44 protein-coding genes and 4 pseudogenes are annotated in these 42,721 nt (G+C 33.2%); 26 read left to right on the top strand and 22 right to left on the bottom strand.

The window, feature by feature from the left end:
• The coding region (locus H964_RS05780; protein WP_237738219.1) for a Uma2 family endonuclease at nucleotides 1-593 on the top strand (593 nt) is incomplete at its 5' end.
• Between the two features lie 32 nt (nucleotides 594-625).
• Here the strand turns inward: H964_RS05780 and queF are convergent.
• Nucleotides 626-1,036 carry a preQ(1) synthase gene (queF, locus tag H964_RS05775; protein ID WP_011916080.1) on the bottom strand — a complete coding sequence of 137 codons (411 nt, stop codon included), beginning with the start codon at nucleotides 1,034-1,036 and terminating at the stop codon, nucleotides 626-628.
• Nucleotides 1,037-1,201: 165 nt separating this feature from the next.
• Between queF and H964_RS13320 the strand changes: the two are divergent.
• A pseudogene (locus H964_RS13320) lies at nucleotides 1,202-2,120 on the top strand (AraC family transcriptional regulator).
• 197 nt (nucleotides 2,121-2,317) lie between these two features.
• Here the strand turns inward: H964_RS13320 and H964_RS05765 are convergent.
• From H964_RS05765 to H964_RS05755, 3 genes are read right to left on the bottom strand one after another with little or no spacing between them, the layout of a single operon-like run.
• Nucleotides 2,318-2,563, bottom strand: coding sequence for a thioredoxin family protein (locus H964_RS05765; protein WP_039765585.1), 246 nt, complete (start codon nucleotides 2,561-2,563; stop codon nucleotides 2,318-2,320).
• Between the two features lie 32 nt (nucleotides 2,564-2,595).
• The gene (locus tag H964_RS05760) at nucleotides 2,596-3,567 is read right to left on the bottom strand and encodes a permease (protein WP_039765582.1); all 972 of its coding nucleotides are present in this window, start codon (nucleotides 3,565-3,567) and stop codon (nucleotides 2,596-2,598) included.
• A gap of 6 nt (nucleotides 3,568-3,573) precedes the next feature.
• A complete protein-coding gene (locus tag H964_RS05755) occupies nucleotides 3,574-3,870 on the bottom strand; it encodes an ArsR/SmtB family transcription factor (protein WP_039765581.1) in 297 nt (98 codons plus the stop codon).
• Between the two features lie 562 nt (nucleotides 3,871-4,432).
• Between H964_RS05755 and H964_RS13510 the strand changes: the two genes are divergently transcribed.
• The 3 genes and pseudogenes from H964_RS13510 to H964_RS12595 all read left to right on the top strand — a co-directional run bounded on the left by H964_RS13510 (nucleotide 4,433) and on the right by H964_RS12595 (nucleotide 5,116).
• Nucleotides 4,433-4,633, top strand: coding sequence for a type II toxin-antitoxin system HicB family antitoxin (locus H964_RS13510; RefSeq protein ID WP_039765591.1), 201 nt, complete (start codon nucleotides 4,433-4,435; stop codon nucleotides 4,631-4,633).
• A pseudogene (locus H964_RS12125) lies at nucleotides 4,634-4,858 on the top strand (type II toxin-antitoxin system HicA family toxin).
• A gap of 111 nt (nucleotides 4,859-4,969) precedes the next feature.
• On the top strand, nucleotides 4,970-5,116 hold the full coding sequence (locus H964_RS12595) for a hypothetical protein (protein ID WP_193353818.1): 147 nt from the start codon (nucleotides 4,970-4,972) through the stop codon (nucleotides 5,114-5,116).
• A 96-nt stretch (nucleotides 5,117-5,212) separates the two neighbouring features.
• On the opposite strand, the gene H964_RS05745 is transcribed toward H964_RS12595, so the two are convergent.
• Complete coding sequence (locus tag H964_RS05745) at nucleotides 5,213-5,521, bottom strand: response regulator transcription factor (protein ID WP_011916088.1); 309 nt, start codon at nucleotides 5,519-5,521, stop codon at nucleotides 5,213-5,215.
• Between the two features lie 177 nt (nucleotides 5,522-5,698).
• Here H964_RS05745 and H964_RS05740 point away from each other — a divergent pair, with 177 nt between their 5' ends.
• From H964_RS05740 to H964_RS13205, 3 genes and pseudogenes are all read left to right on the top strand, one after another.
• Nucleotides 5,699-6,175 carry a type II toxin-antitoxin system VapC family toxin gene (locus H964_RS05740; RefSeq protein WP_011916089.1) on the top strand — a complete coding sequence of 159 codons (477 nt, stop codon included), beginning with the start codon at nucleotides 5,699-5,701 and terminating at the stop codon, nucleotides 6,173-6,175.
• Nucleotides 6,176-6,180: 5 nt separating this feature from the next.
• A complete protein-coding gene (locus H964_RS12590; protein WP_011916090.1) occupies nucleotides 6,181-6,354 on the top strand; it encodes a hypothetical protein in 174 nt (57 codons plus the stop codon).
• Between the two features lie 74 nt (nucleotides 6,355-6,428).
• Nucleotides 6,429-6,563: pseudogene (locus H964_RS13205) on the top strand (AraC family transcriptional regulator); the annotation flags it as partial.
• 383 nt (nucleotides 6,564-6,946) lie between these two features.
• Here the strand turns inward: H964_RS13205 and H964_RS05730 are convergent.
• The 13 genes and pseudogenes from H964_RS05730 to H964_RS05675 form a co-directional block, all read right to left on the bottom strand.
• Nucleotides 6,947-8,917, bottom strand: a complete 1,971-nt coding sequence (locus tag H964_RS05730; protein ID WP_039765575.1) for an FtsX-like permease family protein — start codon at nucleotides 8,915-8,917, stop codon at nucleotides 6,947-6,949.
• A complete protein-coding gene (locus tag H964_RS05725) occupies nucleotides 8,910-9,683 on the bottom strand; it encodes an ABC transporter ATP-binding protein (RefSeq protein ID WP_039765572.1) in 774 nt (257 codons plus the stop codon). Before H964_RS05725 ends, H964_RS05730 begins: the two co-directional genes overlap by 8 nt.
• A gap of 138 nt (nucleotides 9,684-9,821) precedes the next feature.
• The gene (locus H964_RS05720; protein WP_039765570.1) at nucleotides 9,822-10,832 is read right to left on the bottom strand and encodes a sensor histidine kinase; all 1,011 of its coding nucleotides are present in this window, start codon (nucleotides 10,830-10,832) and stop codon (nucleotides 9,822-9,824) included.
• Between the two features lie 11 nt (nucleotides 10,833-10,843).
• Nucleotides 10,844-11,515, bottom strand: a complete 672-nt coding sequence (locus H964_RS05715; RefSeq protein WP_039765569.1) for a response regulator transcription factor — start codon at nucleotides 11,513-11,515, stop codon at nucleotides 10,844-10,846.
• A gap of 130 nt (nucleotides 11,516-11,645) precedes the next feature.
• Nucleotides 11,646-12,281, bottom strand: coding sequence for a response regulator transcription factor (locus tag H964_RS05710; RefSeq protein WP_039765568.1), 636 nt, complete (start codon nucleotides 12,279-12,281; stop codon nucleotides 11,646-11,648).
• On the bottom strand, nucleotides 12,268-13,386 hold the full coding sequence (locus H964_RS05705) for a sensor histidine kinase (protein ID WP_039765566.1): 1,119 nt from the start codon (nucleotides 13,384-13,386) through the stop codon (nucleotides 12,268-12,270). Before H964_RS05705 ends, H964_RS05710 begins: the two co-directional genes overlap by 14 nt.
• Before the next feature lie 185 nt (nucleotides 13,387-13,571).
• The gene (locus H964_RS05700) at nucleotides 13,572-14,684 is read right to left on the bottom strand and encodes an ABC transporter permease (RefSeq protein ID WP_039765563.1); all 1,113 of its coding nucleotides are present in this window, start codon (nucleotides 14,682-14,684) and stop codon (nucleotides 13,572-13,574) included.
• Nucleotides 14,666-15,811, bottom strand: a complete 1,146-nt coding sequence (locus tag H964_RS05695) for an ABC transporter permease (protein WP_039765561.1) — start codon at nucleotides 15,809-15,811, stop codon at nucleotides 14,666-14,668. The genes H964_RS05700 and H964_RS05695 overlap by 19 nt, the downstream gene beginning before the upstream one ends.
• Complete coding sequence (locus H964_RS05690) at nucleotides 15,795-16,760, bottom strand: ABC transporter ATP-binding protein (protein ID WP_011916100.1); 966 nt, start codon at nucleotides 16,758-16,760, stop codon at nucleotides 15,795-15,797. Before H964_RS05690 ends, H964_RS05695 begins: the two co-directional genes overlap by 17 nt.
• 559 nt (nucleotides 16,761-17,319) lie before the next feature.
• The gene (locus H964_RS05685) at nucleotides 17,320-18,516 is read right to left on the bottom strand and encodes an RNA-guided endonuclease InsQ/TnpB family protein (protein ID WP_039765589.1); all 1,197 of its coding nucleotides are present in this window, start codon (nucleotides 18,514-18,516) and stop codon (nucleotides 17,320-17,322) included.
• Nucleotides 18,511-18,675 (bottom strand): annotated as a pseudogene (locus H964_RS12910) (IS607 family transposase); the annotation flags it as partial. The pseudogene H964_RS12910 and the gene H964_RS05685, both read right to left, overlap by 6 nt.
• A gap of 275 nt (nucleotides 18,676-18,950) precedes the next feature.
• Complete coding sequence (gene hepT / locus H964_RS05680; RefSeq protein ID WP_011916101.1) at nucleotides 18,951-19,328, bottom strand: type VII toxin-antitoxin system HepT family RNase toxin; 378 nt, start codon at nucleotides 19,326-19,328, stop codon at nucleotides 18,951-18,953.
• Nucleotides 19,329-19,454: 126 nt separating this feature from the next.
• Complete coding sequence (locus H964_RS05675) at nucleotides 19,455-20,192, bottom strand: DUF554 domain-containing protein (protein WP_039765558.1); 738 nt, start codon at nucleotides 20,190-20,192, stop codon at nucleotides 19,455-19,457.
• A gap of 225 nt (nucleotides 20,193-20,417) precedes the next feature.
• On the opposite strand from H964_RS05675, the gene H964_RS05670 reads away from it, so the two are divergent.
• The 11 genes from H964_RS05670 (at nucleotide 20,418) to H964_RS05625 (ending at nucleotide 32,212) form a co-directional block, all read left to right on the top strand.
• On the top strand, nucleotides 20,418-20,906 hold the full coding sequence (locus H964_RS05670) for a MarR family winged helix-turn-helix transcriptional regulator (protein WP_011916103.1): 489 nt from the start codon (nucleotides 20,418-20,420) through the stop codon (nucleotides 20,904-20,906).
• Nucleotides 20,899-22,635, top strand: coding sequence for an ABC transporter ATP-binding protein (locus H964_RS05665; RefSeq protein WP_039765555.1), 1,737 nt, complete (start codon nucleotides 20,899-20,901; stop codon nucleotides 22,633-22,635). Before H964_RS05670 ends, H964_RS05665 begins: the two co-directional genes overlap by 8 nt.
• Nucleotides 22,628-24,472 carry an ABC transporter ATP-binding protein gene (locus H964_RS05660; protein ID WP_039765553.1) on the top strand — a complete coding sequence of 615 codons (1,845 nt, stop codon included), beginning with the start codon at nucleotides 22,628-22,630 and terminating at the stop codon, nucleotides 24,470-24,472. Before H964_RS05665 ends, H964_RS05660 begins: the two co-directional genes overlap by 8 nt.
• 434 nt (nucleotides 24,473-24,906) lie before the next feature.
• A complete protein-coding gene (locus H964_RS12905) occupies nucleotides 24,907-25,077 on the top strand; it encodes an uberolysin/carnocyclin family circular bacteriocin (protein WP_083931457.1) in 171 nt (56 codons plus the stop codon).
• 15 nt (nucleotides 25,078-25,092) lie between these two features.
• Nucleotides 25,093-26,844, top strand: coding sequence for a hypothetical protein (locus tag H964_RS05655; protein WP_039765550.1), 1,752 nt, complete (start codon nucleotides 25,093-25,095; stop codon nucleotides 26,842-26,844).
• Nucleotides 26,798-27,346, top strand: a complete 549-nt coding sequence (locus H964_RS05650; RefSeq protein ID WP_039765547.1) for a stage II sporulation protein M — start codon at nucleotides 26,798-26,800, stop codon at nucleotides 27,344-27,346. Before H964_RS05655 ends, H964_RS05650 begins: the two co-directional genes overlap by 47 nt.
• Nucleotides 27,347-27,383: 37 nt before the next feature.
• Nucleotides 27,384-28,022, top strand: a complete 639-nt coding sequence (locus H964_RS05645) for an ATP-binding cassette domain-containing protein (protein ID WP_039765544.1) — start codon at nucleotides 27,384-27,386, stop codon at nucleotides 28,020-28,022.
• Between the two features lie 21 nt (nucleotides 28,023-28,043).
• Complete coding sequence (locus H964_RS12900) at nucleotides 28,044-28,331, top strand: hypothetical protein (protein WP_237738215.1); 288 nt, start codon at nucleotides 28,044-28,046, stop codon at nucleotides 28,329-28,331.
• A gap of 341 nt (nucleotides 28,332-28,672) precedes the next feature.
• A complete protein-coding gene (locus H964_RS05635; protein WP_039765542.1) occupies nucleotides 28,673-29,335 on the top strand; it encodes a Yip1 family protein in 663 nt (220 codons plus the stop codon).
• 19 nt (nucleotides 29,336-29,354) lie between these two features.
• On the top strand, nucleotides 29,355-31,004 hold the full coding sequence (locus H964_RS05630; protein ID WP_039765540.1) for an efflux RND transporter periplasmic adaptor subunit: 1,650 nt from the start codon (nucleotides 29,355-29,357) through the stop codon (nucleotides 31,002-31,004).
• Nucleotides 31,005-31,024: 20 nt separating this feature from the next.
• Nucleotides 31,025-32,212, top strand: coding sequence for an ABC transporter permease (locus tag H964_RS05625; RefSeq protein ID WP_039765538.1), 1,188 nt, complete (start codon nucleotides 31,025-31,027; stop codon nucleotides 32,210-32,212).
• A gap of 108 nt (nucleotides 32,213-32,320) precedes the next feature.
• Here H964_RS05625 and H964_RS05620 read toward each other — a convergent pair whose 3' ends face one another.
• Nucleotides 32,321-33,571, bottom strand: coding sequence for a SufB/SufD family protein (locus H964_RS05620; RefSeq protein WP_039765535.1), 1,251 nt, complete (start codon nucleotides 33,569-33,571; stop codon nucleotides 32,321-32,323).
• Complete coding sequence (locus H964_RS05615; RefSeq protein WP_039765532.1) at nucleotides 33,550-34,290, bottom strand: ABC transporter ATP-binding protein; 741 nt, start codon at nucleotides 34,288-34,290, stop codon at nucleotides 33,550-33,552. The genes H964_RS05620 and H964_RS05615 overlap by 22 nt, the downstream gene beginning before the upstream one ends.
• A 215-nt stretch (nucleotides 34,291-34,505) precedes the next feature.
• Between H964_RS05615 and H964_RS05610 the strand changes: the two genes are divergently transcribed.
• A complete protein-coding gene (locus H964_RS05610) occupies nucleotides 34,506-34,832 on the top strand; it encodes a cyclic-di-AMP receptor (protein WP_039765529.1) in 327 nt (108 codons plus the stop codon).
• Between the two features lie 57 nt (nucleotides 34,833-34,889).
• The gene (locus H964_RS05605; RefSeq protein WP_039765526.1) at nucleotides 34,890-35,771 is read left to right on the top strand and encodes an NAD(P)/FAD-dependent oxidoreductase; all 882 of its coding nucleotides are present in this window, start codon (nucleotides 34,890-34,892) and stop codon (nucleotides 35,769-35,771) included.
• Nucleotides 35,772-35,822: 51 nt separating this feature from the next.
• On the opposite strand, the gene H964_RS05600 is transcribed toward H964_RS05605, so the two are convergent.
• Together H964_RS05600 and H964_RS05595 are read right to left on the bottom strand one after the other, a co-directional pair.
• A complete protein-coding gene (locus H964_RS05600; protein WP_193353817.1) occupies nucleotides 35,823-36,170 on the bottom strand; it encodes a hypothetical protein in 348 nt (115 codons plus the stop codon).
• A gap of 231 nt (nucleotides 36,171-36,401) precedes the next feature.
• Entirely contained in the window at nucleotides 36,402-36,620 is a 219-nt protein-coding gene (locus H964_RS05595; RefSeq protein WP_039765519.1) for an FmdB family zinc ribbon protein, read from the bottom strand.
• 283 nt (nucleotides 36,621-36,903) lie between these two features.
• Between H964_RS05595 and H964_RS05590 the strand changes: the two genes are divergently transcribed.
• The 5 genes from H964_RS05590 to H964_RS05570 all read left to right on the top strand — a co-directional run.
• The gene (locus H964_RS05590) at nucleotides 36,904-37,626 is read left to right on the top strand and encodes an FTR1 family protein (protein WP_039765518.1); all 723 of its coding nucleotides are present in this window, start codon (nucleotides 36,904-36,906) and stop codon (nucleotides 37,624-37,626) included.
• Between the two features lie 82 nt (nucleotides 37,627-37,708).
• On the top strand, nucleotides 37,709-39,184 hold the full coding sequence (spoIVA, locus tag H964_RS05585) for a stage IV sporulation protein A (RefSeq protein WP_039765516.1): 1,476 nt from the start codon (nucleotides 37,709-37,711) through the stop codon (nucleotides 39,182-39,184).
• An 864-nt stretch (nucleotides 39,185-40,048) separates the two neighbouring features.
• Nucleotides 40,049-40,366 carry a hypothetical protein gene (locus tag H964_RS05580; protein ID WP_156823665.1) on the top strand — a complete coding sequence of 106 codons (318 nt, stop codon included), beginning with the start codon at nucleotides 40,049-40,051 and terminating at the stop codon, nucleotides 40,364-40,366.
• Nucleotides 40,367-40,477: 111 nt separating this feature from the next.
• A complete protein-coding gene (locus tag H964_RS05575) occupies nucleotides 40,478-42,073 on the top strand; it encodes a hypothetical protein (RefSeq protein ID WP_039765511.1) in 1,596 nt (531 codons plus the stop codon).
• Nucleotides 42,074-42,097: 24 nt separating this feature from the next.
• Nucleotides 42,098-42,721 (top strand): ABC transporter ATP-binding protein (locus H964_RS05570; protein WP_039765509.1); only part of this gene is annotated, 624 nt, incomplete at its 3' end.

The following is a 42,721-nucleotide window of genomic DNA, read 5'->3' as shown; positions in this document are numbered from 1 at the left end:
CCAAGGTGTTTTTTGAAATGGAAGAATTTATTTCGATTGAGTATGATTATGAAAAATATCAAAAATTAGAAGATAATGGGCGATATGAAATTATTGAAGGCAGGTTATATAACTTAGCACCTTCTCCTTCAGTTTTTCATCAGCATGTGTGTGGGAATATTTATCATAAACTAAGGATTTTTCTGCAAGATAAAGAATGTGTGCCTTTTATTTCACCTGTCGATGTAAGGCTTGCACCAAAAGGAAGCGAAGATAGAAATATAAAAAACGTAGTCCAGCCAGATGTGTTTGTGGTTTGTGATAAATCTAAGATTGACCAAAAAGGCATAGTGGGAGCGCCAGAATTTGTTGTAGAGGTTGTCTCTCCAAATACATCTGCAAGGGATTATCTTATAAAACTAAAACTTTATGAAAGATATGGTACAAAAGAGTATTGGATTGTAAATCCGCAGGAAAAGAGCGTTGCAGTCTTTGTGAAAGCAAAAGAAGACCGATTCGATATAAGCAGTGTATTTTTCCATCCTGCTATTATTAGATCATCTTTTCTCTCTGGCTTTGAGATTTCAACCGACGAAGTTTTTGCAGAGATATAACTCTTAAAAAAGTAAGGTGGCAAGGTATGGACTTACTTTTCGTACCTTGCCACAACTCTTGTTGAAATACCACCACGTTCGTGAAACTCTCCAATCACTTCCATGAACTTTGGCTCAAGCAATTTTACAAGGTCGTCTAAAATCCTGTTTACAGCATGTTCCTGCAAAATTCCCACATTTCTAAATGATGTCAGGTAATATTTCAATGATTTTAGCTCAACAAGCTTTTTGTTGGGTATATACCTTATTGTAAGCCGGGCTGTATCAGGAAGACCTGTCCACGGACAAACTGATGAAAATTCGTCTGTGATATACTCAACAACTGTATTTTTTTCAGGGTATTCATAGTCAATTGCTTCTAAAACGTCAGTGTCTATCTTTTCATAGCCATAGATGTCAAATCTTCTTTGCTGGTATTTGTCATTTAAATTTGGCGACTGCATTTTTTCAAAACCTCCCTTGTTTTGTTGACCGGAGTTGCTGCGAATCAGCCATGATATGCTTTTAAGCCTGCAAAAAAGATTTTAGCATACTTTAATTTGCATTGTAAATTGGGGTATAATGAAAATTAACAATACGAATTTAAAAATTTTTGAGGGGAATGATACATGCCAGAAAAAGAGCCTCTTTACATAGAAGAGATTTTTGACTATGTTAGCCAGCGACCACAGAAGTTTGCTTTGAATTTCTGGGAAGACCCAAGATATTTTAAGCTTCACAGGCACAATTTTGTTGAGTTTATGTATGTTGTAAAAGGCGAGGGGACAGAACATATAAATTCAATCAGCTACAGTCTAAAACCTGGCACATTTTCAATTGTAATGCCGTACCAAATCCACAGAATAGAGTATTCAGAGCAAAACCCTCTTTCAATTTATGTTGTTGCAATTTCGTTTGAGGAGCTTTTAGCACCATCGAGCATCTTCTACAGAATAGGTCAGCTTCTTTTGAACTACGACGAAAATGTCCTTCCCTATTACTACTTTGAAGGCAAGGAAAAAGAGATGATGGACAGCCTATTTGAAGAAGCATGGATATATTATAACCAGCAGGATGTGTGGGCAGAGATAATACTCAAAGCAAAGATTTTAGAGATAGTTGCATACTTTGACAGATGCAGAAATTTGGCATGTGGGAAAAAACTTTCAAAGGCCTGCTTCTAACTTTGTCACAAACAGAGCTCAAAAAGAGAACATTCCTGTTCCAACCGACTACTGGCAGCTTGTGTACTATGTGCATAAGAATTATAACCAGAACATAGACCTAAAAACCTTGTCGAAAGAGTTTCACTTGAGCCCATCTTACATAAGCCAGCTTTTTAAAAAGCTTGTTGGCAGCAACTTTCACAACTTTTTGATTGAGGTGAGGCTTCAGCATGCATGCAGCCTGCTTCTTTCAACAGACAAGCCGGTGACAGATATTGCTCTTGAGGTTGGGTTTGATTCGTATTCAACATTTGCAAGAGTCTTTCACAAACACAAAGGTATGAGTGCACTGGAGTTCAGAAAAAGAGGAGGAGCTGGATAGGTCTGAACTGAGCAGAGCAAGCTACAGTGCACAGTGATGTTGCGTAAATTAGTGACTAAAAATTTTTCTCTGAAAATTTGGAACATAGAGCAAGTCTCATAAAATGAATTTTGGTTAGCTAAAAGAGTGATGGGAAATACAACAGAGAAAATTAAAAGGCGGGTGTGCTGCCCGCCTCATAAATAGAAAATAGCTTTTTACTTTCCTGCCTCTTTTTTTAAAACCTCTTTTATCTCCTCAGCACCTGCAACCCTGCCAGAGAATATAAGCTTTTCATCTACAACAAGCGCAGGTGTTCTCATAACACCGTAAGACATTATCTTTTCAATATCTTTTACCTCTTCAAATTGAGCCTCAATCCCAAGCTCCTCAGCTGCTTTTTTAGCATTCTCCATGAGCTTTTTGCAATTTGCACATCCACCACCAAGAACTTTTATAACCATTTGTCAATCACACCTTCCTTTCTTTAAAATTTTTATCCAAGAATAAGGTTAAATAAGTACCCTGTTATAATTATCCCACAGCCTACAATTGCCACAAATATCCCAAGGAGTTTTGGTTTTAGAACTCTTCGAAGAAGTATCATCTCAGGGAGCGACAGGGCTGTTACACTCATCATAAAAGAAAGCGATGTTCCCATCGAAACTCCAAGGCGCCTGAACTCACTTACAAGTGGAATAATCCCTGCTGCGTTTGAGTAAAGTGGAATACCAAGTACTGTTGCAAAGACCACGGCAAAAGGATTGTTCTTTCCAGCAATCTTTGCAAGTGCACCTGTTGGGATGTAGCCGTGCAAGAATGCGCCAATGCCAATTCCCACAACTACAAATATCCATACCTTTTTTATAAGCTCAATGGTAAATTCAAGTGTTTCTTTGAGACGTTGCTTTAAAGTTTTCTTGTCCTCAAAAATTTGAACATCACCGACTTTGATTTTAAAAACATAGTCCTCAACATACTTTTCAAGATGAAGCTTTCCAATTACAATGCCACTTGCAATTGCAATTATCTCACCCGACAGCACGTAAATAAGAGCAATTTTAAGGTCAAAATTTGCATACAAAAGTCCGAGCGCCACTTCATTTACCATTGGAGCAGCAATCAGGTAAGAAAATGTCACACCAAGCGGAATTCCTGCTTCAACAAAGCCAATAAAAAGTGGGACTGCTGAGCATGAACAAAACGGTGTTACAATTCCTAAAAGTGCTGCTAAAATGTGGGCAAGGAAGATATTCTGTTTTTTGTGTGAAAGAATTTCTCTTGTCTTTTCAGGTGAGAAAAAGCTTCTTATATAAGTTATCACAAATACAATCAAAAATAACAGAATAAAAATCTTGATTGTGTCGAATATAAAAAAATTTACAGCACTCGCAAGCTTTGAACCCTGCGGGATTTTAAAAATATTGTAAGTTACAATATCAGCAAATTTCTGGGCTGGAGCAAACAAATGCTATCACACCCTTTCAGTCTTTTGACACTCAAGTATGAAGGCTTCTGCTATATTCAGCAGAGCCTTGACATATTCATTTTTAATCCTGTAGTGCATATTTGCACCCACCTTGCGGTGTTCAAGCAAACCTGCTTCTTTTAAGATTTTCAAATGTTGAGATAAGTTTGGTTGAGAGAATTCAACAAACTGTAAAAGTTCACATACGCACTTTTCACCGCTCAACAGGTTTTGAACTATCTTTATTCTAATTGGATGAGAAAGCGCTTTGAACACCTTCGCAAGCCTTTCTTCCATGGACATAGTTTTCGCACAATCTTTCTTTTTTCAGCTTTAAAAGAAAGAGTTGTGCTTTTTGCACCTCTCTTTTATTTAGTTTATAAGCATTTAATTATATAATAAACTAATGAACAAAAAAATTCAAGTTCATTTTTTGTATTCTTGATTTTTTGGGAAGATTCTTATTTCGTGATTATGATATAATATTCATAGTAGACTACACTCCCATTCTGACGACAGTTTTTGGTGTTTCTTTTGAATAGCACATTACACTTTTTAATTATATTCGTTCAGGATGAAGGCAGCCTCAATTCTTTTTATAACCTTCTCCTTAGTGTTTTCGCACTATTTTTCGCTGTGGTAAATATCTTTACACCTATTCGAGATAATTAAAAGGGTTATATTGCAAAAACTGAAAGCTGAGGATATAATAAAAACTGCAAGGGAAATTGTATTCAAAATCTATCTACAAAAAAATGTAAAAATAAAAATCAAACCGCAGCTTTTAAGCTGTGGTTTTTGTTTTTTGTGTGGTATAATAAAAGTTGTAAGCAAAAAACTTTCAAACGAAAAAGGTGATTTTGTTATGTTGTTTACAGTAGTAGTAAGCAAAGAGGACAGCTGGTATATCGCTAAATGCGTAGAAAACAGTGTAGCTTCACAAGGAAAAACCATCGAAGAAGCAATAGCTAACTTAAAAGAAACTCTTGAACTTTACTACGAGGGAGAAGAAATACAAAAACCACAAATGCCACCGCTGATAACTACTATAGAGGTGGCTGTGTAAATGTCTTCCAGGTATCCTATACTAAAGCCACAGGAAATAATAAGAGCACTCAAAAAAGCTGGATTTAAAGAAGTGGCACAAAAAGGCAGTCATCTCAAGCTCAAAAAAGAAAATCCAACAAGAAACGTAATTATTCCAATGCATGAAGAAGTTACAAGATGAACATTAAAAAGTATTTTGGAACAAGCAGGAATAAGTTTAGAAGAGTTTTTAGAACTCCTTTAAGCTTTTTGTCAATTTGCTGAAAAAGAGAAGATTCTTATTAGATACATTTAGATTGTCTTCTGCTGTAACTTTCCTTTAATCATCTCCGATATAGAACTGGAGGTTTGGTAAATGCTAAAACAGATGATTACAAAATTGGAGAAATTCCCACCTATAATTAGGGTATCGCTGATTTTTATTGGTTTTGGATTATTTTCTCTTTTAGCCTTTAAAATTGGAGAATTTGTTGGCAGACTAATTTACGATATTTTACATTAATGAATTAAAATATTATCACAAGAAAAACTTTAATTAACACCTTCGAAGGTACATTTTTGGATAACATCTTTACTCCGGCAAACACAAAAAGTAAGATTAAGAAAATTTAGTAAGATAGTATACTGCAATTTGTGTTCTATTTTTAAGATTTAACTTTTGAAGAATGGATGTTATGTAGTTTTTCACTGTACCTTCAGAGATGAAAAGCAACCTTGCGATTTCCTTATTTGAGTATACTTTATCCATAAGAACAACGTCAGCATGCCACATCTTGAGAAACTCTATTGCCTCTTTTGCATTGGTGCAAAGGCTTACAACCTCAAAATTTTCAAGCTCAAGGATGATTTTAAGACCGTCCAAAACGGCAGGGTTATCATCCACAATTAAGACCTTAGGTTTTTTCAAAGTAATCTTCCCTCTACCTTCAAAGTTCAAATGCTTGAATGTTTTCTACCAATGCTTTTATTTTACTAAAATTTTTTATAATAATGAAGATATATTCTAGAACACGCTGGCTTGTGGTATAATTAAATCAGAGGCGGGGAAGAGGTGTTAGTGTAAGAAAGGAGAAAATTTGTAACATTGAGGAGGCTACGAGTATACCTTGACACCTCAGTTATAAGTCACTTAGACCACCATGATAATCCTGAGTATATGCAGATAACAAGAAAATTTTGGGAAGAGCTTAAACAAGGAAAATACAATATATACATTTCAAGTGCAGTAATAACTGAATTAAATAAGTGCAAGGAACCAAAAAGAAGCAGGCTATTAGAGTATATGTCCCAGATAGAATTCACGAGAATTGAGATTAACCAACAAGTTTTGGAACTTGCGCAGAAGTATGTGAATGAATGTATAATTCCGTCAAGGTTTTTCGACGACGCAGTCCATATTGCAGTAGCAAGCATTAACGAATGTGATATTTTGGTATCATGGAATTTTAAGCATATAGTTAGATATAGGACAATTCAAGGCGTAAACGCAATAAACAAACTTATGGGTTATAGAGAAATTCAACTGGTGTCACCACTTATGATGTTAGAGGAAGAGGAGTGACAAATATGTTTGAAACAAGCGCGATGAAAGAACTGCACAGGATACAGGAGGAGATCTACGAAGAAACAAAAGGCATGACTCCAGAAGAATTGATTAGGTATTTTGAAGAAACGGCAAAAAAAGTAGAGAGAGAATTAGAGGAACTGAAAAAGAAAAAAAAGAAGGAAATTATTCAATAATTTCATAACAGGTAAACCACAAATAATTTTTTCTGCAAACTATCTGTGGCTTTTTTGTTTTTTAGAAACTCGGCTTTTTGATTGAGGTGAGGATTCAGCACGCATGCAGCCTGCTTCTTTCAACCGACAAGCCAGTGACTACTGAGATAGCTCTTAAGGTAGTCTTTTACTCATGTTCAACCTTTGCAAGGGTGTTTCACAAACACTAAGACATGAGCGCTTTAGAATTTAGAAAAAATGGATTTTTTTGTAGTCATTGACCTCTTTAATAAGTAAAGGAGTATTCCAAGTAAAGTTACAAATACCACAGTAAAGGGATTGTTCCTGCCAGCAATTTTTGCAAGTGCACCTGTTGGAATGTAGCCGTGAAGAAAAGTACTAATGCCAATTCCCACAACTACAAATACAAGGGTTTGTGTCATACTTGCTTTAAAAATTTTTTATCCTCAGCAATTTGAACATTTCAGGACATAAACAATATACAATATTTAAGTTTTAAGTTAGGCAATACTTACACAAAAATAAAAAACCCTCCGCAGCTTTTAAAATATCTATCCTTTGCTGCAGAAGGCAACAAAAAGTATTGAATAAACTAACTTACAATTTTATAATAGGTTTTTGCTGTAAGGGCATACACGCCAGTATAAAATATAGCAAACACAAGTATAACAGCAGATGTGCAAAGAGCATACAAAGGTATATTTGTAAGGTTGAATACCTGTAACATTTTAACTATTATTTTGAAAGCAAACGCTATATGAACTATTGCTGAGAATAAAGGCAAAAAGAAGGTTGCAAGTATTTGGCTTTGTATTGACTTTTTAATCTCCAGACGCGTCATACCCACTTTCTGTAAAATTTCATAGCGATGCCTATCATCAAATCCCTCTTCAATTTGTTTATAGTAAATTATAAGCACTGTTGCCATAATAAACAAAAGTCCAAGAAACAAACCAATGAATAATAACCCGCCATAGATAGAGTAAAAACCTTCTCTTGCCATTTCACGAACTTCAATTGTTGCATCATTTACTATTTTGTTTAAGCTATTTTTTAGTGCTGTGCAAATGTCCATGAGATTATCCTTGTTACCATCAAAATCAAAAGCATAATAATATGAAAATTGTACCATGTCGTTTTTATTGCTATTTAGTGAACAGAAGATTTTCTTCATTGTTTCAATGTCTTTGACTATTATCCAAAAACAACTAATAGCTGGTGTAAGGCTATTAGTTAGAGAGTTTGAAGTTAATCGTTTTTTAATTGAGAGTTTGAAACCATTGAAATTGATAATGTTCTCAGAGATATTAACGTTACTAGTATACAGAAGAACTTCATTATCAGATAATTTGATAACTTTCTTTTCAATATTATTGTAGTCCTCAAGAGGCACTACAAAGGCAATGGCTGAGTTCTTATCAAAAAAATTTTGTTTTTTTATTCTGAAATGAGTTTTATCTTGAATTAAAGCAAGCTCTAAATATTTGTATTTAACCATGTTTTTAGGAACTATATTAAATTTTTTCAATTGCTGCATTATCGTATTATCAACTTTTTTTACATTTTCTAAGTTAATATTGTCCGATGTAATAATTATTTCTTGTGGATAGCGAGTTTTTAAAATATCCTCAACTCCAATATACAGGGAAATTGTGGTTGAAAGTACAACAATTACTGCGGTTGAAAGTATACATATGTTTGCAAGCCCAACTGCATTTTGTTTCATCCTGTATATCATGTTAGAAATCCATATAAAATGATTAGGTTTATAGTAATAGTTTTTGTTTTTCCGAAGAGTCTTTAAAAATGCTATGCTTCCAGCGGTAAACAAACAATATGTCGCTATCATTACTAAGATAACTGCAACAAAAAAGATGTTCATCGCTGCTAAAGGTTTTTCAGTTGTAAGTGCAATGTAATATCCAATCCCAAGGCAAACTATACCAATGATGGTTAAAAGCCATTTTGTTTTTGGTTCTTTTTCACCTACATTGCTTGCTTTTAATAATTCAATGGGTTTTGATAGATGTACCGAGAAGATGTTATATATAAGGTTTAATATAAAAATTCCGCTGAATAAAAGAGTTGTGACCAAAATGGATGATGGTGATATTTCAAAACCAAAGACAACTTTAAAACTTACAATTTTAAAAAGTAGAAGTGTCATAAGTTTGCTTAAAATTATTCCTGATAAAATACCAGATGCAATACATATCAGTCCTATGATTACCGTTTCAAAAAACATAATACTTGCTATATGTCTTTTTTCCATTCCAAGAATATTGAAAAGTCCCAATTCTTTTTTACGCCTCTTTATCAAAAAGCTGTTTACGTAAAAAATAAATATAACAGAAAAAATACCAATTACTCCTGCTCCAAATCGCAAAATACTCCTCAGCGCTTGGCTATCGCTCAAATGTCCGATATCTTCTGTATTAGACAAAAAACACATGTTGTAAAACATCATAACTGCTCCAATACAGGTCAGTATATATGGGATATATGCTTGGGTATTTCTTTTTATGTTATTAGCTGCAAATTTTATATAAAAAGATTTAAGCATTTCGGATACCTCCTGTTGCAATCATGGTAAGCGTATCGGAGATTTTCTGATACATTTCATCATTTGACATTGAACCTTTATAAATTTGATGAAAAATCTCTCCGTCTTTTATAAACATAACTCTTTTTGCATAGCTTGCAACTTTTATGCTGTGTGTGACTACAAGAATTGTTTGACCTTCATTATTTATCTCGGCAAATAGTCTTAATAATTCTTCGGATGAATGTGAGTCAAGAGCACCAGTTGGTTCATCGGCAAGAATAAGCTGGGGTTTTGTAATAAGTGCACGGGCAATTGCAGCTCTTTGTTTTTGTCCGCCTGAGACCTCATAAGGATATTTTGAGAGAATATCAGAAATTCTAAGTTTTTCAGCAACAGGTTTTAACCTCTCATACATTTCTGTATATGGTCTTCCTGCTAAGACAAGAGGTAACAGGATGTTGTCTTGTATAGAAAATGTGTCAAGAAGATTGTAATCTTGAAACACAAAGCCTATGTTATTTCGTCTGAAGGCTGAGATTTCTTTTTCATTCATTGACGTAATTTCTCTGCCATTTAGTAATACTTTACCGCTTGTAGGTTTATCAAAACCTGCAATGATGTTTAACAGTGTTGTTTTACCTGAACCAGATTCGCCCATAATAGCTATATATTCTCCTTGCTCTACTGAAAAGGATACACTTGCAAGTGCCTGAACAGGATTTCCACCAAATCTTGTTGTGTAGATTTTCTTTAAACTATTTACTTCTAAAAGAACATGTGTCATATTTTACTTCCCTCCGAGTGCAAAATTGACTTTTTTATTCCTGTTCATTATAACAAAAAAGAGAAAATGCTTGCCTTATTTTTGGCTTACATTTTCTCTTCTCAATCTTACATTTTAGTAAGGTTTTAATTAGATAAACTAATCTGGTGCTATATCAACAGTATCAAAGTTGATTTTTACTTTTGTACCCTTTCCAACTTCTGATTCGATTATAATTTTGTGTGATAGTTTATCTAAAATCCGCTTGCAAAGGTAAAGTCCAATACCTGTAGATTTTTTGTCCAAGCGACCGTTATATCCTGTAAAGCCTTTTTCAAAAACACGGGGCAAATCCTCTTTTGCAATACCTATGCCTGTATCTTCAATAACCAATGTATTTGGCAAATTGTTTTCCATATAAATAGAGATTTGACCACCGGGGTTTGTATATTTAAGCGCATTTGAAAGTATTTGTTCAATAACAAATGTTAGCCATTTTTCGTCAGTTAACACATGGCAGTTTAATTCTTTGTAATTGAGTTTTATTTTTTTACGTATAAAAATTAGAGAATATTTTCGTAGCGCTTGTTTTACAATATGGTCAAGTGAATATTTCTTAAGTAGTAAGTCATTGCTCATATTTTCCATACGAAGATATTGAAGAACCATTTCAACATACTGCTCTACCTTGAATAGTTGTTCTAAAAGTTCACTGCTAATTTTTGATTGTTCTGCTTGTAAAACCAGCTTTATAGCAGCTATGGGTGTTTTAATTTGATGTGCCCATGCTGTGTAATAATCAATCATATCTCTATAGACTTTCTCATTATTAGTTAAAATTTCAATTTTGCTTTCATTAATGATTTTAATTAGTTCTTGATAATCTTTTTCAATCAAATCCTTTGCAATTGGAAAAGAAAAATCCGCAATCGTAATGTTTCGTTTTAGTTTTTCAAGTGTTATATGTTGTTTATAAAATGAGAAAAAGTCAGTAATTCCAATGATAAATGCAAAAATATATATTAGTACTAAGCTATAAACTGTGGGTTCTAAAGGAAGAGAATAAAGGAATGAAATAGAAAAAAATATACAGCTTGAAACCAACAGATAAATGATAAGCAACATATTCCGTTTTAAATATGCCCCTATAATGTTTATGTAATCCTTCATATTTTTTCCCCTCATTCTATAATATATCCAATGCCTTTTTTGGTTTTGATAAAATTTTCGAGACCTAACTCAGCTAACTTTTTGCGAAGCCTTGTTATATTTACTGTAAGAGTATTATCGTCAATAAAGCTATCACTTTGCCAAAGGTGTTGCATAATTTCTTCACGGGATACCACTCTTCCGGCATTTTCCATAAGCAATTGCAAAATTTTGTATTCATTTTTTGTTAACTCAATTTTTTTATTTTGATGAATTAGAGTGGTATTATTGAGATTTAAAATAACTCCCTTGTGCTCAATAAGGTTTATATTTGAGACAAATGAGTAAGTTCTCCTTATCAGGGCATGGACTTTTGCTGTAAGGACGTTCAAATCAAAAGGTTTTTCAATAAAATCATCTCCACCCATATTGATAGCCATTATGATATTCATATTATCGCTTGCAGAAGATATAAACATAATAGGAACTTTTGATATTTTACGTATTTCGTTACACCAGTAAAACCCGTTGTAAAAAGGCAATATTATATCAATTAACACGAGATGTGGCTCAAATTGAATAAAGCACTCAATGATATTTTTAAAATCTGTAACATAACGTACGTCGAAATCCCATTTGGACAAGTGGTTTTTTATAGTTTCAGCAATAGATATATCGTCTTCAATAATCATTATCTTATACATTAAAAATCACTCCGACAAACAGTCTACATAAACTGGGTACAGATAGATTATATTTTTTTACGACCATTTATTCAAGCATGCTTTTGAGTAACAATTGATTAACAAATGCCTATGTCTTACGCTTTTGAGATTAAGAAAATTTAGTAAGATAGTATACTGCAATTTGGGTTCTATTTTTAAGATTTAACTTTTGAAGAATGGATGTTATGTAGTTTCTTACTGTACCTTCAGAGATGAAAAGCATCCTTGCAATTTCCTTATTTGAGTATCCTTGTGATATGAGCTTTGCAATTTCAAGCTCTCTTTCAGTAAGGTTTTGTGTTTTTTCAAGTAACTGTTTACTGGTCCTTTTCAATACATCTGAAATGTATAAAGCAATTTCTTTGTCCATAACAACCTTACCGTCAAGCACAGACAAAATAGAATTCACAATATGCTTTGCATCAGAGCTTTTAAGGATGTACCCATCTGCGCCAAAGCTCAGGCTCTTTTCTATGTAATCCTCTTCACAAAATGTTGTTAATATTATCACTTTGACATTTGGAAATTTGGTTTTTATATTAAAAGTTCCCTCAATACCATCCATAACAGGCATTCTAATATCCATAAGAACAACGTCAGCATGCTTCTTTTCGAGAAACTCTACTGCTTCTTTTGCATTGGTGCAAAGGCTTACAACCTCAAAATTTTCAAGCTCAAGGATAATTTTAAGACCGTCCAAAACGGCAGGGTTATCATCAACAATTAAGACCTTAGGTTTTTTCAAAGTAATCTTCCCTCCTGCTTTTTAATGGGACAAATACCACTATTGAAAATCCAGCATGGTTGTCAATGTTGACTGTTGCGCCCATAGACTTTGCTCGAAGTTTTATGCTCATGAGCCCAACGCCCTCTTTTATTTCTCCTTTTTTCTTGCCATTGTCATGCACAGCAAGACGCACATATGTTGGTTTTGATTCCAAAGATACAGCTACTTGAGTAGCATTTGAGTGTTTTGCCACGTTTAAAAGAGCTTCTTTGAGGATTGCCATTAGATTTTCAAATACGTGTGATGGAATGTTTTCAATGTCTCCGCTGCGGTTTAATGTTATGTTGCAGAAGTTAAAATTTTCTATCAATTGAGATAAGTACTTTTCTTTGGTTTCAAAAGAGTTTTTCATTGAATAGACAAACTTTCTCAAACTTTCGTAAGATGTTTGAGTCTGCTGCAAGCATGAAGATATGATTTGGTTTATTTGAGCATCTTCAAGTACTCCTTTTTTCTCCAGCAAGCTCTTTATGGCATTGAGCTGGATATTCAGCGCTGCCAAGTTGTGCCCCACTGTGTCGTGCAAAGAAGTTGCTATTTTCATCTGCTGATTTTGTGCAGCAAGACGTTCTATTGTCTGCTGCGACTCTAAAAGCTGTGTTTTTAACTTGCTCAGCTGCAAGTTTAAAAGTCTTAGATGGTCAATTTTTTCTAAGTATTCGTGCTTTGTTCTCTTCAGCATCTGTGTGACTAATTTTAAAGAGAAAACAAAAACGCAGACAAAAGCATATTCCCTTACCATCTTTGAAGGGATAAGAAAAAGACTGATAAAGAGTATAGAGGCAATTGAGTAAATTGATATCTTGTTTCTATGGTGTAAAAATGTACACACAACAGTAGGTATTAGAAAGAAAAATCTCCAACCACAAAGAAAAATAGCAAAAAATATTATGACCAGCTCTGCAAAGGCAGCAGCTGCCGTATGGTATATGGATTTTAGATATTCAGTTTTTAAGAATTCTAATGACAAAAATAGAAGTAAGAACAAAATGGCTATTTTAGAAAGCTTGCCATCCTCATATAAACTCCAAAGAGTATAGGCGCTTATAATGAATGAAAGCATTTTCTTTTCCAGCATAGTTGTTATTGCTAAAATTTATTTTATCATATTGTACAGAAAAGCCCAAAATTATTACTGAGATTGATTTGTCAACTTTTGTATTTCCGGAAGAGTTTGAACTCAGATATGGAGAGTACATAATATTCAAAAAAAGTAAAAGCACCTGAATAAGGTGCCTTTTTACAAATTCACAGCTTTGACATTACATTTTTAGAAAGCTGCTTTATGCCCGCAAGTGTAAAAAACAGACAAAATGCTGTAACTATCCCAATGTCAACCATCATACTTTCTATGGATTTGCCAGTTAGCACATTCTTTGTTAGATTTACTGCGTATGTTGTTGGGAAAAACAATGCAATCTTTTGAAGAAACTTTGGCATAATGCTGAGCGGCCAGTAGCAGCCACCAAGCATGCACATTATTGTTACGACCATTGAATTCAAACTTGCAAGTTTTCTCATGTCATTAACTATACTTATAAACATTACAGCAAAAGCAACAAACATAAAGCTACAAATGGAGAGAACTGAAATAACAATAAGTATGTTAGTTCCAAAAGTAAGTCTAAATGCATACGAACATAGCAGCACAAAAAAAATTAGCTGTAAAAATGTAATGGAAAATATGTTCAAGATAGACTGCAGAATATAGCTTTGCTTTGAAATTGGTGAGCATAAAATTCGCAGAATAACTCTTTCCTGGTAGTCTTTTAATATTATGTTAGAAGCATTTAATGCAAGCCAGAGCAGAGACATTATAAAAAATCCTGAGGCAAAAGCAATTGAAATAGAATTTGACTGGTGCTGAAAAATTTTATTTAATACAATTGGAGAATGCTCAAAAATATACTTTGAAGACTCTAAAAATTTAGAGCTGTTTATACGCTTTTGAGCAGCAAGTATTTTAAACACACTGTTTAGATATTCCTTCAAAATAATATGCGTTTCAGACTTTCCAAATGTATATATTTTTATATTTTTCTGTTTTTCATTAATAATATCATCAACTGACTTGTTCTTTAAAACAACAACACAGTCAATACCGCTTTGAATCATCTGGCTTACAATTGATTTGGTAGGGTCAAAGGTTTTAACATCAAAACATTTTTTGAGCTCTTTTTCAATTAGTTTTACAACCTTGCTTTTTTCTTTGTCTGTGATAATTCCAATTTTATAAGAAGATTCAACGCTTAATGTAAAAAAGGTTGAAAGAGCAACTGCAATTGAAGGAAGTATAATCATCAAAAATAGATTGAATTTGTCTTTCAAAAGGCGTTTTATATTTATCTTGAAAACTGCCATAGTTTCACCTTCCTCATTAAAAGTATGCTAGTGAGAGCAATAATCAAACAAAGAAGAGAAAGATATACAAAAACATTTTTGACATGTGTTATTTCACTTGGATTGTAGATTATGGTAAAAAATGCAGACTGTACAGCACAGTTTGGAAGAATGTCTCTAAGGAAACTTAAAAATTTTGTGCTGATATCAATTCTTACATATCCTCCTGCCAAAAAGGTAGATATTACAGCAAATGAGCTAACTATAACATTTGAGAGTATATAGTTTTTAGAGATAAGAGCAATAAAAATTCCAAAAAGTATAGCAAAGATGCTGTAGATAAAAAGAAGTAAGAATATAATCCAAAGATTTTCACCCCAGTTTGCTTGGTAGATGTATTTTGAAAAAAGCACTATTAAGCAAAGCTGAATATACAAAAATACCATCTGGGCAAAAGCTTTTGAAACAAATATAATTTGCGGATTTTTAGGTGATGCAAAAAGCCTTATGAGAGTATTTTGTTTTCTTTCTTCTTCAATTACTGCAATACCACCAAAACTGCCGTACAGTGCCATCATAACAACCATTGCAACAGCATAGTAATCAAGAGCTCTTGGGAAGCGACCCGAAAATGCAGATTCAAAATTTATTGATTTTGGTATGTCAGAAGGTGAATAAATACTTCTTGCAAATTTGTAGTAGTTTGCAAAAATATTAAAATACACTTTGACAAATCCAGCTTCTTGTGAACCTCCTTTTGAGGTAATTTCAATGTCAAAATTCCCAAAAGGGCTATAATTTGAATGGTTATTCCTTTGATGCTCTTTGAATGTCACAACAGCAACGTATTTATTAGAAGATGAAAACTTTTTCAGTGCAGCCGACTTGGAAGCAAAAACTTCTGCATTGAATAACTTAGTAAAAGTTTTATCGTATTTTAAAATAGTATCATAAATGCTTGGCTTGAGATTTACTTCAACAATGATTATATTCATCTTCGGAATATCAACTTGTTTAAAATATCCAGACAGTGCAGTTCCAAGTATGAAAATCAAGATGATTGGGAAGATTAGCATTATAGAAAGCAGGGGAATGCTCATAGCATTTTCTTTTAAAGTATATAAAAAGGCTTTAACTGCTGCTCTCATGGACAATCTCTCCTTTTTCATCTATGGTATAGCCCATCACTGCAAAGTAGAGCTTTTCCATTGTGGGCTTTTCATAAGATATGGAAAGTATTTCACATCCATCCTGAGACAAAGTTTCGACAATCTCTTTTATAAGATTTTTTGACTTTTCAACAGAAACTGTAAGTTCATCTCCAGTAAAAGCTACACTTTCAACTCCATCTAAGTTTTTGATTTTTGTCAGAACCTCATCTAAAATCTTGCTCAATTTTATCCTGATAATATTTGTATCTGACAGTTTTTTTAATAAAAATTCTTTTGAGCCATATTCGATGATTGTTCCTTTATTTATGAACGCAACAGATGTACAAATTCTATCAACCTCTTCAATGTAGTGGGTTGTATAGATTATTGTAATGCCGCTTTGCGCAAGTTTTTGCACAGATTCTAAAATTAGTTTTCTTGAGTATATGTCAATTCCAACAGTTGGCTCATCCATAATAAGAAGTTTGGGGCTATTAAGAAGAGCTGCTGCAATGTTTATTCTTCTTTTCATCCCGCCAGATAGGTTTTTGACCTGTTTTTTGATGCTATCCTGCATCTGAACAAACTCTAAAGCAAACTCTATTCTCTCTTTCAAAAGCTTCCCTGAGAGGTTATAAAGCGAACCAAAAAAGCTTAAGTTTTCATACACAGTTAGGTTGCTGTAGAGCGAAATTTCCTGTGGTACAATTCCAATTTGTGATTTTAACTCTTTTAAAGCTTTGTTTAAAGGTTTTTCGAATATATAAATTTCGCCTCTGTCGATGTTAGTAAGTCCCAGTATGCAATTTATAAATGTAGTTTTGCCTGCACCATTTGGTCCCAAAAGCCCGAAAACTTCACCTTCTTTGATTGTCAGTGACAGGTTGTCAAGTGCTAAAACATTTCCATATCTTTTTACAAGGTTTTTGATTTCAAGCACAGTCATAATTTCCCATCACCTTCTTAAGCATTTAAATATATTTTCTTTCAATAATTAGAATATACTATTGAAGAAATTTTTGTAGTGACATATGTCATGTTTTTATTAAAAGATTGTTTACAAATTTTTAAACATTTCTTTATACTTTTTTAAAAAATTTTGGGTTAAATATTAAGTAGAAAGGCTAACGAGAAAAGAACAAAAGATGCCAACAAGAGACTCCTCCTTTTAGAATAGATTTTGGAAGGGGCTGGATTGGTCAAAGGCTTTGTCCTTTACCTCCGCCCCTTTCTTTGTTGAGGAGTTTGGATAAAAAGTGGAGTTGAGGTTTCACGCATGATTTCCCCTTTTTTAGAATATATAGAATAAGAGCCCTCAAAATAGAGGGCTCTTTTTTGAGAACTTACGAGCCGGCATTTTATTAGTCGGGTGCCGGTTACCGACAAAACTTACTTGAGAAAAAACACTTTTCTATTAACAATTGTACCCCTTTTCTCGTTTTAAGTTATGAATAGTGTTTAAAATATTAAAAATAATTAAAAATTTTATTAAACACTATTCTTAGTTAGACTATATTCAGCCTAACTGGGTGTAACCCCACACCCTCTATCCCCTTAGCAAATTCTTCGGGGAATACTTTTCTTATAATATTATACGCACTGTTCACATCCGCATTTATTAATATCCCTTTGTTGCTCCTAAATAAGCCTCTCTTTATTCTTCGACGTGGATTATAGTTTATTTCATTGATTTCTTCTCCATCTAAAAAACTGCAGCCACTTGTGTAGCTCTCTTCTGTAATTATTATGTTAATTCCTTCTTCTTCACACTTATATTTGAGCATATTTACAAACTGATAAAATGGTATCGAAGCAAAATTTTGATTATTTACTTTGCCAAGCTCTATCTCCTGCTTCCAATTCGGATTATACCTAACAACAAGGGTGTCTATATCATATTGTTTACACCAATTAACTATAAAACGGCTTGCTTTGTGCATAAAATCCTTAATCTTGTTGTTCCTCTTTAAAGTCAACTTCTCTATTCTTTTGCTACTGCCTCTGTTGCCTACATAACTCATAAGCTGTGCTCTTTTCTTGTTGTAATACTGATTTATTGACTTAATAACTTTGCCATTAATAACAATAGGCTTTATGCCTATGTTATTTACCAGAGTTACAAAGTTATTAAGCCCTAAATCTATTCCTGCTATCCTCTTTGGTGGTCTTTGTATCTTTGCTATTTCCTTTTCATAAACTATTTCAACTACATAAATGCTTCCTTTTGGAATTATCCTGACTTCTTTTAATTTGTCTGTTATTCTTGTCTTTAGCTTTAATTCTGTCTTCGGAAAAGTCAAATAACCATTTTTAATCCTGCACTGCTGATTTGTGAAAATAGCTATGCTCCTGCCGTCTCTCTTCTTATACTTTGGCGATTTAGGTCTGCCCAAAAATTTGGTTTTATCTTTACTCCATTCTTCTATAGCTTTAAAAAATGACTTCCAGTTCCTATCAAGAAGTCTTAGGATTTGCTGTGATGTTTGGGCAGGCAAGTTTTTATAAGTCTCATGTTCTTTTAACATTTTGTCAAGTTCTCTGTATCTTATCCATCTGCCTTTGTGTATAAATTCCTGTCTTACAGTGTAGTTTGCAAAGTTGTATAAATTCTTTGCTGCAAAACACACTTTATCACAATAATTCCAAAACTCATGATTTCTCTTTATCTGTATTCTCTCCACTCTCTTGACTATTATCTTCAAACACCTCTTTTGTTTTGGAGTTGAAACTCTTGCACAAATATATGTTTTTCTTTTAACACCTTTCATAAAAATTTTGTATACGTCTTCCTGGTTATAATTATAAAATCCATTTGGCATAACTGTTACTCTTATTCTGCCTTCTTTTACGTATGCAAATATATTTTATCAAAAATCTTAATATGTTTAAAACTGTTTATTAATTTTTGCCACTATATCAAGAATATTTTTTTAATTGGTCAAGATGATGATTTTTTTTCTAAGTAAATTCTTCAAGTTTAAAAATAAAAATTTAGTACTTATGAATTTTTTAGTTTCGTGAATTCCATAGAAATTTAAAGAAAAAATACAAAGTAATATTTATGCTTCATTAAACATAAATGACCAAATAGAATTTACAAAATTCAAAATATTCTCTAAAAATTTATAAACATCTCCTATTTTTCGTCAATAAAATTTTTTAAATATTCCCATCGAATATCTAAATATTGGTGAGCTAGTATATTGTGCAATCTTGCAACTTCTGCGATAGATGTAGCGAGAGCAATATCTATTATATTGAATTCAGAAAGTTTTAATATCATTTCTCTGTAAAAGTCAGGTACTTGAACATCTGAGTTTGCAATAATAATTTTTAATATGTCGATTATAGCATTTGCAATATTTTCAATTATTCTTTCAACGTTTCGCCTTATAAACCTGTCTTTCCTATATTCTTCAAAAGTTGAGTTTTTATACTGTTCCAAATCTTCAATTTCTAAGTAAATAAAGTTAACTCTTTTCAATATACTCAACTTATTTTGATGTTCAAGCACTTTTATTCCTTCTTTCCAGCCTTATCTTAAAAATTTCTAAAAGAGTTTCTCTAAAGTCTTCAGCTTCCTGAGGAATTTCTAAAAAATAATCAGTAAAGACATGCCAGTTCCAAAAGTCTAAAAAATTCAAATTAGCAAGTTAACCACATACCACAGGGCAGGCACAAATATTGCAGGGAGAAGATTGCCCACTTTGATTTTAGATACTCCAAGCATATTAAGACCTATTGCAAATATCAAAACAGAGCCTACCATTGACATCTGCAAAACAACTGTGTCTGTCAAAAATGGTTTTATCAAGCCAGCTAAAAGAGTTATGCTACCTTGATATATAAGCACTGCAACGCTTGAAAACATAACGCCTATTCCAAGTGTTGCTGAAAATATTATGGATGTTACTCCGTCTAAAATAGACTTTGCAAAGAGAATAGAAAAATTGCGATTCAGTCCATCTTCCAAAGACCCTACAATTGCCATGGCTCCAACACAGAACACAAGGCTTGCCGTGACAAACCCCTCTGTAAATGTAGAATTTTCTGATTTTATCACCTTCGATACTGCCTTTTTTATTTTCTCACCAAGTCTGTCCAAAAAATCTTCAATTTTCAATATTTCACCTACAAATCCGCCAATTACAAGTGAGAATATCATAAGCATTATGTACTGCCTGTCAATTCTGCCGCTATTTAGAACTTTGAATATGCCCTGAAGCACCCCCGATATTCCGATGAAGATGACAGATAGCGATATTGCCTGCATAATTGTAGATTTGAACCTTTCTGGGATTCCAAACTTTAACACAAGCCCCAAAATCGAGCCTACAATTACAGCAGCAGTGTTTACAATAGTCCCAAGACCTATCATTTTGTCAGCTCCTTCATAAAAATTTTGCTGATGGTCAGGTAAATGTGTTATAATAGTTATGTAAAAATAACTATTTCATATTAATCATATAAGGTTTCAATAAAAGTCGATTATATTTTTATAATAATTTTTGAAACTTCTTTATGTTAAAATAACATTTTTTTTGGATATTATATTATTTTTCAATTGCAATTTCAAATTTTTTTAAAAAGGTGGTGCACAAGAGTGAATCTCTCTAAAAAAATTTTAGGTCAAATAGCTGAAAATATGTTATCTATATTTCCGATGATAACAAAAAACATTTTAAAAAAGGACGAATTTACTGAAAAGTATGGGCTCCCACCACGATTTATCCATATTTTGCATGTCGTAGATAGTTTTGGACCAATGAGTATATCTGAGCTTGCAAGAAGGCTTTCTATCTCTGCACCCAACATGACACCAGTTTTAGACAAACTTATTTCAGAAGGGTATATAGATAGGATAAAAGATGAATCAGACAGGAGAATTTCCATAATCAAAACGACAGAAAAAGGCAAATGGTTGCTTGAACTTCATATGCAATGGGTAAATCAAAACCTGGGAAAAAGTCTTGAAAAGCTTTCTGAGGACGAGATCGAGGAACTTTGGTATTTGCTAAAAAGGCTAAAAAAGCTTGTGGTGAAAATGATAAGTACAGGTCAGCAAAAGGGGGATGAAGAAATTAATGTTTAAGCTTTTTAGATATTTAAGACCCTATACATGGGCAGTGGTATTGGCTCCGCTTTTTATGCTTTTAGAGGTTGTGATGGACCTCATGCAGCCAAGGTTTTTGGAGAGAATAATAGATGTTGGACTCAAAAACGGGGATATGGCATACATTTTCAGAACCGGGCTTTTGATGATTTTGGCAGCGTTAATTGGGATGGTTGGCGGTGGCGGATGTGTTGTTTTCTCGAGTATTGCAAGCCAGAATTTTGCATTTGATTTAAGAAATGACCTGTTCAAGAAGGTAATGGCATTTTCGTTCAAAAACATTGATAAATTCAAGCCAGAAACTCTTATCACAAGGCTTACAAACGATGTTATGCAGATTCAGAATGTTGTCATGATGATGCTGAGGATTGTGGTGCGTGCACCTCTTCTTTTCATTGGCGGGCTTGTGATGGCAGTTATGATAAATCCAAAGCTTTCCATCATTTTGTTTATTGCAATTCCCTTTGTAATTTTGGTATTTTACTTTATGGTCAAAAAGAGTTTTCCACTGTTTTCAACTCTTCAAAAGAAAATAGATAGGGTCAATGCAGTTATGCGTGAGAATTTACTGGGAGCTCGACTTGTAAAGGCATTTGTCAGGCATGAACATGAAAAGTCAAGGTTTTTAAAGGCAAATCAAGACCTTTTGAATATATCATTCCAAGCCTTTGGACTGATTGTAATTACAATGCCACTTTTTGTGCTTGTGATGAACATGAGTATGGTAGGGGTTGTATGGTTTGGGGCAGTTCAGATAAAAGCAGCCAATATGCAGGTTGGTGAACTTATGGCATTTATAAACTACACATTGCAAATTCTATTTTCGTTAATGATGATAGGCAATATCTTTTTGTTCATTACAAGGGCCAGTGCGTCTGCTGAGAGAATAAATGAGGTTTTGAATTGTGAGATTGACATCAAGAACAAAGATGGGGCAATTACAACTCCTATAAAAGAAGGAAAGGTAGAATTTAGAAATGTCACATTTTATTATAATGAAGAAGAAAACAGCCCTGCCATTGATGGGATCTCTTTTGTTGCAAAGCCAGGTGAAGTTGTTGGGATAATCGGTACAACAGGTTCAGGAAAATCAACTTTAGTAAGTCTTATCCCAAGACTTTACGATGCTACAGAAGGCGAGATTTTGATTGACGGAATAAATGTTAAAGACTATGATGTGACTGTTTTGAGAAAGAATATCAGCATGGTATTGCAGGATACTGTACTTTTCACAGGGACTATAAAAGATAACATTGCATGGGGAAATGAAGATGCATCAATGGAAGAGATAATAGAGACAGCAAAAGTTGCCCAGGCTCATGACTTTATAATGAGTTTTGAAAAGGGCTATGACACAGAGGTATCTGAGCGAGGTGTGAATCTTTCTGGTGGGCAAAAACAGAGAATTTCTATTGCAAGGGCTATCTTGAAAAAACCTAAAATACTCATTTTAGACGACTGCACATCAGCTGTTGACATGGCAACAGAAAAGAGAATCCAAGCAGCCTTGAAAGAATATATCAAAGGTACCACTACATTTATAATTGCTCAAAGAATTTCTTCTATAAAACATGCAGACAAAATTTTGGTGATGGATGGTGGAAGGATTGTAGCACAGGGTACACATGAAGAACTTTTAAAGAGCTGCCCGATTTATCAGGAGATTTACCAGACTCAAATGGGAGAGGGGGAAAAAGAAGTTGCCTGAAGGAAGAAGAAAAGAGGTGCAAACACCGCAACCTGCCTTTGGACCTGGTCCTGGACCAGGAAGAGGACCAGGACACAGATTTTTTCATCCTTCTGCAAAACCAAAGGATTTAAAAAATACACTCAGAAGGTTATGGGGTTATTTTAGCAGTTATAAAATTGCACTTTTGGGTGTGTTTTTGCTAATAACAATTAGCTCATTTATCTCAATAGTCTCGCCGCTTTTGGTACAAAAAGCCATAGATAGGTATATAATCCCCAGAAAATTTACAGGGCTTGTAAATATAATCTTTGCAATGATTGTTTTATATATTTTAAACTCGCTCTTTGCATATTTTCAAGGCTATAGCATGATGAAAATTTCACAGAAAGTTGTTTTCAATATGCGAAATGATATGTTCTCAAAGCTTCAAAGACTTCCTATAAAAATCTTTGACACACGCGCTCATGGCGATCTGATGAGTAGGCTTACAAACGATATAGATGTTGTCAACAACACCATCAATGCAAGTATCACTTCTATTTTCTCAAGCGTAATTACACTTGTGGGCTCTGTCATTGTCATGTTGACAATAAGCCCCATTTTAACAGTTTGTACTCTGCTTATTGTGCCTCTTATGTTCGTTTTAACAAACTGGATTGCTAATTACACAAAAGAGTACTTTTCACAAAACCAAAAACTACTTGGAAAACTCAATGGGGTTATTGAAGAGGACATCACAGGTCAAAAAGTGATAAAGGTGTTCACAAGAGAGGAAAAGGAGATAAACAAGTTTATTGATATAAACAGGCAGCTAACATCGGTTGGAATAAAAGCCCAGATTCTATCTGGGGTAATTCCACCGCTTATGAATATGCTCAACAACTTTGCTTTCATAATTGTTGCAGCAGTAGGAGGGTATTTAGCGCTAAAAAGTGCTGTTTCAGTAGGCAGTATTGCAAGCTTTGTCCAGTACGCAAGACAGTTTGTACGTCCTTTAAATGAGCTTGCGAACCAGTTCAACCAGCTTCAATCTGCCTTTGCTGCAGCAGAAAGAGTATTTGAGATAATGGACGAGGAAGAAGAAAGAGAAGATGAAAAAGATGCTATTGAGCTTACAAATATCAAGGGTGAGGTTGAATTTAGGAACGTGTGGTTTTCTTACAAAGAAGGTGAACCTGTTTTAAAAGATGTAAGCTTTCATGCAAAACCGGGGCAGATGATAGCCTTGGTAGGTCCAACTGGTGCTGGCAAAACTACAATTGTCAATTTGCTTACAAGGTTTTATGATATTGACAGAGGTGAGATTCTCATTGATGGGATTAATATAAGGAAGATAAAAAGAGAGTCTTTGAGAAAAAGCCTTGGGATTGTGCTTCAGGACACATACCTTTTCTCTGAGCCTGTTATGGAAAATATTCGTTATGGAAAGCTCACAGCAAAAGACGACGAAGTTATAAAAGCAGCTAAAATTGCAAATGCTCATGAGTTTATAAAACATCTGCCACACGGCTACAAAACAGTGCTAACAGATGGCGGGGCAGACCTTAGCCAAGGACAGAGACAGCTTTTGGCTTTAGCCCGGACAATCTTATCTGACCCTGCAATACTCATCTTAGATGAGGCGACAAGCAATATCGACACAAGGACAGAAAAGCATGTAGAAGAGGCAATGCTAAAGCTCATGCATGGTCGAACAAGCTTTGTCATCGCTCACAGACTCTCTACTATCAGAAATGCTGATTTGATTTTGGTTATAAACAATGGTCAAGTTGTTGAACAGGGAACGCATGAAGAGCTTTTGCAAAAGAGAGGATTTTATTATAACCTTTATATGAGTCAGTTTGCGGTGGTGTAGAGTTGTTAGTTTGAAAATAAAGCTTGAAGTCAAAAACTTTTAAAGATTACTGAACAAGTTGACTTATGGCTTTTTCTTTCTAAACGCAGAAACCATATATTTTAACTGTTTGCAGGTTTGGCTTTTTAAACTCAAGAAAATTAGAGAAATTTTAAGCTATATGAGAAAATATGCCTTCATTTAAAAATTTAACTATAAATAGGCAAAAAACGGCATTGACAGAGTGAAAATATATAAGATAAAATTTGCATAGAAGTTTCAAGAAAAAATTTACAGAAAAAATGGTTTGAAAGTAAAATACTCTAAATAAAGAAAGTAGAGAAGCTGAGATACTAAAATATTAAGTGGATGAAAAAGTGTGGAGAAAATACTATTGTTTATCTGTAATAGTTCTACATTTATATTACTAATGGATATTAGTTTATTTTTGAACTATACTTGTCGTAAATATTATACTTACTGGATCCACAATAGTTTCAATTATATTAGCTTTAACATCTATTCTTACAGCTGGGGTTAGTGCTGTTATCTTGGCAGGTGGCTGGACAGCTTTTATCACAAAATTAAATTTTTTAATTAAAGATTTTTTAAGAGCTCGAAATTGATAAGAGGGGGTTAAAGTGGCAAGGTTTTTGAAAATATATTTTTTGCTTGTCCAAGAAGAATTATCGAAAAAATATAAAAGAATTGCTAAAATTTTCAATTTAAAAAGATGGGAGATTATTTATATTCTGTTAAAAATATTAAGCCTTGTCTTTTTCTATTACGTAGTAAGTATGATGTTAAAGATTTCGAATAATTATAACAAAAATATGGAATGTTTAATCTTTTTATTAGTTTATTTATTGATAAGCTTAAATTTGTTTTATAACGTTAGCCTAAGTAGGTTACAACAGAAATCAGAATTTGAGTTATTATGCATATATTTACCAAACAAGGAAATAGCATTTAAGATGTTTTTTCTGTATCCCTACTTTTCGAGACAAATTGAAATTGTTTTAATGAAGTTTCTCATAATAATTTTAACATTATTACATAATATGACTTGGCTTTTAGTGTTTTATGTATTTATTGAAGTACTTTTTTTGTTAATTTACTGTTTAAAATATATTTTAAACAGTAATACTACATATAGAATTTATTTTTCATTTCTTTTTTCGAGAAGTTGCGCAACGTTAATTGTATTTTTTATGGCTAAATTTGGAATTCAATTTATCTATGATTTACGTGCAATTATAAATAAGTATAAAGCTTTAAAAGTGCCTTTAGAAAAAATGTTAATTAACCTTGATAATATTATGAATAATCATTTTAACAAAAAGTATTATTACTATGTTCATAAAGTAGAAGATTTGTCTAATATAGTTAATAATATGTTGAAAAATTATAAGACATACATAGTAGCTGTAATAATAGAAATTATTATTTGCTTTATAATATTTTATATATTAAGAAAGAACTTTGGCAAATCTAAAAGACTTTTCCATTATAAAGAAGGAAGAAGCATTAATGGTATAGTGAAAAGCATATTTTGTTACTTATTTTGTAGATATGCTAAACCAAAAATAAATAACAATTCATTAAAAGCTGGATTTTATAAGGATATATGCTTGTTTATAAATTATCTCAAAAATTTAGAGCCAAATAAAATTATAGAATGTCTTTTCCCATCCGAATTATTCTTTGCAACAGGTGTGAGTATAGCAGTAGTTGGAACAATTCAGAGTTTTTATGTTTCCATAATTATTCATTTTATATGTATTTATCTTATTATGTATGGATATATTGGAACATGCAATTTCATTATTGAAGACTTATTTAAATTTAATTATGACAAAAAAGTAAGTTTAGCAATATACTGTAGCGAAGATTTTAGATTTTGGGATGGTCTAATGATACCGAAAATTAAAGTTCTAATTGTTTTTTCTGCTTTACCGATACTGATTAGTTCGTTATTAATAACACTAATATTTTTGTATAGTTTGAAATTAAAGGCAGTTTTTCTTTTGTTCAATATTTTAATAATTTTGTTTGCAATGAAGCATGCGATAGTTCAATTAATAAAACCTTATTACTTATATTTCACAAAAAACATACAACATTTACTCATATATAGTGAGACAGAAAATAATGGGTTTATTATGACTACGCTTAAAGCTCCAATTACAATTGTAAGATACTATTTATTATTTATACCAAATTGCTTATTGATGGTTAACTCAATATTTTCTTTACTTAAAGGTGTTGAATGGTTGTATTGTTATATAGCTGTTTGTTTTTGTTATGTTTCAAGTCTATGTATAGGGGTTGGGAAGGTTGATAATTATGCAAAAAAAAGAAAAATTAAGGATAGTTATAATAAAGACTATTAAAGAGATTAAACCCTTATTTTTAATTGCACTTATGTTTTATGGACTTTCTTTAAGTGTAGGGATTCTTATAGGCTATAATAAAGATATTAAAATAAATTTAACTAAATTGACGTTTTTAGATATATTTAAAAATAATATATTAACTTGCTCAAAGGCTTTACTTTTTGGTATTATATCATTTGGGATAGGGACAACGTTTTACGTTATATATAATGGAATTACTTTGGGCTATATTCTTGCAAGTGTTTATAATAGTTATGGGTGGCTACCAATTATTAGATACATATTGCCACATGCTATATTTGAGATTACCGGGTTTTTACTTTTTTCGTCGTTAGGTTATTATCCTTTGAAAGTTGTTTATGTAATTTCAAAAAATTCAATGAATCAACAAAGACACTCATACATATATTTAAGAGGAGTTCTTTTTTTAATTTTTTTGGCAACTGTTCTTGTAGCTTGTGCCGCAATTATCGAATCTCTTGTATCTTATTACGCATAAAAAATTATTAACTTACACGTTATTGAGGTGAAATAAAATGGCTTATCTACAAATAGAAAATCTCAGATATAGCTATGATGGGAAGAAGTATATAATAAGAGATTTAAATTTGTCTATAAATAAGAATGAGGTAATAAAAATTATAGGACCGAATGGAAGTGGGAAGACTACATTTCTTAAAATTTTAATGGGAATAATTGATGATGAAAATCTGGTTTACGCAGCCTATTTGAATGGTAAACAAGTAAAATTTTCTGATATAAAATTTAAATTTTCGTATGTTCCTGACAGAATATATTTACTTGAAAATCTTTCTGGCTTTAAAAATATAAAGTTTTTTTCATATATTTTTAATGAAAACGAGTACACTAATAAAGTGTATGAATTTTGCAATTTATTAAATATAGATATGTATCTAAAACAACCTATTTTAGAATATTCAGCAGGAATGAAACAAAAATTGTTTATAGCTATGATGCTGGCTAAAAATGCCGAGTTGTATCTCATGGATGAACCATTTAATAGTTTAGATAAAGAAAGTAAAGTAGCTTTGGCAAATATTATTTTTGAAATGAAAAAACAGGATAAATCATTTTTAATTGTTTCGCATTCAGATAATGATAAGTTAATGTATGATAAAATTATTGACTTTGGTTTTTTACAAAAGGCTAATTAATTGTGTCAGGGAGGGTTTAAAATGAGTAACAAAAAAATATGGTTATATATTATTGGGGTTATCTTAATTATATTGAGTGCTGTTATTGCAAAGGTATTTTTTAATGTTAAAAGTATTAAAGCTGCAATAATAATTTTTATTTTATTATTTGTTTGGCATGGGTGGTTTCAAGCAGAATTATTAAAAATAGGAAGAAAAACAAAAAAAATAATAGAAACAGCAATTTGTGATCATAATATTTTTTGTAATAAATTTTGTTTTAGCTTTTTGATCACATTAATGGTTATCAAAAGCAAAAAGAGTGAGTAAAATTGCAATTGTAATACCAATATTTTTAGTATGTATAATATTGACATCACTTTTTATGCAAAGTGTTGGTATATATGGGCTAAATGGATTGGTGACAATTATGGTGCTTTTGTTTAAAAGGTTTAGCATAATTTGACTTCCTAAGCGCAATTTTAATTAAATCCTTGTGATTTGTAGAACAAGAAATAAAATATTTTAACAAAATTAAAGGTTCATAAAATATTGTTGTTTTAAACTGAAAAATGAATTATAATATAAAAGGTGGTTGATATTCTAATAATCATAAGAAATAGAAGTAACTGTGCAAATTTTGATTAAATTAAAAAGGAGGAGTTTAAGGTATGGAATACTTGAAGCCATCAAATCTTCTGAATCTTGTTATTTCACCAATAAAAGTATTTCAGAAAGTCAAAGAAAAGCCAGACTTTTTGATTTTAATATTTTTTATACCGATAGTAGCAGCACTTACTACGTTGTTTTTGCCCAAAATCTCAGATGAAGCTATGTTAGAGTATGTAAAAAAAATCACTGAAGATCCGCAAATGCAAGAAGCTACTTTAAAAACCCTAAAATTTACAAAATCACCTATCTATTTAGCAGGAACAACATTTTTACATACCATTATTTCATTTTTTATTGCTTCTTTTGTCTTGCTCATAATTGTAAGGCTTGCAGGTGGTGAGATTGATTACAAAAAAGCACTTACAATTGTGGCAGTTGCAAATCTTGTAATGATTCCATATTACATCTTCTATGTGATATATGCCAGGGTCGTAAATTTGAACATTTTGGATATTCAAATGAATTTTAAGTATTTTATAAGAACATACCTGCATGTGTTTGCTATATGGCGATATGTACTAATTGGGATTGGGGTGTTTGCTGCCTGTGAACTTAACAAAGCAAAAAGTATTATTGTTAGTATTGTCTATAGTGCAGTCACACTCATAATGCCGATTGTTTCAATGTTTACACAAAACTTTATGAAGTTTGGTGGCAGATAAAAAAGGAGAGTATTCTCACATGCAAAACACTGCAAAAGGTCTAAAAAACTGGCAAAAAGCTGTAATTATTGTGTTACTTATATTAGTGGGATTTATTTTAACAGTTGTTTTAACTATGCCATCTGGGAGCAAAAAGGATGCTTCATCTAAGCCAAGGACTGCAAAGGTAGAAAAGATTTCTTTAAAGCAAACACTTTTGGTATCTGGCATTGTGCAAAGCAGCAGCACAAGGAATGTTTTATCAAAAGTAAATGGTACTTTAGAAAAGATTTTTGTCAAAAACGGGCAGTATGTCAAAAAAGGAGATTTAATCGCTAAGATAGATGACAGCCAGGCAGTTTTTAAGATAGAGGCTTTGAAAAGACAGCTTCTTGATCTTGAACTTCAAAGAGAAAATTTTCGAAGAGAGCTTCAAAACTTTACTTTAAAATCTCCCCAGGACGGGTTTGTGCAAAATCTTACAACAAGTGAAGGTATGCTTGTCAGTCAAGGAATGCAGATAATGACTATTGTTGATGACTCGAGGATGAAGCTAAATGTCCAGTTTCCTGCCTGGTGCTATGGAAAGGTAAAAAGAGGACAGAAGGCAGAGGTTGTGGTATCTGATCTTATGGACAAGGTCGATGGTGTTATTGAAGGCTTGGGAAGCAGGATTTACAAAAACCAGGATGGTGCGATGGTGTTTGATGCGAAGGTGGTAGTTTCAAACAAAAATGGTAGCTTGACTGAGGGTATGAGGGCAAGTGTAAGTTTAAAACTTTTAAACGGTGAAAAAGTAATGTCACTTAGCGAAGGCATTTTAGAGGTACTTTCAAAAAAGAGCATTGTAAGCCCTGTTTCTGGCAGAATAGAGAAAGTTTTTGTTGAAAATGGGCAGATGATAAAAACAGGTAGCTTGCTTTTGAAGTTTTCAACCGACGAGGTTGAGATGCAAATAAAACAGCTTGATTTGAAGATAGAGGATATAAAATCCCAAATAAAAGCAGCCGAAGATGATTTGAAAAACTATGAGGTTTTAGCTCCAATTGACGGCAAAATAGCTGATTTGAATCTCCAGGATGGTGATGTGGTGACTGTTGGGCAGATGATATGTTCTGTATATGACCCGAAACACCTTGCGATAAGTGCTCAGGTGGAAGAACTTGACATTTTGAAGATAAAGCCAGGGCAGAAGGTTAACATAAAGCTTGATGCAGTAGGAAGTACAAGAAATAGGCCTTTAGAAGGGTATGTTGCAGAGATTTCTGAAAAGGCACAATCGGATAGCAATGGCAGCGTCTCAAAGTTTGTTGTTAAGATAGAATTTGAAAATAACAGTAATATAAAGATTGGGATGCACGCAGAAGCAGAGATTATCTTAAAGTCCAAAGAAGATGCGCTTGTTGTACCAGTTGAAGCAGTTCACAAAGAAGATGGAAAATATTATGTGTATGTTTACACACAACAAAAGGCTAAAACTTCTGAGAAAAACAAAGAACAAAAAACCAGCCAGAAAAGAGACGAATACGGACTTGACAACTCTTACTATAAAGATGCAGAAAAAAGGCCGGTCAAACTTGGCATGACAACAGATAAATATGTTGAAATCTTGGAAGGACTTATCGAGGGCGAAGAAGTAGTGCTACCAAAATTTGATAGTGAAAAACAGGGTCAAAGTCTTTTCTACTAAAAAGGGGAAGATGTTGTACGATGGAGAAGTTTTTGCTTTCTTGCAAGATGGCAATCCAGAGCATTTTTCTCAACAGGCTAAGGTCATTTCTAACGCTTCTTGGTGTTGTCATAGGAGTTGGAGCGGTGGTTGCAGCTGTGGGGCTTGCTGAGGGCACCACAGCTGGTATTACAAAAGAGATAGAAAAGCTTGGTACAAACCTTGTGTATGTTTTTATAAATCCAGCTTCAAAGAGCGAAGATATTTCGGTTGATCAATTTTTAGAGTTTGCAAGGAAAAATAACGATGTTATCATGGGTGTGAGTCCATTTGTCCAATATCCTGCTCAGGCAATTTTCAGAGGTAAAAAAGAGGAGTGCCAGATTATTGGTGCAACAGCCGAGTACATGATGATACAAAACCTTGCACTTTCAAAAGGAAGGTTTATAAGTCCTGTAGACAGTGATTTTAGGCAAAAAGTGTCAGTGATAGGTTCGAGGATACAGAAAAAGCTATTTAATAGCCAAAATCCAGTGGGGCAAGAGATAAACGTAAATGGTCAGGTTTTCAAGGTGGTTGGAGTTTTAAAAGAAAAACAGGGCGGAAGGGACAACACGGTTGACGACAGTATCATAGTGCCCTTGTTTGCCTTAAATAGCCTCTCCACAGACGACTATGCGCTTGTGAAAAATTTTTTGGTACGTACAGTTTCTGCTGATAAGAACAATGAGGTCAAAAAAAGGATAAAAGCATATTTGAGCAATGTTATAAAAAAAGAAGAAAACTATTCAGTCTATGATATGTCTGAACTTATGTCGACTCTCAATCAAATAACATATCTTCTGATGATAATACTTGGCGGCATTGCTACAATCTCTCTTGTGGTTGGTGGCATTGGAATTATGAACATAATGCTTGTGTCTGTTACAGAAAGAACAAGAGAGATTGGGATTCGAAAAGCAATTGGAGCAAAGAGAAGCGATATTAGAGTACAGTTTCTCATAGAATCGATGGTTATAACAGGTGTTGGTGGTATAATTGGTATATTACTTGGGTTTTTTGTAATTGCGGTGGGGATTTCAAGGATTCCTGGAGTTGAGCCTGTGTATTCGCTAAAGTGGGCTTTTGTGGCTTTTGGAATTTCGGTTTTAATAGGAGTTATTTTTGGAATGCTTCCGGCAGAGAAGGCAGCGCGCTTAAATCCTATAGAGGCGCTAAGATACGAATAAAAAATAATGGGCAAGGCAGCAAACCCTTTAGACTTTAGCACAAAAGAAGCCTTAACTATCCAAATAAACGGATAGTAGCTCAGGCTTTGCCGCCTTGCCTCTTTATTTTTACATATTCTCCTCTTGGGTCTGCAAAATAAGCTCCTGTATATAATTTTCAAGATGCTTGGGAAGCCCAAGTATTTTTACATCCATAAACCCTTGGGTTATAAGAGATATTGCCTCGTCTTTTGAAAGCCCTCTTGCCATCAGGTATTCTACCTCTTCTTCGGCAATCGGACCTATTGCAGCCTCATGTGAAAGATGGCTCTGTGGCGCACCGTCTGACAATAGCTCTGGCACAGCATACATCACACCTTCTTCAGAGAACAAAATTCCACGACAGTCTAAGTGCGCACGAGATTGGTTATGCTTTGCTTCTAACACTCCACGAGAGTAAATCTTTGCCCTGTCTTTTACAATAGCCCTTGATATTGCCTGGCCACTTGAATTTTCACCTTCTAAGATGATATGAGAGCCCATGTCAATCTCAGAATCTTTTAACCCATACAAAAGTGAGTTGAAAGATGCAACTGAGTTTTTACCTTTCAAGATTGCAATGGGGAACGACTGTATGGATTTCACAGGTTTTAAAAGTACATAGTTTGACACAAACACAGCATCATCCTCAACAACCGTCACACCGCGGGGTCTTACATAAAAATCTTCTGCCCAGTTGTGGATCATTGTAAATGTGAGCTTGCTTCCTTTTTCAAGGTAGAACTCAGAAATACCAATGTGAAGACCTTCTTTTACTTTTGGTGCTGTTGCACACCCGTTGATTATCTGAACCTCTGCTCCTTCTTCAACAATTACTATATTGTGTACATTTTGAATTCTCGCATTTTCTTGCAATAAAAGACATGCCTGAACAGGCTTTTCCACCTTTTGGCCTTTGAAAACTCTAATAAAGTATCCATGTGCAGGGTGCATAGCAGAAAATGCTGTGTATTTGTCCCTGTCAGGTTTTACTGTCTTCCAAAAATACTTTTCTCGAACTTCTGGGTATTTTTCAAGTGCCTCATTTATATCCAGAATTTCAAGCTGGCCACTGTAGCTCTGTGCAAGTCTTTTGTAGACAACAGAGTGGTCAACCTGGAGAAAACTTCCCACGCGCCCTTCTTCTTTGACCTCAATTCCGGCATTTAAGATTGTCTTTTGTATTTCTTCAGGAAGTTTTGAAAGCTCATCTATCTCTTCCTTTTCATCAGCCTCTTCAAACTGACTCAAGTCTATATCAGTGCCAAATGCAGCTTTTTTATTCTCTGCACTTTTTGCTAAAGCCAAAATATTTTCATCTATATAATGTCTTGCAGGCATCCTTCGCACCTCCCAAAACCGTTTTGCCTAATCTCTTCAAACAAATCTTTTGCTGGACCAGAGCACACAAGCTTTCCATCAATCAGAATATGACCTTTGTCTGCGTTTACATACTCCAAAATGTAGCCTGTGTGTGTAACAATCAAGCCAGAGGTCTGTCTTTTTCTCACCTTTTCGCCTTTTAGAAGTTTTTTGATCATATTTCCTAAAAGAGTGATATTGTCAAGGTCAACACCAGATTCTGGCTCATCAAGAAGCACCAAGTTTGGTCGCTGGCAGATTAGCTGCAGTAGCTCAGACCTTTTAATTTCTCCACCAGAAAAACCCAAGTTTACTTCTCTTGATAAATGTTCTTCTAAATTTAAAATCCTTGCATACTCATCCACATCTACGTCAGTGTTTCTCAAAGACTTTATTATCTCAGAAAGTTTTTTTAGCTCAACTCCTCTTATAGCAGGTGGTTTTTGAAACATCATTCCAATTCCAAGCTTTGCCCTCTCATGTGTTGGCATGTATGTGATGTCAATACCATTGAAGATAATCTTGCCAGATAGGATTTTATATTTAGGAAGCCCCATTATACTCATCATCAGAGTTGTTTTTCCACTTCCGTTCGGACCAAACAGAATGTGAGTCTCACCATCCGGGATTGTGAGAGAAATGCCTTTTAAAATCTCTTTCGACCCAACCTCAACATGAAGGTCGACAATCTCAAGCATCTTTTGTCATCTCCTTGCCTATTAATTTATGTTTTAGCCCTTATACTCTCTAATTATACCACCAAAATTGCATTTGCTAACAACAATAACTGGAATATTTGAAAACAAGGAACATAAAAATTTTTAGTAATATTATTAAAATGATGAAATTTTCAAAAGAAAAATGTGGTAAAATAATATTAAACATAAAGTTAGAAAAAAGGTGGAGTACAAATATGAAGTTATTGCTGGCAATTGTTTCAGATACCGACAGAAACAAAGTCAACCTCGCGCTTATAGAAAACGGTGTTCCGGCCACAATTATCTACTCAACAGGCGGTTTTTTAAATAGAGGGACTGTTACATTCATGATTGGTGCTGAGGATGAGAAGGTGGATGAGATAATCGAACTGATAAAACAAAATGTATCATCAAGGAAGGAGGTTTGCAAAAGCACGCTACCACCAGCGCTGCAAACTTTGTTTTTTGTCAGTAAGCAAAAGATAGAACAGGGCGGTGCTGTAATATTTGTGCTGGATGTTGAGAACTTTATAAAAGTTTGAAAAGTACTTTTAAAATATACCCTATGTGGGTATAATAATATAGGGGTGAAGTTGAAGATGATTTATGAGTGTGCGGTAATTGGTGGAGGACCTGCCGGTCTTTCTGCTGCTATTAATCTTGCTCAGACAAACAGAAGTGTAATTGTTTTTGCAACAAAGGAAGAAGACTCTGCCATATACAAAGCTCCTGAGATAAATAACTATCTTGGTTTTTTTGGCGTCTCTGGAAAGGAGCTTTTAAGAAGCTTTTATGATCATGCTAAAAAGTACAATATTGAGATTGTGAATAAAAAGGTTATTAATTTCTACAAGTCAGGAAATATCTTCACAATTAATGCCAGCAATGAATTTTATGAGGCTTATTCTGTTATTTTGGCAATAGGGACGCCAAAGAAAACTCTTCTTGAGAATGAAGCTGAGTTTGTTGGAAGGGGAATTAGTTACTGTGCAGTTTGTGATGGAATGCTTTACAAAGGAAGAGTGATAGCAGTTGTGGGTGAAAGTGTTGAGGCCGAAGAAGAGGCAGAGTATTTGTCTGAGCTTGCAAAAAAGCTCTATTACATTCCGCTTTATAAGAAAAATGAATTTCATTTTAAAGACAATGTTGAAGTAATTTTGTCAAGACCAAAGAGTGTGTCCGGCCAGGAATTTGTAAATGCGATAGAGCTTGAGGATAAAATCTTAAGCGTTGACGGGATATTTATAATCAGAAAGACAATGCCAGCAGACCAACTAATCTATGGTTTGGAGTTTACAGAGGAGGGGCATATAAAAGTGGACAAAAATATGCAAACCTCAATTGAAGGGCTTTTTGCAGCAGGAGATTGTACAGGACGGCCCTATCAAGTTGCAAAGGCAGTGGGAGAAGGGCTTGTTGCAGGGCTTTCTGCTTCAAGCTATGTAAAGAGGATAAAGGAAGCTCTCACGAAAAAGGACTGATTCGGCCAAAAAAGCCGATGAGGTCCTTTTTTAAATTTAAAAAATGGGAGCTTATTCCCAGTACATAAGGTTTAAAAACATATTTGCAAGCTTTGCCTGATCTTCAAGTACATTTTGAGGGGTTTTGCCGCAGTAATCTGGTTCAATTTGACGAGATTCTAAGGTCCACAAAAAAGCTTTGAATTTTGGGTATCTATGGATATTTTCTTTCATATAGCAAAGAAGGTCGCAAAGGTTTTGATAAGTTTCAGAGTTTTTACTTTTCTCTTTATAAAATTTTTGAGGGTCTACAATTAATTCAAACACCTTCGCAATTTTATACCTATATTCATCCTTTGCGCCTTTGGCTTCAAAATTCTTGATATAATTATAATAGCTTTCGCAGAATATCCTATACATCATATTTCACCCTAAAAATTTCAAGTTTTTCTAAAAACCTCTTCTTTTTTGTTTCAAAAAAGTCTTTTCTGCTTAAGATTTCCTCAATTAAAAGATTAAAAAGAGCTTCTCTTTCATGCATTTTGAAAATTAAAGAAAGTTTAAAGTTTTCTATATTTTAAATTATACCGCACAAAAAATAAAAAAACAAAAGGGCAACCTTGAAAAGTTTTACTCAAGATTGCCCCTGTTTTAAAATTCACAGGAACTCCCGCAGCATCCACTTGTACAAGAATAGCCACTATCAGAAGACTTCGAGGATGAGATTATATTCACACTTTTGAAAACTGCCTCAAGCTCATGACTGTGACAATTTGGACATTCGATCTCTTTGTTTTCCCTTTCTTTTATAGATGCTCTGACATTAAACTCTTCGCCACATTCTTTGCATCTCAAATCATAAAATGGCATACCATATACCCCCTTATTATCAATGTGCATTTCTATTAGATATTATAGGCAAAACTTAAAGATTAGTCAATATACCTAATAGAGGTATATCTCAATAATTCATGAAAATAAATTTGAGAATACTGTTTTATGATGGTATGATTTGAGGTGTGGAGAGCTGTAAACAAGCCCTTTTTATTATACAACTAAACTATACTATTCATATAGAAATACTTGACATTTTCTTTATATTGCTTTACAATTGAAAATGAAAATCAATTTCAAAAAGAAAGGAGTTGTTATCATGTTCCAAGGATTTATAATTGCTTTCAGGGAAGTATTTGAAATAATTCTTGTAATTGCTGTGATGGTAGGTGTTATTCAAAAGCTGAATCAAAGGAATTTGCTCAAAAGTTTAAACATTGGTCTTGTATTAGGGATTGTTTTGAGTATATTGCTTGGTGTTGTTGTGTTCGTGTTTTATGAAAGGTTAAAAGAATCGTTTGAAGGAGTTGAAATAGCCTTAAAGACACTGTTGCTAATTTTAATTACCTGGTTTTTGGTTTTGGCAATTAACTTTCAAGAAAGAGATTTTAAACAAGAAGCTTACCAGAAGGTTATTAATTTCCAGAAATATTCGGTTGGGATTTTTCTACTCTCTTTTGCCAACGTCTTCCGAGAAGGTGCAGAGATGGTTATATTCTCATTAGCTTCATTTGCCAAGGACAAATCTTTTGGGTTATTTTATGGGATTCTTTTTGGAATACTTGCAGCAATAGTAGCAGGTTATTTGTTATTTAGGTTTTCAAGAAGAATAAATATAAAGGTCTTTTTCATAGCTACAACGCTAATTTTAGTGGCTATTTCATCTGAAATTTTAAAAGATTTGGCAAAAGAACTCCTTAAAGAGGTTTTAAAAACTGCAAACAATACAATTCCAAATGCTTTGAGCATAGTATATCTTATTACATTTTTGGTCTTGCTAATAAGAGCAAATGTAAAAGCAGACAAAAAAGCAAATACTTAAATCTCTGTAATATTTCCCCCTGGAGCAAAATATATTTTTAATGACAAGTCCATTAAAAATTTTTAGGGGGAAAGCTGTTTTGATGGATGTTGATATCTATAAAGAGATAGCAAAACGGACAAATGGCGATATTTACATTGGTGTTGTTGGACCAGTTAGAACTGGAAAATCTACTTTTATCAAGAGGTTTATGGACCTTTTTGTCATTCCAAATATTGAAGATGAATACAAAAAGGAAAGGGCAAAAGATGAGCTTCCACAGAGCGCTCAAGGAAGAACTATTATGACAACCGAGCCCAAGTTTGTTCCAAATGAAGCTGTTGAAATACTGTTGGATGACAATGCCAAAATGAAAGTTCGGCTTGTTGACTGTGTAGGATATTTGGTTGAAGGTGCAATGGGGCATTTGGAAGAAAACCATCCAAGGATGGTCACAACACCTTGGTTTGAAAAGCCAATCCCGTTTGAAGAGGCAGCAGAGATTGGCACTAAAAAGGTTATCCAGGACCACTCAACAATTGGAATTGTCATTACTACAGATGGCACTATTACTGAAATACCGAGGGAAAGTTACATAAAGGCAGAAGAAAGGGTAATAGAAGAGCTAAAATCCCTTCAGAAACCTTTTGTGATCGTGCTGAATACCGCAAAACCGTATTCACCAGACACCCAAGAGCTCAAAAAAGAACTTGAAGAGAAGTACAAAATGCCAGTTTTGGTTGTAAACTGTCTTCAGATGCAGATTGAGGATGTAAAAAGGATTTTAGAAAGCATTTTATTTGAATTTCCAATTATTGAAGTGAAAATAAACTTTCCTAAGTGGTTTGATGAGCTTTCTGAAGAATCGTGGCTTAAAAGAGAGGTCTATGATAAGCTAAAAGAGTATGCAAGTAAGGTGGATAGAATAAGGCATATAAAAGATCAGCTTGAAGTTTTAAAACAGCTTGAGAGTATAGGCAGATGCGAAATTGTATCAATCAACTTAGGCGATGGCAAAAGCGAAGTCTGTGTTTATTTCAAAGAAGGTCTGCTTTTCAAAATCATTGAAGAGTCAACCGGTTTTGAGATAAAAGGAGATCACCATTTAGTAAAGCTTCTAAGTGACCTTTCTAAGATAAAACAGGAATATGATAAACTTAAAGAAGCTTTGAATGAAGCAAAGGAAAAAGGCTATGGGATAGTTGCTCCATCGCTTGATGAGCTAAGTTTAGAGACTCCAGAAATAGTCAAAAGAGGCAATAGCTTTGGTGTACGATTAAAGGCGTCAGCTCCGTCTCTTCACATTATAAGAGTTGAGGTTGAGACAGAAGTATCACCAATTGTTGGCACAGAAAAACAGAGCGAAGAGCTTGTAAACTTTTTGATGAGGGAGTTTGAAGATGACCCAAAAAAGATTTGGGAATCGAATATATTTGGAAAATCTCTACATGAGCTTGTAAAAGAGGGCTTACAAAACAAGCTATACAGAATGCCAGAGGATGCTCAAGCAAAGTTGAAAGAAACATTGCAAAAAATTATAAATGAAGGAAGTGGCGGGCTTATTTGTATTATACTATAACAAAAAGGTCCAACTGCGAAGGAGCTGGACCTTTTTGTTTTGGCAAGTTTTTGTATTGTTGATTACCCCAATGTGAGATAAAAGATTAATAGTGGAGGTTTTATAATATGAATACATTTTGCTTGCTATTATAAGACTCTTGAAAATTTCTTAAAAAGCAACAAGGCGCTTTCTAAAAATTCCTGTGTTTCAAAATGCACTATTATTTTTTATTATTTGATAGAGGTTGTTGAATAAAAGAAATAACCATATAGAGTAAACATAGTAACAAAAGAAAAAAGCACCCTCATTTTATTAATTGTTTTGTTCAACAAGTTTTTATGTCCTTTAAATCAAATAGAGATTTAAAGAAACAAAGAGTATTTTAAAGTTATAGTGAGCCAATTAGAAAAATTAACAGTTAGAAGAAAAATATAACTGTTGACACATGTAACATGCTTAAGTAAAATATTAATAAAATAGACTATACATAAAATGGTTATACAAACGAATTTATAAACAAGATAATATTATAAATAAAAAAGATAAATAAATCAAATACATTTATCAAATTCAGATAAAACTAAAAAGATGTTGTTATATAAATAATAAGAATTTTTCATAATTGAATATCAAAAAGGTATAACAATTTATTTAGTGTAAGCTTATAGAAAAGGTAAATGAAAAGTTTTAATTTTCAATCTATGGAGAAACAAAATTGTAGAAAGTATGGGCAAAAACTCCTTTTTTGCGGCCGCCAAGGAGTTTATTGCAAGATACAATATTGAGAAAAGGAGGTATACAAAAATCTTTTATTCAAAAAAAGAAAAAATTTTTATTAGTGTCATTATTACTTTGATTTTTATGTTCTGCATCTCAATTTCAGTGAAAGCTTTCAGTGAAAATTGGGCACATACTGCTTCTACGCATGTGACTTATAGTAGTTATTGTTATTTTGGAAGCAAGACAAGCACTATAGGTTGTTCAGTTAACGAAGCAAGTGATGGGTCAACAAGGTATGTAAATATTGACTTTTATAAAGTAATAAAATATTGGCCAGATCAGAATGTTTTTTCAGTAACAAAAACTGCTGGTTTTACTCACCAATTAAATGATTTGTCAACAACAAATGCATATTATTTTAGGATTGAAGATTGGGATTATAACAAGCCTACATCTGGCAGGGTTTTTGCAAATTACTAAGTCATAAAAATGTAAAATAAAAAAAGGCTGTCTTCCTTTACACACTTTTAAATGGAAGACAGCCTTACAATATATAGTAAAATTTAACATATTATGGGTGGTGAAAAATAATTGAAAAGAATATCTGATTTTATGATGTTAAATTTAAAGCAAATTATTAGAAGTTGGTGGTTTGTTCTTTTGATTGGTTCTGGTATTATAATACCTCTTGCTTATTTTTTTATTCTCAATACTGGCAATGGCAGTGATATAGATTTACCTTTGTTTTTTAATTGTTGGTCTATTATTGTTTCATTTTATTTTTTTGTTCTGCTTATTTGTGTATATGCCTTTGGAAAAACACAAAAAGATTTTTTTTCTTCATTTCCATATTCTTTACATAAAACAGTGGGAGATATGTTGTTTTTTTTGATTTTGAGCTGTATTTTTTCGCTGTATTTTTTAATTTTTGGCATAATATATCTTGCAGTAAAAGGGGTTCTATCATATATTGCGGTAAAATTTGTTGTTGATGTTTATATTTACATTTTTATTTCATATACTGTTATGTCTTTGATTTATATTTTGTTAGCGTTAATTATAAGTGAACTTTTAGATGGTTTTTATTCATATGTGGTATTGATAATTGTGTATCTCTTAATGGGACCGTGGAACTCCTTCTTTTCTTCAAAAAACAATAAATTATTTTATATCCTGAATCCGGACAGAAACTATTATTTTAGTACTCCAATAACCTTTTCATATGGATTCATGTGGAATAAGTATTTTTTTTATCATTTGTTATCATTCCTTTTTTTAATATTTGGATTGTTTATTTTAAAAGTATATTTAATGCAGAAAAGATTATTTAATAGGCAGAAAATCTTTTATTCTCTGACTATTTCTTTTTTAAGCATTCTGCTTTTTGTTTTGATTGGAATAAAATCTTATTCAATGCTTAAAGATAGCATTTATGAAACTCAGGTATTCAGCGAAAAAACTACAAGTTTTAAAGTGTTGAAATATGAAATAGAAGCAGATATAAAAAATAGTATGAAAAGCAAAGTTTTGATTGAGTTAGAGAAAACAAACGACAAGGACAGTAAAGTGTATTTTGCACTGGATAAGGAATTTTCAGTTAGCAGGTTGTTAGTTGACCACCAAAATTATCCGTATCAAAGAAAAGACAATCTGATAATACTAAAAATTAACAAGAAAAACAAAAAAAGATTTGATCTATATTTAGAGTACAGTGGAAAACCAGAATATTTAAATCAGTTATACTCACCATATTTTTTGCTAAACAGAGAAGTTATACTATTCCCTGCAGAAGTTTATTGGTATCCAAAGCTGCTGTCTAACTCTAACGGCAGAGCTTACTTTACTATAACTTTAAATACAACATTTAAAAATATAGTAACTAATCTCAATGTTAATCAGAAGAGTAGCTCCAAATATACACTTAATGGCTTTTTAGATAATGTATTTTTATACAGTTGCAAATATTTTGTTAAAAAGCACACAAAAAATATCGATATAATTGCACCTGCAATATTATTAAACTTGAAAACAAGTGACTATTTATTGACAGACTCTATACAAGCGATAAGTTCAGCTTATAAGAATATGGGAAGAGATATTAAGCTGATATCAATAGGTCCATATTATGGAGTATCATCGAGACAAGAGTTAATACTAAAAGACAAAATTCTTTTGCGTAGTGAATAGTCTAAAAAACAAGGAGTGAAATTTATGAATTTACTTAGAGTTAATAATCTGTATTTTGGCTACAGAAAAGGGGAAGAGGTTTTAAAGAATATAAGCTTTGAAGTCACTGACGGAATTACGTGCATATTAGGACCTAATGGTTGTGGAAAAACTACACTTATGAAAATCTTAGCGACATTGCTAAAGTATGGTAAAGGACAAATAATATTTAATGACTTGGATTATGCTAATCCATCACAATTGATGGAAATTAGAAAATTAATAGGGTATTTGCCTCAGCGTTTTGAAGCGTATTCGCAACTGACAGCTAAGGAATTTTTATATTTGACCATTAACCTCAAATGCGATAAGAAGTTTTTAGATAAGACAAAAATGGAAACTATGATAAATGAGATTATTGAAGTTACAGGACTGGGCGATTATGCTTGTAAGAAGATAAAAACATATTCAGGTGGTATCAAGCAACGATTAGGGATTGCACAAGCTTTGATTGGTGAATCACGCTTAATCATTGTAGATGAACCTACAGCTTCGATAGATGTTCAACAAAGAAAAGCTTTTAAGGACTTAATAAATAGCATTAAGAAGGAGAGGTGTATACTTATATCCACACATCTATTAGAAGATGTTGAAGTTATTTGTGATAAC

The organism is Caldicellulosiruptor sp. F32 (assembly GCF_000404025.1).
GTDB lineage: Bacteria > Bacillota > Thermoanaerobacteria > Caldicellulosiruptorales > Caldicellulosiruptoraceae > Caldicellulosiruptor > Caldicellulosiruptor saccharolyticus.
This window is presented reverse-complemented; position numbering and strand designations above follow the sequence as displayed.

What these genes read in the sequence shown, in the direction of transcription:
- spoIVA (WP_039765516.1), top strand. Translation starts at nt 37,709, where the DNA reads ATGGATGTTGATATCTATAAAGAGATAGCAAAACGGACAAATGGCGAT.
- H964_RS12590 (WP_011916090.1), top strand. Translation starts at nt 6,181, where the DNA reads ATGTTTGAAACAAGCGCGATGAAAGAACTGCACAGGATACAGGAGGAG.
- H964_RS12900 (WP_237738215.1), top strand. Translation starts at nt 28,044, where the DNA reads ATGAGTAACAAAAAAATATGGTTATATATTATTGGGGTTATCTTAATT.
- H964_RS05765 (WP_039765585.1), bottom strand. Translation starts at nt 2,563, where the DNA reads ATGGTTATAAAAGTTCTTGGTGGTGGATGTGCAAATTGCAAAAAGCTC.
- H964_RS05715 (WP_039765569.1), bottom strand. Translation starts at nt 11,515, where the DNA reads ATGTATAAGATAATGATTATTGAAGACGATATATCTATTGCTGAAACT.
- H964_RS05620 (WP_039765535.1), bottom strand. Translation starts at nt 33,571, where the DNA reads ATGCCTGCAAGACATTATATAGATGAAAATATTTTGGCTTTAGCAAAA.
- H964_RS05630 (WP_039765540.1), top strand. Translation starts at nt 29,355, where the DNA reads ATGCAAAACACTGCAAAAGGTCTAAAAAACTGGCAAAAAGCTGTAATT.
- H964_RS05690 (WP_011916100.1), bottom strand. Translation starts at nt 16,760, where the DNA reads ATGACTGTGCTTGAAATCAAAAACCTTGTAAAAAGATATGGAAATGTT.
- H964_RS05705 (WP_039765566.1), bottom strand. Translation starts at nt 13,386, where the DNA reads ATGCTTTCATTCATTATAAGCGCCTATACTCTTTGGAGTTTATATGAG.
- H964_RS05700 (WP_039765563.1), bottom strand. Translation starts at nt 14,684, where the DNA reads ATGGCAGTTTTCAAGATAAATATAAAACGCCTTTTGAAAGACAAATTC.
- H964_RS05610 (WP_039765529.1), top strand. Translation starts at nt 34,506, where the DNA reads ATGAAGTTATTGCTGGCAATTGTTTCAGATACCGACAGAAACAAAGTC.
- H964_RS05665 (WP_039765555.1), top strand. Translation starts at nt 20,899, where the DNA reads ATGTTTAAGCTTTTTAGATATTTAAGACCCTATACATGGGCAGTGGTA.
- H964_RS05605 (WP_039765526.1), top strand. Translation starts at nt 34,890, where the DNA reads ATGATTTATGAGTGTGCGGTAATTGGTGGAGGACCTGCCGGTCTTTCT.
- H964_RS05720 (WP_039765570.1), bottom strand. Translation starts at nt 10,832, where the DNA reads ATGAAGGATTACATAAACATTATAGGGGCATATTTAAAACGGAATATG.
- H964_RS05615 (WP_039765532.1), bottom strand. Translation starts at nt 34,290, where the DNA reads ATGCTTGAGATTGTCGACCTTCATGTTGAGGTTGGGTCGAAAGAGATT.
- H964_RS05695 (WP_039765561.1), bottom strand. Translation starts at nt 15,811, where the DNA reads ATGAGAGCAGCAGTTAAAGCCTTTTTATATACTTTAAAAGAAAATGCT.
- H964_RS05645 (WP_039765544.1), top strand. Translation starts at nt 27,384, where the DNA reads ATGGCTTATCTACAAATAGAAAATCTCAGATATAGCTATGATGGGAAG.
- H964_RS05600 (WP_193353817.1), bottom strand. Translation starts at nt 36,170, where the DNA reads ATGTATAGGATATTCTGCGAAAGCTATTATAATTATATCAAGAATTTT.
- H964_RS05730 (WP_039765575.1), bottom strand. Translation starts at nt 8,917, where the DNA reads ATGCTTAAATCTTTTTATATAAAATTTGCAGCTAATAACATAAAAAGA.
- H964_RS05625 (WP_039765538.1), top strand. Translation starts at nt 31,025, where the DNA reads ATGGAGAAGTTTTTGCTTTCTTGCAAGATGGCAATCCAGAGCATTTTT.
- H964_RS05590 (WP_039765518.1), top strand. Translation starts at nt 36,904, where the DNA reads ATGTTCCAAGGATTTATAATTGCTTTCAGGGAAGTATTTGAAATAATT.
- H964_RS13510 (WP_039765591.1), top strand. Translation starts at nt 4,433, where the DNA reads ATGTTGTTTACAGTAGTAGTAAGCAAAGAGGACAGCTGGTATATCGCT.
- H964_RS05675 (WP_039765558.1), bottom strand. Translation starts at nt 20,192, where the DNA reads ATGATAGGTCTTGGGACTATTGTAAACACTGCTGCTGTAATTGTAGGC.
- queF (WP_011916080.1), bottom strand. Translation starts at nt 1,036, where the DNA reads ATGCAGTCGCCAAATTTAAATGACAAATACCAGCAAAGAAGATTTGAC.
- H964_RS05650 (WP_039765547.1), top strand. Translation starts at nt 26,798, where the DNA reads ATGCAAAAAAAAGAAAAATTAAGGATAGTTATAATAAAGACTATTAAA.
- H964_RS05755 (WP_039765581.1), bottom strand. Translation starts at nt 3,870, where the DNA reads ATGTCCATGGAAGAAAGGCTTGCGAAGGTGTTCAAAGCGCTTTCTCAT.
- H964_RS12595 (WP_193353818.1), top strand. Translation starts at nt 4,970, where the DNA reads ATGCTAAAACAGATGATTACAAAATTGGAGAAATTCCCACCTATAATT.
- H964_RS05595 (WP_039765519.1), bottom strand. Translation starts at nt 36,620, where the DNA reads ATGCCATTTTATGATTTGAGATGCAAAGAATGTGGCGAAGAGTTTAAT.
- H964_RS05725 (WP_039765572.1), bottom strand. Translation starts at nt 9,683, where the DNA reads ATGACACATGTTCTTTTAGAAGTAAATAGTTTAAAGAAAATCTACACA.
- H964_RS05635 (WP_039765542.1), top strand. Translation starts at nt 28,673, where the DNA reads ATGGAATACTTGAAGCCATCAAATCTTCTGAATCTTGTTATTTCACCA.